The following is a 54,995-nucleotide window of genomic DNA, read 5'->3' as shown; positions in this document are numbered from 1 at the left end:
AGCTTCTGCGCGAGCCGGGCGGTGTGCTGCATCTCCTCGGCCGCCCGGGTGCGCACGCCCTCGGGCGAGCCGTCGCCCCAGACGCGGGCCCCGACGATCGCCTCGTGGCGGAAGTCGATCGGGTCGTCGCAGACGGCCTGGCCGGTGAGGTGGTTGGAGATGGCCCACAACCCGAGGCCGTGCCGCTCGAGGATCTCGAGCCGGCCGGCGACGTAGTCCTCGTCGTCCCATCGCCACGCGTCGAGGTGCTCGCCGGACACGGCGATCTCGAGACCGTCGTAGCCCCAGCCGGCCGCCAGCCCGGCGACCTCCTCGAGCGTCAGGTCGGCCCACTGGCCGGTGAAGAGGGTGTAGGGACGGGTCATGACTGCTGCTCCAGGGTGACGGCCGGCGGCGCGGCGGGCACCGGGACGGGTACGACGGGGGGCACGGCATCGGCGGCCGGCACGACGTCGACGCAGGTCCCCGACTGTGCCGCACTGCCCTCGATCGCCGCGAGCACCCGCTGCACGCGAGCGCCCTCCGCGAACGACGGCGACGGCGCGCGCCCCTCGGCGATGCAGGTGAGCAGGTCGGCGGCCTGGTTGACGAACGTGTGGTCCCAGCCGAGCACGTGGCCCGGCGGCCACCACGCGCCGACGTAGGGGTGGTCGGACTCGGTCACCAGGATGCGGGTGCCCCCGACGCCGGTGTCCACGATCAGCTCGTTGAGCGACTCGAGCTCGAAGCGCAGGGATCCCTCCGAGCCGTAGACCTCGAGTGCGAGACCGTTCTTGCGCCCGTGCGCCATCCGGCTCACCTCGACGCTGGCCACCGCGCCACCCGACATCCCGAGCGTGGCCCACGCCGCGTCGTCGACGGTGACGTCCTCGGGGCCGGACTCGCCGGGCCGGGACGTGACGAAGGTGCGCAGGTGCCCGCTCGCCCACGAGACGGTGTCGCCGAGCAGGAACTGCACCTGGTCGACGACGTGCGAGCCCAGGTCGCCCAGGGCACCGGAGCCGGCCTCCTCCTTGCGGAGGCGCCAGGCCATCGGGGCGTCGGCGTCGACGAGCCAGTCCTGGAGGTACGCCGCGCGCACCTCGCGCACCTCGCCGAGGCGGCCGGCGGCGATCAGCTCGCGGGCCAGGGCCAGCGCCGGCACCCGGCGGTAGTTGAAGCCCACCATCGAGAGCACGCCGTGCCCGGCGGCGGCCTCGGCGGCCGCGACGAGCACCTCGGACTCGGCCACCGTGTTGGCCAGCGGCTTCTCGAGGAGCACGTGCTTGCCGGCGGCCAGCGCCGCCTCGGCGATCTCCGCGTGCAGGTGGCCGGGGGTGCAGATGTCGACGACGTGGATGTCGTCGCGCTCGAGCACGGCCCGCCAGTCGGTGGCGGACTCCTGCCAGCCGTAGCGCTGCGCGGCCTCGTCGACCCGGCGCGGGTCGCGCCCGACGAGCACGCGCTGCACGGCACGGGGAGCGTCGGGGTAGAAGGCTCCGACGTTGCGCCACGCGTTGGAGTGGGCCTTGCCCATGAAGGAGTAGCCGACGCAGGCCACCCCGACGGTCGTGTCGTGCGCTGTGCGGGTCACGGGGCTCCCCCATCGTGGGCGGCCGACGCGAGGAGTCCCCGGAGGAACGCGAGCCCGTCGCGGGCCAGGTCGTCCTGCGTGGCGGCCAGCGGACGCCAGATCGACGCGGCGGTCGCGATCGAGGCGTTGTCGGCGGTGAAGCTCTCGATGTTGAGCGGGCCGGCGTAGCCCACGTCGTCCAGCGCCTTCACCAGCGCCGGCCAGTCGGTCTGGTCGCCGCCCGGGGCGCCGCGGTCGCTGCCGCAGACCTGGACGTGCGCGAGGTGCTCGCCGGCCGCGCGGATCGCGTCGGCGCTGGAGCGCTCCTCGATGTTGAGGTGGTAGCTGTCCAGGGCCAGCCCGAGGGCCGGCCCGAGGAGTCCGTCGAGGCCGGTGAGGGCCTGGTCGACCGTGTTGACCAGCGACGTCTCGTAGCGGTTGAGCGGCTCGATCCCGATCACCACGCCCCGCTCGCCGGCGTGGTCGACGACCGGGGCGAGACCGGCGCGCCACTCGGCGTACGCCTGCTCTCGCTCCTCGGCGCCCAGCCGCCAGACGCGGCCGGTGCTGGCGTAGAAGGGGCCGCAGACCGCCGGCGCGCCGATGCCGGCGGCGAGGTCGATGCAGGCCCGGAGGTAGTCCTGGGTGGCCGCGACGGTGGTCTCATCGGTGGCCACGAGGTCGCGGCCAGGGGCCATCGCCCCCACGACGTACGGCGCGAGGCCGGTGCGTGCGAGGGCGGCGCCGAGGACGTCGATGGAGAGGTCCCCCACGCTCTCCAGGGGCAGCTCGACGGCGTCGAAGCCGAGGTCGGCGACGTGGTCGAGCACGGGGTCGAGGGTGGCATCGGTCAGGGGCGATGCCCAGACCCATGTGTTGATGCCGATGGGGCGCACGGAGACGTCCTCCCTGGTGAGGGTGCAGTGCGGTGCACTGCCGGTGTGGTGGGGCCGGCCGGCCACGACGTGGGGTTCGTGGCCGGCCGGCCATGGAGATGGGATCAGCTCGGGTCAGGCCGGGTCAGCGGTCCTGCCAGGCCTCGGGGAAGCCGGGGAGGTCCTCGCCACCGAACTTGGCGTAGTGACCGTCGGGCATGCCGTCGTTGGCCTCGAGGTACTCGGCACGCTCGTCCTCGGTGATCGGCGTCTGCGGCAGGACCCACTCCTTCGGGACCTCCTCGCCGGCGAAGATCTTCTCCAGCGCCAGGAGCGGGGTGCGCCACTGGAAGTTGGAGTAGACGGGCGCCAGGCCGTTCAGGCCGGTGTCCTCCCACTTGCGCAGGAAGCTCATCTCGTCCTCACCCGTCATGACGGGGTAGTCGACGCCGGCGTCCTCGAACGCCTCGATGGCCGCGACGGCACCGTCACCGGCGTCCATCCACACACCGGCGACCTCGCCCTGGTTGAGCGCGTCGGTGATGATCTTCTTGATCTCGGTCGGGTCGGCGCCGGTGAAGAAGTCCTCGGCCTCGATGCCGTTCTCCTCGAAGATCTTCTCGGCGGCGGCCCAGCGGGTCTCGAGCACGTCGACGCCGGGCAGGATGCGCAGCGCGACGACCTTGTCGCCCTCCTCGAGGTTGTCGGAGAGGAACTCGGCGGTGTCGATGCCCCACGCGTAGCCACCGATCGGGTGGATGAACGAGGTGGCGCAGTCGGTCTCGACGCCACGGTCGAAGACGACGACCGGCTTGCCGGTCTCGCAGGCCCGCTCGACGCCCGGCGTCATCGCCGCCGTGGAGTTGGGCGAGATGATGAAGGCGTCACAGTTGCCCTCGGAGATGAAGTAGTCGATGTCGGCGAGCTGGGTGTTGTCGTCGTCCTGGGCGTCACGGACCTCCATGTCGGAGATGACACCCTTGTCCTGCAGCGCCTCGAGCTGCTGGGTCATGGTGATGAAGCCGGTCTGGCGCCACGGGTTGCTGACCGACGCGTTGGCGAAGCAGACCTTCTTGGCACCGTCGGACTTGAACTCCGAGGTGTCGCTCATCTCGCCGTCGATGTACTGCAGCCACGGCTCGGCCTCGTCGCCCTCGAAGGTCGCCGAGCGCTGCGCGTCCTGCTCGTCGAAGTCGGCCTGGACGAACCATTCTCCCTCGTCGCCCGACGCCTCCTCGGACTCGCTCGTGGACTCGGTGGCCGTCGAGTCGGCGGGCTCCTCGACGTCGGTGCTGCAGCCAGCCAGCACCGCCAGCACTGCGGCGGACGCGAGCGTCCCCCTGATGGTCCTGCGCATCAGTTTTCTCCTGTGGTTGCGCCCGTTGAGGGCTGGTTGGGTGAAGGTGTTGCGATGTGTGTTGCTCGGGATGGATCCGTGGGGGTCGTACGCCGCGGGCGGCGGCCGACCTGCCAGGCACGCGCCGAGACGGCGACGGCGGCGATGATGATCAGCCCCTGGACCGTGTCCCTCCACGTGGAGGGGACCCCGAGAGAGGTCAGCAGGGTGAAGAGGAGCTCGAGGGCGAAGGCGCCCGCCGCGGCGGAGAGGACCCAGCCCCGGCCGCCGCCCAGCACGACACCGCCGAGGACGACCGCGGTGATCGCGGTGAACTCGTAGCCGGCACCCACCGAGGGGTGCACCCCGGCGTACCCGACGAGCAGGATGCCGGCGACGGTGGCCGAGAGCGAGGAGAGCACGAAGGCCCGGGTCTTGTAGGACCACAGCGGGGCACCGGAGTAGTGCGTCGCCTCCGGGTTGTCGCCCGCGGCGATGAGGGTGCGGCCGAAGGGACGGCGCATCAGCCAGACCGACAGGGTGGCGACGACGACCAGGATGATGAGCGGGTAGGGGATGACGTCGACGACCGGCACGTCCTCGATGCCACCGCGACCGATGTCGCGGAACGCGTCGACCGGGTTGCCGCTGGCGGCGCCGCCGGTGATGTAGCGGACCAGTCCCGACAGGGCCAGCATCATGCCCAGGGTCACGATGAAGCTGGGCACCTTGAGCAAGGTGGTGACGAGGCCGTTGATGATCCCGATCAGGGCGCCCACGGCCAGCATCAGCAGCAGGCCGGGGATGATGCGGCCCTCGTCCTGGCCGATGAAGTTGCCGGCGAGCACCACCTGGGCGGCGATCACCGCGCCCATCGAGAGGTCGAACTCGCCGCTGACGATGACGTAGTACTGCCCCATGGCCGCGATGGCGATCGGCGCGGTGCGACCGGCGAAGCGGATCAGCGCACCGGGGTCGGTGAAGTTGGGGTTGGAGACCATGATCGACACGAGCAGGACGCCGACCAGGACGAAGACGGCTCCGCCCGGAGTGGCGAGGCCAGCGGCGATCCGGCTGCCGAGGCTGCCCTGGTGGAGGGGGAGCTCGGGACGGGCCTGGGTCTCGGTCGTGGTGATCGAGGGGGTGGCGGTGCTCATCGTGCCTCCTGCAGGGCGGCGTCGAGTCCGGTGGGGCGTTCGAAGCGGGGTGGTCGGGTGTCGAGCTCGCGGCGGGCGTAGACCGCCACCGCGACCACGATCACGACCCCGCGGACGACGTCGCGCAGGAACGGGTTGACCTGCATGACGCCCATGACGTTGTCGATCACGGCGAAGATCGCGACCCCGGCGAGGGTGCCCATGATGTTGCCCTTGCCGCCGGCCAGCAGCGTGCCGCCGAGCACCACCGCGGCGATCGACATCAGGTCGTAGCCGCCCTGGGAGCCGATGGTCGGGTTGCCGACGCTGAGCCGGGCGAGGAGGAGCAGCCCTGCCACCGCGGACAGCGCCGAGCAGATGACGTGCGCGGCGATGACCGGAACGGAGGTGCGCAGGCCGGAGAGGCGGGCCACCTCGGCGTTGCCGCCGACGGCGTAGAGGTGGTGGCCGAGGCGGGTGCGGCGCAGCATCAGGATCGCAAGGCCCGCGCAGCCCAGCATGATCAGGGTGGAGACCGGCACGGGGCCGATCCGGGTGGCGTCCAGCAGCCGGAAGTCGAGCGGCGCGCTGCCGTGGCTGCCCTTGTAGTTGCTGGCGAGGTAGCCGGAGATGATCAGTCCGGTGCCGAGGGTGGCGATGAAGCCGTGCACCTTGAGGAACGTGACGATCAGGCCGTTGACCAGGCCCACTGCCATCGCGAGGGCCAGGGTCACCACCACGGCGGGCACGATGTTGCCCGGGTCGCCGGCCATGATCCCGGCGCCGACGACGCTGGACAGGCTGACCACGAAGGGCACCGACAGGTCGAGCGAGCCGCCGAGCACGACCAGCGTCTGGCCGATCGCGATGAAGCCCAGGATGCTGGTGGTCGTCAGGATGTTGTCGATGTTGCCGGTGCTGAAGAAGTTGCGGCCGTTGACGGCGGTGAGGACCGCGCCGGCGACGATGGCGACGAGCAGGACGCCGTACACGATCGTGGTCGACGTGACGGAGCTGAGACGGTTCTTCACAGCGAGACCTCTCGCTCGGGCTGCCCGGGATCGGACACGGGGTCGGACGACTCACCGGGCACGACGCCGGTGGCCGTGGACAGGACCTGCTCCTCGGTGGCCCCGCGCGGGAGCTCACCGGCGATCCGGCCGTCCTTCATGACGAGGATCCGGTCGGACATGCCGATCACCTCGGGCAGCTCGCTGGAGACCATGAGCACCGCGACGCCCTCGGCGGCCAGGCTGCGCATCACCTCGTAGATCGCGTGCTTGGCGCCGACGTCGATGCCGCGGGTCGGCTCGTCCATGAGCACGACGCCGGGGTGGGCGGAGAGCCAGCGGGCCAGGACGACCTTCTGCTGGTTGCCGCCCGAGAGGAACTGCGCCTCCTGCGACAGCGACCGGGCCGAGACGGCCAGGGTCGAGAGCGTGGAGGGTACGGCGGAGCGCGCGGCGCCGGTGCGCGACGGGAAGACCGCGCGGACCACGCCCAGGGCGTTGTCGAGGATCGACTGGTGGAGCGCGAGACCGGTGGCCTTGCGGTCCTCGGTGATCAGCGCGAGGCCACGGCGGACCGCCTGGCGCGGCGTGCGCACCGTCACCGTCGCGCCGTCCACGAGGAGCTCGCCGCGGGTGAAGGGGGTGACGCCGAAGATCCCCTCGAGGACCTCGGTGCGACCGGACCCCTGGAGCCCGGCGACGCCGACGATCTCGCCGCCGCGCAGGGTCAGGTCGATGCCGTCGACGTATCCGTTGCCGGCGTCGCGCAGCTCGAGCCGCGGCTCCCCCACCGTGGTGCCCTCGAGGGCGTCGGGGAAGAACGACGACATGGAGCGGCCGACCATGAGCCGCACCAGCGCGGCCTCGTCGAGGTCGGCGGCCGGCCGGGTGTCGACCTGCTCGCCGTCCTTGAGCACCGTGATGGTGTCGCAGAGGTCGAAGATCTCCTTGAGCCGGTGGGAGACGTAGATGATCGCGACGCCGCGGTCGGTGAGGCGGCGGATGATCGTGTAGAGCAGCTCGACCTCGTGGTCGGCGAGCGCCGCGGTCGGCTCGTCCATCTGGATGATCCGGGCGTCGAAGCTCACCGCCTTGGCGATCTCGACGACCTGCTGCTCGGCGACGGAGAGGGAGCGGACCCGGCGGGTGGCCTTGAGGCCGGTGATGCCGAGGCCGGTGAGGAGCTCCTCGGTGTCCTGGTTCATCGCCCGGGTGTCGACGAGGCCGCGGCGACGAGGCTCGCGACCGAGCCAGATGTTCTCCGCGACCGAGCGCTCGGGCAGGAGGTTGAACTCCTGGAACACCGTGGAGAGCCCGGCCTGCTGGGCCTGGACCGGGTGGCTGAAGGACACGGGCTCACCGGCGATCTCGACCAAGCCCTCGTCGGCCTGGTGCACACCGGCGAGGATCTTCATCAGGGTCGACTTGCCGGCGCCGTTCTCGCCCACCAGCCCGAGCACCTGGCCCGGGAGCAGCTGGAGGTCGGCACCGTGGAGCACGCGGTTGCCCACGAAGCTCTTGGTGAGCCCGCGCACGGTGAGCACGGGACCGGGGTCCGGGGTGCTGGCGGGGGTGTCGAAGCTGTCCACGGGCAGCACTGTGGCACGCCTCACACACTTTTGTCGAGGACCTAACAAAAGTTGCTACCTAGACGTGACAAGTGGGAAGTGGTCTACTGACCGCCATGCGCACCGGTGACGTCTTCGAGCTGTTGCGGGACGGCCGTCCGTGGACCCGTTCCGAGCTCGCGGAGACCACCGGACTGGCCCGCTCGACGGTGGCCGCGCGCATCGACACGCTGATGCGGCTGGGCCTCATCGCCCCCTTCGGCGGGGGCCAGTCCACCGGTGGCCGACCGCCCGCGCTCTTCGCCCTCAACCCCGCCGCGCGCGTCGTCGTGGGCGTCGACATCGGCGCCACGCACGCCCGGGCCGTGCTCAGCGACCTCTCCGGTGCGCTGCTCGCCGAGATCTCCGCGCGGATCGACATCGTCGAGGGCCCCGAGGTCGTGCTCGGCTGGGTGGTCACGACGATCCGCGCCCTGCTGCGGCGCGCGACGCGACGGCTCGACGACCTGGCCGCGATCGGCATCGGCCTCCCGGGTCCCGTCGAGCACTCCACGGGCCGCCCGATCAACCCGCCGATCATGCCCGGCTGGGACCGGTACGACGTCCCCGGCTTCCTGCAGGAGCACTTCGCCGTCCCCGTGCTCATCGACAACGACGTCAACATCATGGCCCTCGGCGAGCGGCAGACGCACCTGTCCGACGTCGACGACCTGGTCCTGGTCAAGGTCGCGACCGGGATCGGCGGCGGCATCGTCTCCGGCGGCCGCCTCCAGCGCGGCGCCCAGGGCACCGCCGGCGACCTCGGCCACGTCCACGTCTCGGGGCACGACGACGTGCGCTGCCGCTGCGGCAACATGGGCTGCCTCGAGGCCGTCGCCGCGGGTCCCGCCCTGGCGGGGATCCTCACCTCGCGCGGGGTGCCCGCGACCACCGGCCAGGACGTCGTCGACCTGGTGCGGGCGGGCGACCCCGACGCCATCGACGTGGTCCGCCAGGCCGGTCGCGACATCGGCGGCGTCGTCGCCACCATGGTCAACGTCATCAACCCCTCCGTGGTGGTCATCGGCGGTCAGCTCTCCGCCGCCGGCGAGCACCTGCTGGCCGGCATCCGCGAGGTCGTCTACCAGCGCTCGCTGCCACTGGCGACCGAGCACCTGGCGATCCAGACCAGCCGCGCCGGTGCCGAGGCGGGCGTCCTCGGAGCGGCCGCGATGGCCATCGAGCACGTCCTCTCCCCCGAGGCGGTCGAGGCCGCGGCCACCGCGCTGACGGGCGTCTAGGCCGCAGGGGCGATACTCGAGGGGTGACCGAGCAGCAGCCGCGCCGCGCGCGGCACCTCATCGACCCCAACGCTCCGCGCCAGACCCGCGACCAGCGCGAGTCGGAGGAGAAGTCCCTCAGCCGCGTCCAGCGCTGGGTGATGTCGGCGCTCGCGGTCACCACGATCTTCCACCTCCAGATCGGCCTGATCGTCGCCGCGCTCTACCTCGACGACCCGAGCCCCGGTGCCGAGGTCGGCCTGTGCCTCATCGCCGGCGCCTTCGGGGTCATCTCGGTCGCCCTGGCCTTCCTCATCCACGGCCGGCGCCCGATCACCCCGTGGCTGCTCGTCGGGCTCGTCCCGGCGGTGGTCGGCATCTGGCTGGTCACCCGCTGAGCGCCTCGCCCCGTCCCGCCCACGGCCCGGTGATCCCGGGCCTGCTGATCACCGCGCTCCTGCTCGGTGGCGTGGTGCTCCTGCACCCCGCCGACGAGGTGGCGCGGGTGCGCGAGCTCTTCGGGCTCGGCGACGACCGGCTGCGCGAGATCCCGGAGTACGCCGTGGGCGAGGGGTCGTTCGCCTTCGCCGAGACGCAGCCCGGCAGCGACGACCCGGTCGGCTACAGCCCGTGCCGGCCCATCCCCTACGTCGTCAACCCCGACGGCGCGCCCGAGGAGTGGGAGCCGCTCATCCACGACGCCGTCGAGGCCACCAGCCGCGCCAGCGGGCTGGAGTTCTCCTACGAGGGCGAGAGCGACGCCCGCCCCGCGTCGTACGACGAGGGGTTCCTCGCCAACGACCCGCCCCCCGTCCTCGTCGCGTGGGCGACCCCGGAGGAGGTGCCCGCGCTGAAGGGCGACGTCATCGGGCTCGGCGGCAGCGCGGCGTACGAGCCGCGGCCCGGGCTGCGGCAGTACGCCACCGGCGTGCTCACGCTCGACCGCGACCAGTTCGACGTCCGGGACTGGATCCCCGGCGCGCGCGAGCCCCTCGAGGCGGTCGTGCTCCACGAGCTCGGGCACCTCGTCGGGCTCGGCCACGTGGACGACCCGGGCGAGCTGATGCACCCGACCAACACCCGCACCTCCTACGGCCCCGGCGACCTCGAGGGGCTGGCCCGGCTCGGCGACACCCCCTGCCGCTGAGGGGTCCTGGAGGTTCGCGCGCCTGCAGCTGCGCGGGTGCACACGACCACCGACGGCCTAGCCTTCGAGACATGTCGTACGACGCCCTCGGCACCCGCGCCCATCCGACCCTCGGCCTCGACACCTTCGGTGACGTGCCGCTCGACCCCGAGGGCCGGCCCGGCGACGGCGCCGAGGTCATCCGCCAGGTGGTGGCCGAGGGGGTGCTGGCCGACCGGGTCGGCGTCGACTACCTCGGCCTCGGGGAGCACCACCGCGCCGACTACGCCATCTCGGCCCCCGACGTGGTGCTGGCCGCGATCGCCGGACAGACCGAGCGGATCCGGCTCGGCACCGGGGTGACGGTGCTGAGCTCCGACGACCCGATCCGCGTCTACCAGCGCTTCGCCACCCTCGACGCGATCGCGCCGGGGCGGGCCGAGGTGCAGCTGGGCCGCGGCTCGTTCATCGAGTCCTTCGGCCTCTTCGGGCTGTCGCTCGACGACTACGACCGGCTCTTCGCCGAGAAGCTGGACCTCTTCTCCGCGCTCCAGTCCGAGCAGCCGGTCACCTGGGAGGGCACGATCCGGCCGCCGCTCCAGGCCAAGCAGGTCTACCCGACGACCGCGGCCGGCCGGCTGCCCGCGTGGATCGCCGTCGGCGGCACTCCCGAGTCGGTCGTCCGGGCGGCGCACTACGGCATGCCGCTGGTGCTGGCCGTGATCGGCGGGTCGCCGCGCGGGTTCGTGCAGTTCGCCGACCTCTACCGCCGGGCCCTGGCCGAGTACGGCCACGAGGAGCTGCCGATCGGCATGCACTCCCCCGGTCACGTGGCCGCCACCGACGAGCTGGCGCGCGAGCAGCTCTACCCGCACCAGGCCGACCTCTACACGCGGCTCGGCCGCGAGCGCGGCTGGGGGCCCTACTCGCGGATCGCCTTCGAGCAGGCGGCGAGCCCGGAGGGGGCGATGTTCGTCGGCTCCCCCGAGACGGTGGCCCGCAAGATCGCGTGGTCCATCACCACGCTCGGGCTCTCCCGCTTCCAGCTCAAGTACTCCGTCGGGGCGCTGCCGCACGACCAGCGCCTGGAGTCGGTGCGCCTGTACGGCGAGGAGGTCATCCCGCGCGTGCGGGAGCTGCTCGCCGTACAGGCGGACTGAACCGGTAGGACCGGATCAGGACTTCTTCTTGGTCCCGAACCAGGTGGTGTAGAGCTCGTCGTAGCCGCCGTCGGCCTCGAGGTCGGCGAGGACCTGGTTGACGACGCGCAGCAGGTCGACGTTGCCGTCCTTCTTGACCGCCATGCCGTACTGCTCACCGGTGTCGAACTCCGCGGCGATCTCGAAGGAGGGGTACTCCTTGATCGCGGAGCCGGCGACGGTGTTGTCGTAGACGCCGGCGTCCACGGTGCCGCCGTTGAGGGCGCTGGACATCTCGCCGATGTCGTCGAAGGGGACGACCTGGGTGTTCCGCGGTGCGTTGTCGGTGACGTAGAGCTCACCGGTGGTGCCGGCCTGGACGGCGATGCGGCCGCCCCGCAGGTCGTCGAGGTTGCTGATGCCGCTGTTGCCGGTGACGACGAGCGCCTGGGCCGCGTTGAAGAACGGGCTTGAGAAGTCGAGCACGCGGGCCCGGTCACCGGTGATGGTGAGGCCGGCCGCCGCGAGGTCGCAAGCGTTCTCGTTGAGCAGCTGCCCGGACTGGACGGCGTCGAAGTCCTCGTTCTTGAAGTCCGGCTCGACGCCGAGCTCCTCGGCCACGGCCTTGGCCAGGTCGATCTCGAAGCCCACCGTCTCGCCGTTGCGCTCGAACTCGAACGGCTCGTAGGGCAGCGACGTGCACACCGTCAGGTAGCCCGCGCGGATGACCTGCGGGTCCGGGTCGGTGCTGGCCGCCGTGCTGGTGCCGCCACACCCCGCGGCGGTCAGGACCACCGCGAGGAGGGCGATGCCGGACGCCGTACGGCGGGCGCGAGTCGTGGTCGACATGTCAGTGGACTCCCACGGACAGCTGGGCGGTCAGCTTCTGGAGTGCATACTCGGTGACGCGCAGCAGCGCGCTCTTGGCCGACTCGCGGTCCCGCGCGTCGATCGCGATGATCGGCACCTCGGGGGGCAGTGCCAAGGCGTTCGCGATCTCGTCGAGCGAGTACTGCTGGACGCCCTCGAACTGGTTGACCGCCACGATGAACGGCAGCCCCTTGTGCTCGAAGTAGTCCAGCGGCGAGAACGACTCGTCCAGGCGGGCGGTGTCGACCAGGACGATCGCCCCGATCGCGCCCAGGCACAGGTCGTCCCACATGAACCAGAAGCGGCGCTGGCCCGGCGTTCCGAAGAGGTAGAGGACGATGTCCTCGGCAAGGGTGAGACGTCCGAAGTCCATGGCCACGGTGGTGGTCGACTTGGCGGGCACCGCGGCGAGATCGTCGACACCCTCCGACTCGTTGGTGACGAGGGCCTCGGTACGCAGCGGCTGGATCTCGGAGACCGAGCCGACCAGCGTCGTCTTGCCCACGCCGAAACCACCGGCGATCACGATCTTCGTCGACGCCGCCTTGCGCTGGGCGCTAGTAGGTGCGAAGTCCACGGAGGGTCCTTTCGATGAGCTCAATACGCTCGTCACGAGACGAGTCGTTGGTGATGGTGGCCTGCACACGGATGTGTCCGTGCTCGACCAGGTCGCTGAGGAGTACCCGGACCACGCCGATCGGCATGTGGACCAGGGCGGCTACCTCGGCGACTGAACGGGTGTCGCAGACCTCAAGAACCTTCAGCGCGGCTGCGCTCAGGCCACCGGTGCCGTCCCCCTGCGTACGGAGGGTGGCTTCCATCGGCAGGTCGACCGAGGACTCGGTGCGACCTGCCGTGATGGTGTACGGCCGGACGAAGCGAGGCTTGGGAGTCGCCTCGTCGTCCATGCCGCTGGGGTCAAGGGGTGCCACGGCCACTCACGTCATCCGGTGGTGACGCGGGCCTCGGCCTGCACCATCCGGCCGACGCGCTCGACCAGCAGGGCCATCTCGTAGCCGACCTGACCGATGTCGGCGGCCTCCTCGGTGAGGACCGTGAGGTTGGAGCCGTCGCCGACGCTCATGAGCATCAGGTAGCCGTGCTCCATCTCGACGACGGTCTGCAGCACCGCACCACCGTCGAAGAGGCGGGCGGCACCGACGGCCAGGCTGGCGAGACCGGAGGAGACGGCCGCGACCTGCTCGGCGCGCTCGTCCGGGATGCTCTCGCTCATGGCCATGAGGAGACCGTCGGCGGACACGAGGATCGCGTGTGCGGCGTCGGTGACTTCCTCGACAAACCGCGACACGAGCCAGTCGAGGTTGCGCTCGTCGGGCTGCGCGTAGGCAGCGGAGTCGTATTCGGTCATGGGGACTACTTCCGTTCCTGCTAGTGGGTGCGGTCGTCGGTGGAGCTGGTTGACGTCTTGCGGCCCCGGGAGACGCCGGCCGCGTAGGCGGCGTAGCGGTTCCGGATGGCCTCGGGGTCACGCGGCGCGACGGTGGTCGGCTTGGTGATGCCACCGGGCACGAGGAGCGTGCCCGGACGACGGATCGGGAGGCCACCGCCGGCGGCGGGGGCGTCCTTGGCGGACTCGGCGACGTCCTCGGCGCGCTGCCAGCCGGCCTCGACCTCGGTCGACTGCCAGCCGGAGCCACCCTCGGAGGTGAGCCAGCTCGAGCGGAGGGATCCGAAGATCGAGCCGCTGTCCTCGGTGTCGTGCTCGACCTGGACGTCACCGTCGAGGGCCGTGCGCGAGCCGTTGCTCGCGGCCGCCGGGACGACGCGCTCGGTACGCAGCGGCTCCTGCGGGCCGCCGCCGGACGCCTCGTAGCTGGCGCGGCGGGTGGCCGACGCCGGGCGGAAGCGGGTGAGGGACGACGCGCGTCCCACCTGCGGCCGGGCCGGCTCGGGTGCCGTGCGGGCGACCGGCGCCTCGGCGGGTGCCGGGGTGCTGGCGAGCTCGCGGCGCTCGGTGAGCGACGTGACCTCCGCCGGACGGGTGCCGAGGCCACCGTCGCGGAAGGGGCGCTTGGCGTCGTCCTGGTCGGAGAGGGTGCCGCCACGCTGGCGGGTGGGCAGCGTGTCCAGCCCACCGCCCTGCGCGGCCAGGCCGCCGGAGACACCGGCGAGCGTCGCCGGGGCAGTCGGGGCGACGGGCGCCTCGATCGTGGACTCGCGGACGGGGCGGTTGGCCTCGTCCTGGTCGGAGAGCGTGCCGCCGCGCCGGCGGGTCGGGAGGCCGGTGAGGCCACCCAGACCGGAGCCCAGGCCGCTGCCCTCGCCGTCGACCAGGGCGGCCGGACTGTCGGGCGTCTCGACCTCGGGGGCCTCGGCTGCGGGAGCCTCGACCTCGGGCGTCTCGACCTCGGGGGCCTCGGCTGCGGGAGCCTCGACCTCGGGCGTCTCGACCTCGGGGGCCTCGACCGCCGCGGGGGCGGTCTGCTCGGGGGCGGCCTGCTCGGAGACGGTCGGCTCCGGAGCGGACTCGCGGAACGGCTGGGTCGCGGCCTCCTGGTCGGACAGGGTCCCGCCACGCTGACGCGTGGGGAGCCCACCGGCGAGACCACCGGCCAGGCCACCCGCCAGGGCAGCCGGAGCAACCGGGGCCTCGGGGGTCTCCGGGGAAACAGTCGCCTCGGGGGCCGCGGGAGCGGCCGGGGCCGCGTCACGGAACGGGCTGGTCGCCGCCTCCTGGTCCGACAGCGTGCCTCCACGCTGACGGGTCGGGAGTCCACCGGCCAGACCACCGGCGAGTCCACCCGCCAGGGCGGCCGGAGCAGCCGGAGCCTCCGGGGTGTCGGAGACCTCTGGGGCCTCCGGGGAAGCAGTCGCCTCGGGGGCCGCGGGAGCGACCGGGCCCGCGTCACGGAACGGGCTGGTCGCCGCCTCCTGGTCCGACAGCGTGCCTCCACGCTGACGGGTCGGGAGTCCACCGAGTCCACCCAGACCACCCAGCCCGCTGCGGGCAGCAGGCGCGGCCGGAGCCTCCGGTGCCTCGTCGGTGGGCTCCTCGGGGAGCGGGTCGGTCAGCGGGTCGGAGAGCGGGTCGACGCTCCGGGTCCGGACGGGCGCCACGGCCACGGCGGCGGGGAGCTCGGGAGCCTCGGCCACCGGCTCCTCGACGTGGTCGGCCTCGGGCGTCTCGGCCTCGGGCGTCTCGGCCTCGGGCGTCTCGATCGCGACCGGCTCGTCGGACAGGGCGACCGGTGCGTCGTCGTACGACGTCTCGGCGTCGGTGTCCTCGGCAGTGTCGGAGCTGGTGTCAGGGGTGGTGTCCTCGACCGTGACGTCGTCCGCAGCGGTGTCGGTCGTGGCCTCGGTGGCCTCGGTGGTCGACGACCCCTCGTGGAGCGAGGTGACGGATGCGAGCTCGTCGGGCGTCTCGGCGCCCTCGTCGGCGGTGACGTCGCTGAAGGCGGACCCGGCGGCCGGCACGGCCGGCGCCAGGGCGGCGGGGCCGTCCGCGGACGCGCCGTCGGCCAGCACCGTGCGGCGCGAGCGGAGCGGCATGGCGCCACGCTCGGGCTTGGGAGCGGCGGTGTTGCGGGCCGAGGGGGTGTCGGACGGGACGTCCGCACCGGTGGCCAGGCCGCGCTGGGCCAGCGTGCTGCCGGGCTGCCGCGACGGCAGACCGGTGCTCGCGTCGCCGGACGGGTAGCCGGTGACGGCCTCGCGGTCGCCCATCGACGAGCCGGGCTGGCGGGTCGGGAGACCGATGACGGTGGCGGTCGCGGCCGACGCGGCGTCGTCCTCGGCGGGCTCGTCCTGCTCGGATGTCTCGGGGGTCTCGTCGGTCACGACCTCGGGCACGAAGGGTGCCTGCTCGGTCTCGACCGTCTCCTCGACGACCGGCTCGGCGGGTGCGTCCGGCAGGGCCGGGGCGCCGTCGGGCAGGACCGTCTCGGGCACGAACACCGTGGCGGTGATGCCGGACGCCGGGTTGGTGGCGAGCGAGACCTGGATGCCGTGGCGCTGCGCGAGGCGGCTGACCACGAACAGGCCCATCCGGCGGGCGGTGTCGGGGGTGACGTCGGCACCGGACTCGAGGGTCTCGTTGATCTGGCGCAGCGACTCCTCGGGGATGCCGAGGCCGGAGTCGCTGACGTCGATCGTCAGGCCGCCGGGCGCGGGCGCCGTGGAGAGCGTGACGTGGGTCGACGGCGAGGAGTAGGACAGCGCGTTGTCGACGAGCTCGGTGAGCAGGTGGATGAGGTCACCGGCGGCGGCCTCCTCGATCCGGCTGTCGAGGGTCGAGCTGATGCGCACGCGCTGGTAGTCCTGCACACCCGCGGTCGCGGCCTGGGTGGCCTCGGTGACGGTGAGGCTCTCCCAGCCGGCGGAGCGGGTGGGGGCGTCGGCGAGGATCAGCAGCGAGTCGGCGGTACGACGCATGCGCGACGCGAGGTGGTCGAGGCGGAAGAGGCTCTCCAGTCGCTTGGGGTCCTCCTCGTCCTTCTCCAGCGCCTCGATGAGGTTGAGCTGCTGGTTGATGAGCGTGGTGTTGCGGCGCGAGAGCGTCACGAACATCTCACCGACCTGCGTACGCAGCTGGGCCTCACCGGAGGCGAGGGTTACGGCCTGGCGGTGGAGGTCGTCCACGGCGCGGGCCAGCTGGCCGATCTCCTCGTGGGTGTCGACGTCGATCGGCACGAACTCGGCGGGCTCCTTGCCGGAGCGGATCCGCTCGACCGCGTCGGGCAGGTCCTCGTTGGCGACCTGGAGCGCACCCTCACGGACCCGACGGATCGGGCCGAGGAGCGAGCGGGAGATCACCAGGGCCAGCGCGATGGCGGCGAGCAGGGCGAAGAGGGTGATGGCGGCGTCGAAGAGGGCACGCTCACGGGCGTTGGTCGCCGTGGCGGCGAGGCCCTGGTCGACCTGGAGGAGCAGGGACTCGGCCAGCTTGTCGTACTCGTCGTACGCGTCGGAGCCGCCGAGCACGGTGCTGGTGCCGGTGCGGACCGAGCGGGTCCGGGCGCCGTTGTTGGTGCGCAGCGTGCGGACCGCGGCCTCGGCGTCGTCGATGGCGCCGGCGAGACGGTCGATGGCGGCGCTCTCCGCGCCGAGCTCGGAGAACAGCGCCTGCGAGACGCTGCGGCTGCGGTCGACGTCGGAGCCGAGGGCCTGCTGCATCGCGAGGGAGAAGCGTCCACCGAGCGTCTGGGCGAGGAGCTCGAGGCGGGGCTCGGGAGTGTCCTGCGCGCTGGTGATGGTGGTGATCAGCTTGGTGACACCCGACTGCAGCTGGCGCAGCTGGGCGATCCACGTGTCGGGGCTCAGCGACCCGGTGTTGTCGTCACGGATCGAGCGGCTCAGGTCGAGCAGGCTGGCGACCTGGAGGCGCTGCTCGTAGGTCAGGTCCGCGGTCTCGGCGGTGGCCGTGAGCTCGTCGGCGGCCGTCTTGATGTCCTCGACGGCGTCGTCGAGCTCGGTCTGGCTGGCGCCGGTCGACGACTGGGCGGCGACCATGGCGCGCTCGGCAGACGTCAGGTAGTCCACGGCCGGACGCAGGATGGTGACCTGCGTGGCGCTGGACGAGGCGTTCGACGACTCCTCGAGGTCGGACTGCACGCGCAATCCCCCGAGCGTCGCGGCGAGCAGCAACGGGATGGCCAGCGCGAGCGCGACCTTGCGACTCAGTGGCCAGCCGGAAATGGCGAGCGCCGAGGCTCGTCCTTCGTCGGACGGGCGCTGGTTGCTCATCGTGCCCCCTACTCGAGGTGTCAGTCGCCCTCGTGGCGACCGGCCCCACAACAGGGGGCGAGGACGAAGATAGGCAGTGAGCGGGGCGCTTGTTCGGGTTTCACCAATACTGGGGCAGACAAGTTGAGAAATGCCCGAGTGTCCGCTTCCGCTGGGACGAGAAGTGGGGTAGCGACCCCGGCGTCAGGAGGTCCGGCCGGCGGCCGTGAGCTCCCAGATCCCAGGCCGGGACTTGGCCATCAGGCCCTGCTGGATCAGCTGCTGGCGGGCCCGTCGCGCGGCGTACCGCCAGCGCAGCTCACCCTCGGGCGTGAGCTGCCGGTCGCCCTCGAGGAGCTGCTCGCCGATGCGCGCCTCGACCGCCTCGAGCACGTCGTCGGCGGGGAGCTCGCCGCCGGCCTCGTCGAGCACGGCCACGATCACCGGCGCGATGGCCTCGGGCTGGGTCCACCGGCGCGGAGCACGGCGGACGGGGGCCGCGGGGGTCGAGGCCGTGGACGCTCGCGGGGTGCTCGCCTTGCGGACCGTCGCCCGGGTGGGCGCGGGCCGCGCCTCCGGCGGGGGCGCGGGCGGCATCCCGTGGATGCAGTGGGCCTTGGGCAGGTCACACAGGTCGCAGTACTCGTCAGCCATCAGGGACGAGGGTAACGGGCCGTCGCGCCGACCTAAGCGCCCAGGCCGTCGAGGTACGACGCGAAGCCGTGCGGGGCGCGGGCCTCGCGACGCCCGGAGGTGACCGCCGCGAGACCGCCGGCGGCGATCCACGGCACGCCCGACCGGCGCAGCGCCCGGACCAGCCCGACGTCCTCGTGGACGGGCAGGTGCGGGAACCCGCCCACCCGGCGGTAGGCCGCGAGCGTGAAGCCGAGGTTGGCCCCGTGGACGTGCTCGTGCCCGTCCCCCAGCGCGTGCCGCTCGCGCCACAGCGCGTGCTCGTGGTCGGTGAGGTCCCGCGGGTCGGGCAGCACGGTGCCGACGACGAGGGCGTGGCCGTCGCCCGCCAGGTCGACCTGCGCCGTCAGCCAGTGCGGCGGCACGACGGTGTCGGCGTCGGTGCTGGCGACCCACACCCGGGACGGGGCGACGCCACGCGCCCACCCGGCGGCGGCCTCGACCCCCGCGGCACGGGCGGCCCCGACCTGCCCTGCCGCCACCGGGACCGCGGTGACGCCGCGACGGCCGGCGACGACGTCGGCGGTGCCGTCGACGCAGGAGTCGAGGACCACGAAGACGTGGCAGGCGATCGTCGGACGGGCATCGATGAGTGCCTGCACCGCGAGCGCCAGGGAGTCCAGGCAGGCGGGCAGCAGCCGCTCCTCGTCACGGGCCGGGACGACGACCGCCAGCGCCTGGACCGTGGTCACGAGGCCCTGCCGAGCACGTGGAGGACGAAGTCGGGGTCGTGATGCTCGGCGAGCACCCGCGCGCCGCCCGCGAGGAACGCGTCGTGGACCGCGGGGCCGTCGAGCGGCCAGCCGACCAGGTCGTGGCGCCAGTGGCACAGCAGCAGGTGGCCCTCGGGGGCCAGCGACTCCCACGCCCGCAACACCAGCTCTGCCAGCGAGTGAGGGGAGAGGAAGTAGCCGACCTCCGACACCGACACCAGGTCGAAGCGGCCCGCCGGCCACTGCGCCGGCACCTCGGCGCGGCGTACGACGACGTGGTCGGTGCCGGCCAGCCGGGTGCGGGCGGCCTCCACCGCGGCCTCGCTGGAGTCGAGGGCCAGCAGGTCGTCGCAGCGCGCCGCGAGGTCGACGGCCAGCGCGCCGACCGAGCAGCCGACCTCCAGCGCGTGTCCGTAGTGCTCGCGCGGCAGGCTGGCCAGGGTGATCGCGCGCTTGCGCCGCTCGTACCACCCGTCCACGTCCCACGGGTCGTCCCGGTCGCGGTGCACGCGGTCCAGCGCGTCGTCGCCGGCGGGTGCCGCGGGCTCGAGGACGACCTCCACGTCGCGGTCGAAGTGCGCGAGCAGCGCCCGGCCGAGCAGCACCTCGTCGCCCGGCCGGTCGGAGAGCGGGGCCACCTGGCTGGCGTGCGCGGCGACGGCCGCCCGCTTGGCCTCCCAGGCTCCTGCGTCGAGCCGCACGCCGCGGGCGTCGGGCCACGGCACGTCCTGCGCGGTGCCCCAGTGCCACATCCAGACGGGGTACTCCACCAGTCGTGCGTCCGTACGCCGCGCGGCGACGGCGGCGGCCCGGCCCACGGCCTCGTGGTCGGGGTGCCCGTCATGGCGCCAGGGCGCGGCCAGCAGGGTGTGCTCCCCCGCGTCCCCGACGGCGTCGACGATCGCGGCGACCAGCTCCTCCTCGAGGTCGACCAGCCCGCCGTCGGGGTGCCCGAGACACACCACCTCCGCGCCGGGGGCGAGCAGCGCCGCCGCCCGCTCCAGCTCGCCGCGCCGGCGGGCCGACAGCGCGCCCGGGTCGTGGGTCGGGGAGGTGGGGTGGGACCCCTCCCCTGCCGTCGCCGAGACCACCAGCACGTCCCAGCCGGCGCGCCCCGCGAGGTGCACCAGGCCCCCGGCGCCGAGCGTCTCGTCGTCGGGGTGGGCGCCGACGACCACCAGCCGGCCGAGGCCCGCCGCCTCGAGGTCGGCCAGGTCGAGGTCGGGCAGCGGGTGGTCGGCGAGCGCGCGCGACCACGCCGCAGCCGGGGTCCCCTCCTCGTCGTGCCGGAAGTGGGGGCCGGTCCCAGGGCCGGTCCCAAGGCCGGTCGCCGAGCCCGGGACGGGTGCGGTCACCATGCCGGGTCCGGGTCGTCGAGCAGCAGGCCACCGAGGGCGGCCTGGTCGCGCTCGGCGTGCCACTGCCGCACGTAGAGCTCGAGGTCGACCACCCGGCGTACGTGCTCCTCCTCGGTGGCCAGCGGACCCGGACCGAGCGCGTGGGCGGACCGGGTGAGGACCTCCTCGGTCGCGCTGGCCACGACCTGCCGGACGCGCAGCGCGGCCCGGGCCCCCTCGACCCCGAGCAGCCGCCCGGCGTCGATGGCCGCGGCCGCGTCGGCGAGCGCACAGCGCGCCGCGTGCAACGCAGCGTCGACGGCACCGAGGTGCATGAGGGCGACCTGGTCGGGCGTGCGGCCCCCGGTCGCACCAGCCACCATCCGGCGCGCGACGCCGACCGCCCCGCCGTACCAGACGGCGGCGACGCCGATCCCGCCCCACGCGAAGCCGGGGCGCTCGAGGTACCAGCCGGCCTCCCCCACCGCACCGGCCGGCACGGCGTCGAGGTCGACCGGACCGGAGTCGACGTCCGGCAGCCCCCGGGCGACCCAGGTGCCCGGCACGGGGGTCACCCCGGGCGCTCGCAGGTCCACCTCGAAGAGGCGTCGTTCCTCGCCGGCCCACGCGCTGATGAGCGCGCGGTCGACGTGCGCGGCCAGAGAGCACCAGTGCTTGCGGCCGGTCAGCGTCCACGACGACCCGTCGGGGTGCGCCTGCAGCGGCGTGCCGGGACCCTCGGCGGCGTACACGCCCCACGTGCCCGGGGCGACCGGAAGCCCGGCCTGGCCGAGGATCGCGAGGGCGTCGAGGTGCGGCTCCAGCACGCGCGCCACGGTGAGGTCGGCGGCACCGAGGGTGGCGAGGGCCGACCAGAGGTGCGCCGTCGACCCGGAGCCGGGGTGCGGCAGCGACGCCCCGGCCTCGGCGGCGAGGGCGATGGCGGCGGGCACGTCGGCGGCCGCGTCCCGCGCACGTCCGGCGAGCGTCGTCAGCTCGTCGCGCTGCGCGGCGGTCGGCTCGGTGAGCAGGACCGGGCGGGCCGGCTGCTCGGGACGGCGTGGCTCGGCGGCCATGGAGCTCCTCGGGTGGGCGGACGCGCGGGGATACGTCCTGCCCCCGACGCTAGTGATCGTGTCGAGCGCCGGGACCATCCCGACGGGTGCCCGCGGTGTGACGTGCCCTGCACGAGGACGCTGTGGCTTCGCGGGCGTGACAGCATGGCGAGGCCGGTCCGAGGGAGCCCGCCGGCGCGACGTGAGAGGGAGGCGCGATGCGCATCGAGGCCAGCGGTCCGCGCCCCGCGGACGACGCCTGGGAGCAGTACACCCGCACCTCCGCGTGGCCGGAGTGGGCGCCCCAGATCCGTGCCGTGCGCGGCGTCAGCGGGCGCATCGCCCCCGGCGACCGCGGCGTGGTGCACGGCCCGTTCCCCCTGCGCGTGCCCTTCACCATCGTCTCCGTCGACCCCGCCGCCCGCCGGTGGACGTGGCGGGTCGGCGTCGGCCCGCTGTCGGTCGTCCTCGACCACGGCATCGACCGGCCCGTCGCCTTCGAGGGCTGCACCGCCTGGGCCGACGTCCACGCGCCCGCGCTGCTCGTCCGCGCCTACGCCCCGCTGGCCCGGTTGGCCCTGCGCCGGCTGGTGTCGGCATGACGGACTCCGCGCCGGAGGCGGTGCCCGGCGCAGCGCCCGAGCGCAACGTCCTCGGCGGCGAGCTCGAGCCCTGTGGCACCGACCCGATGACCGGCTTCCACCGCGACGGCTCGTGCGTCGTCGGTCCGCGGGACGTGGGCCTGCACGCGGTGTGCGCGGTGATGACCGAGGAGTTCCTCGCCCACCAGAAGGCCGTCGGCAACGACCTCAGCACCCCGCGTCCGGAGTGGGGCTTCCCCGGCCTCGTGCCCGGCGACCGCTGGTGCGTCGTCGCCGCGCGCTGGCTCCAGGCGTACGCCGCGGGCGTGCCCGCACCGGTCGTCCTCGCGTCCACCTCGGAGCGCGCCCTCGAGGTGGTCGAGATCGAGATCCTGCGCGAGCACTCGGTCGACGTGCCACCCGACCTGAGCGCCTGGGGCTGACCTGTCTTCACCTGGCTCGTCCCGTTCGGTGGACGATCGTGCCGGCTTTCCCTAGTCCTCTTTACCGAAGCGCATGACCCGCTAGATTGACTCGCGTCCCACTGGTGTCGCACTGAAGGCAGTCGCATGTTCTCGGAGGATCGCCGTCAGGCGCCACGTGACGCACCCCCCGGCGGGGTCGAACGTCGCCGTAGGGCCGACCGGGCCGACCTCCCCGCGGGCGTCGAGCGACGTCGCCAACGCGCGGTCGACAGCCTCGGCCTCAGCGCCCCGGTGCGCCAGCAGCGCGACGACCGGTTCGACCGCATCACCCGGCTCGCCGCCCGGGTGTTCCACGCCTCCTGGTCGTCGATCACCGTGCTCGACGGCGACCAGGCCTGGTTCCCCAGCGCGCAGGGCTTCGACATCCCCCTGATGCCCCGGCAGGACACCTTCTGCTCACGCACCACTCACAACGCCCGCCTCACGGTCGTCCCCGACGCGTCCCTCGACCCCGACTTCGCCGGCCTGCCGGCCGTGGTCAACGACGGGATCCGCTTCTACGCCGGTGTCCCGCTCACCGACCAGCTGGGCAACGTCGTCGGGGTCTTCTGCGTCTATGACCACGCCCCCCGGACCATGCCGGGCTCGGACCTCGAGACCCTCGAGGACCTCGCCGCGTGGGCCCAGTCGGAGCTCGTCGGGTCCAGCGAGATGCTCCGCGCCGGCACGGTGCAGAAGGCCATGCTCCCGGCCGCCCCGATCCACCGCGACGACTGGCACGTCGACGGCATCTGCCTGCCGGCCCTGGCGGTCGGCGGGGACCTGTTCGACTTCGCGGTGAACAACGGCGTGGTGCACATCGGCCTCGGTGACGTGATGGGCAAGGGCACCGGCGCCGCACTCGTCGGCGCCGGGGTCCGCGCCGCCGTGCGCAGCACCCACCCGGAGGTCGTTGGGGGCGCCGACCTCGGCAGCACGACGTACCGCGTCGCCCGCACCCTGCAGGAGGACCTGGACCGCGGCGAGTCCTTCGTGACCCTCTTCCAGTGCGCGATCGACGTCGCCGACGGGACGCTGCGGTACGTCGACGCCGGCGCCGGGCTGTGCGTCGTGGTCCGGACCGACGGCTCCGTCGAGCGGCTGCAGAGCAGCGACCGGCCGATCGGGATCCTGCCCGACGACACCTGGACCGAGCACCGCGGCCACCTCGCACCGGGCGACCGGATGCTCGTCTTCAGCGACGGGCTGCTCGACCTCCTCGCGGACCAGGTGGAGTGGTGGCACGAGGTCGGTCGCCTGGTGGCCGCGCACGAGGAGCCGTCGAGCCTGCTTCTCGCCGTGCGCGAGCTCGCCACCGAGCAGGTCAGCCTCGACGACGTCACCGCCGTGGCGGTGTACCGCCGGTCCGAGGGCGAGCGGTGAGCGACGCGCGTCGCTTCGTCGTCCGCATCGTCGCGCTCCTCACCGCGATCCTGGGCGTCAACTACGTCGCCTGGCGGTGGCTCTTCTCCGTCAACTGGGACGCCTGGTGGATCGCCGTCCCCCTGGTCCTGGCCGAGACCTACAGCCTCATCGACTCACTCCTCTTCGGCATGACCGTGTGGAAGCTCAAGGGTCGCGGCGAGCCCCCCGTGCCGGAGCCGGACCTGACCGTCGACGTCTTCATCGCGACGTACAACGAGCCGCTCGACCTCGTCCTCGGCACCGCCCGCGCCGCCCAGCGCATCACCTACCCCCACCGGACGTGGATCCTCGACGACGGCAACCGCGCCGAGCTGCGTGCCCGCGCCGAGGCCGAGGGGATCGGCTGGATCACCCGCTCGGCCGACTGGACCGACATGCCGCGGCACGCCAAGGCCGGCAACCTCAACAACGCCCTGCTGGCGACCGAGGGCGAGTTCCTGCTGATCCTCGACGCCGACATGGTCCCCAAGCCCGAGATCCTCGACCGCACCCTCGGCTACTTCCGCGACGAGCGGATGGGCCTCGTCCAGACGCCGCAGTACTTCGTCAACGTCCCCGACCACGACCCGCTCGGCAGCCAGGCCCCGCTGTTCTACGGCCCCATCCAGGAGGGCAAGGACGGCTGGAACGCCGCCTTCTTCTGCGGCTCCAACGCCGTCATCCGGCGCGAGGCGCTCATGCAGCTCGGCGTCTCGCGGTACGCCGGGGAGGTCGAGGTCGGCGTGCACCGCGCGCTGCGCACGGCCCGCTCCGTCATCGGCCAGGCGCGCAAGGACCTGGCTCCCGACCAGGTCGAGGTGCGTCAGGCGCTCGACGAGATCGACTACGACATCGCCCGGGCCCGTCGTGACCTCGACCGGGGCGAGGCGCTCTTCGACGTGACCTACCGCTTCCAGAAGCGGGTGGCCGCGACCCGCCGCGAGCTGGTCGGCGCCGACCTGCGCTCCCTGAACGAGGACCTGGCGATCATCGCCGGCCTCGACCGGCTGGCCGACGACCCCGACCTCAGCCTGGCCACGATCGACGAGTCGGCGCTGCTCCAGCTCGCCGACCGCGAGTGGTCGCCCCTCGGGGCCGTCGAGACCGTCGAGGCCCTGGTCCGCTCGATCGACGTCGACCTGGGCGGCGAGGCCCAGCCGGTGATGCCGATGGCGACCATCTCGGTGACCGAGGACATGGCGACCTGCATGCGGCTGCACGGCCTCGGCTGGCGCTCGGCGTACCACGACGAGATCCTCGCCGAGGGGCTCGCGCCCGAGGACCTGCAGACCATGCTCACCCAGCGGCTGCGCTGGGCACAGGGCACGGTGCAGGTGATGTTCCGCGAGAACCCGCTCGTCCAGAAGGGGCTCACGCTGGCCCAGCGGCTCATGTACTTCGCGACGATGTGGAGCTATCTCTCCGGGTTCGCCGCGCTCGTCTACATCGCCGCCCCGATCGCCTACCTGACGCTCGGCGTGCTCCCGGTGCAGGCGCTCAGCACCGACTTCTTCGTGCGGCTGGTGCCCTTCCTGCTGATCAACCAGCTCTTGTTCTTCGTGGTCGCCGACGGCCGGCCGACGTGGCGGGGCCAGCAGTACTCCCTGGCCCTCTTCCCCGTCTGGATCCGGTCGTTCACCTCGGCCTTCGGCAACGTCTTCCTGGGCCGCTCGCTCGACTTCGCGGTCACGCCCAAGGAGAAGCGCGAGGACACCGGCCTGCGCTGGGACCTGGTCAAGCCGCAGCTGGTCGCGATGGGCCTGCTGGTCCTCGCCCTGGTGGTGGGCGGGGTCCGCCTCGCGCTAGGGCAGGCCAGTCCGTTCGGCACGATCTTCAACATGGTGTGGGTCGTGTTCGACCTGGTGGTCTTCTCGGTGATCATCCAGGCCGTGCGCTACCGCGGCTTCGAGCCGGACGCTTCCACCGGGACCTCTGGCACCGGGACCACCACCGACGGGGCCACGGCGGCCCGCACGTCCGACGAAGGAGCAGCATGATCGAGTTCGACGTCCGCACGACCGACGACGGGATCGGCGTCGTCGTCCCCCGGGGCCGGCTCAACATGGTCGCGGCCCGCCAGCTGCGCGAGACCCTGACCGGCCTCGTCGAGGGCGGCACCTCCCGGATCGTGGTGGACCTCGCGGAGACCACGTTCCTCGACTCGTCCGCGCTCGGCGCGCTGGTCGCCGGGCTCAAGACCGCCCGGCAGGCGGGCGGGGACCTGCGCATCGCACGTCCCACGGAGTCGGTGCTGACGGTCTTCAAGCTGACCAACATGGACAAGGTGCTGCGTCCGCGCGACGACGTCGAGGGCGCGTTCCATGGATGAGGCCCGCGGGGCGGTCGAGTCCTTCGAGGCTCCCGTCGAGCCGGAGAGCCTGGACCTCGTCCAGGACCGGCTGGAGACGTTCTGGGCCCACGACGAGTCCGTGTCGGCCGCCGACCGGATCCGCTTCGAGATGGCGCTCGTGGAGATCGTCGGCAACATCGTCGAGCACGCCTTCGAGCTCGACGCCGACGCCCGCGGCCGGTTGCTCACGGTGGCGCTGACACTGGGTCCCGACCGGATCGAGGCGGTGCTCTCCGACAACGGGCTGCCCGCCGCCATCGACCTCGGGGCGGTGACGATGCCCGACGAGGACGCCACGTCCGGGCGTGGCCTCGCGCTGGCGGTCGCCGCGGTCGACGAGGTCGGCTACGAGCGGGTCGAGGGTCGCAACCACTGGAGGCTCATGTGCCACCGGAACGCCGACTGACCGGGGTCGGTCGGCGCGCGCTCGCTGCCCTGCTGGGCACGGTGGTCCTGGGTGGTGCCGTGGTGACGGGTGCGACCGCGCCCTCGGCCGCCGACGACACCGCCCCCTCCCCTGCTCCGGGCCAGCCGTGGTTCGGCCCCGGGCTGGACTGGGAGGAGGACCTGCCCGACGAGTACGCCGAGCGGCTCGGGGAGACCCCGTCGCTCTACGCCCAGCGGGTCCGCTACCCGCTGACGCAGGACGACCGGGGCTACCTGGCCGGGTTCGCCGAGCTGGCAGCCACCCAGGGCGCCGTCGCCGTGCTCACCCTCGAGCCGCAGGTCTCCCTCACGTCGCTGACCTCGCGGGACGCCGCGGTGCTGGCCGAGGAGCTGGCCGACCTGCACCACCACTTCGACACCCACTTCCTGGTCCGCTTCGCCCCCGAGATGAACGGCTCGTGGGTCATCTGGGGCCAGCAGCCCGACCGCTACGTCGCCGCCTTCCGCACGGTGGCCGACGCGGTGCACGGCATCACGGACTCGGGCTCGGGCGCGGCGGACTCGGGCTCCGACTCGGGAGCGAGCCGGGCTGGGCACGCCGAGATGGTGTGGGCCCCGGCCTACGGTGCCGGCTACCCGTTCGGTCGCTCGTACGGCGCCGTCGACGCCGCCGGCCAGCGGATCGCCCAGGTCCTCGACACCGATGGCAACGGGACCGTCGATGACGGCGACGACCCGTACGACCCCTACTTCCCCGGCGACCGCTACGTCGACTGGGTGGGGCTGTCGCTCTACCACTACGGCGACCGCCAGGACTTCGGCAACAACGCGGCCCCCGCCGCCGGCGCGTTCAAGGCCCGCCTCGACGACCGGTTCGGGTACGGCGTCCAGCAGCAGCGCCAGTCGTTCCACGACCGCTACGCGAGCCGGACGCGACCGATGCTCGTGGAGACGTCTGCGCTCTACAACACGGCGTACGACCGCGGCGACTCGGAGCGCCGCCTCAAGCGGGCCTGGTGGCGCCAGGTCCTGGCCGGCGCCGCCGGCCGCCCCGCCATCGGGGCGATCAGCTGGCTGGAGCTCACCCGGCCCGAGGCGGAGATCGACGACGAGGTGGCGGACTGGCGGGCCACCCACACGCCCGGCCTGGCCGGTGCTCTGCGCGCGGATCTCGATGCCTCCGACGTCGCGCTCGGACCCGTGACCCGGGTCGTCGACCCGCAGGCGGGGTCCACCGACGGGTCCTCCCCCGCTGCTGCAGAATCCGGGTCCGACGGCTCCGTGGCAGACGGGTCCGGGGCGGACGGCTCTGCCTCCGACGACGGGGAACCGGCGGTGCCCTCGGCGGACTGGGTCCCGGTCGGCCTCGGGCTGATCGCAGTCGGCTACCTGCTCTACCGGCTCATCACCCGGCGGCGCTCCTCCGCCGAGGCCTGACGCCGCCAGCCGCCCGGTTGCGGAGGTGCGCAGCTCTGGGGGCAGCGCTCGCAACATTCCCTGCGCACCCGCGCAGGCATGGCGACCCGGGTCCCGCTCTTCCCTGCGCACGTGCGCAGCTCTGGAGACAGCGCTCGCACCCTTGCCTGCGCAGCCACGCAGGAATGGGGACCTGGTCTTCCTCTTTCCTGCGCACCCGCGCAGGCATACGGACGAAGGTCCCGCCCTTGCCTGCGCACCTGCACAGGTATGAGCACACACCATCGCGCTCTTCCCTGCGTACATGCGCAGGCAACGGGACCGATCCGCCCGTCGTAGCTGCGCACGTGCGCAGGCAACGAGAGCAGTCCTCCCGTCAGAGCTGCGCACCCGCGCAGGTAACCGACCTGTCGCGGTCTTCAGAGCTGCGCACCCGCGCAGGCAACCGACCCGGCCCGTCCCCCAGAGCTGCGCACCCGCGCAAGCACGAGCGACCGGGTCGCGTCAGACCGCTGGCAATCCGCGCACGTACGCCACCTGCCCGAGGTGCTGGAGACAGTCGCCCTGGATGCTCACCAGCCGCACTCCGACGGTGACCGGCGGATCCCAGTGCCGGTCGATGACCCGGTCCAGCTCGTCCTCGTCGACGCGGGCGAGGTAGGCGCTCGTCGCTGCGGCGACATCACGGTGATAGTCGAGGAGGAGCGCCGGGTCCGCGATGCGCACCGCATCGACCTGCGCGCTCGTGTGTCCGTAGCCGATGTCGTCGAGGCCCTGGCTCATGCCGAGACGCGCCTGCCACGACTCCCAGACCTGCGGCTCGCCGGACAACCCGGCCACCTGGTGGTCCTGGCCGCGCGCGACGTGCCACAACAGCCAGCCGACCGGGTTGCCCGTGCCGCCCGGGCGGTGGTGGAGGGCCTGCTCATCGAGCCCGTCGGCGAGGTCGGCGTACAGCTCGGAGATGCGGCCGAAGCCGTCGGTCAGGAGTGCGCGGGCGTCCATGCTCCCGACCGTACGCCGCGCCCGACCGCCGCGGAACAGGCGCGGAGGCTGCCACCGAGCCTGGCACCGGGACCAACGGCGATCCCTCCCGTGACCGAGGTCCCTGCCACAGGCTCCGGCGCAGCACGACGATGGGGACGAGGGCACAGCGCGTGCCCCGAGGGAGGGACACGTCATGGCCCCGTCGCGGAGCGCGGTGAGCCGGCCGGGCAGTCCCGTCCGGTCCGTGACCCGCGCCCAGGTGATGCTCGGCGCGAGCTACCTCGTGGCGATCTGCATCCTGGCCGCCTCGGCGTACGGGCTGCTCGCCGACGAGCCCTACCGCGACCTGCCAGAAGCCACCGTCTTCGCCGCCCAGGGGCAGGACGTCGTCAGCCTCCTGGTCGCGGTGGGCCTGGTCTTCCTCGCGCTCCCGGCCCGGTTGACGCCGACGCGCCTCCTGGCGTGGCTGGGGCTGCTCGCCTACGTCGTCTACAGCTACGCGATCTACCTCATCGGCGTCCCGATGAACCAGGTCTTCCTGGTCTACGTCGTCCTCGAGTCGGTCGCCGGGGCCGCCCTCCTCGCCGGCCTGTGGCGCCTGGCCTCGATGCGCTGGCCGACCACCGCCTCGACCCGGCTGCGCCACGGGACGGGCTGGATGCTGATCGTCGTCGCCGTACTGTTCGCCGGGTTGTGGCTGTCGACGCTGCTGCCGTACGCGTTCGGGGGGAGCCCGCCGGAGCCCGAGGGCCTCGGTGGCGCGCCGTACCCCGTCTTCGTGCTCGACCTCGTCGTCGTGCTCCCCGCCATTGCCGCCGTCGGCGTGATGCTGCTGCGCGGACACCGGCTCGGGCCGCCGCTGGCCGTGGTGGCGCTCATCAAGATCGTCACGCTGTTCGTCGCGCTGTGGGCCGGGCCGGCTTATGCCCTGGCCACCGACGGCCCCGTCGACCTCGGACCGGACGCCGGTCCCACCCTGCTGCTGCTCGTCGTGAGCAGCTGGCTCGTCACCCGCTGGTGGCGCGCCCTCACGGAGGAGTCCTCATGAACACCCTGGTCGTCTACGAGTCGATGTGGGGCAACACCCGGGCGGTCGCGGAGGCCGTCGCCGAGCGCCTCGGCGACGAGGTGACGCTGGTCGACGTGGCCGACGCACCCGAGCGGCTGCCCGCCGACCTCGACCTCCTCGTCGTGGGCGGGCCGACGCACGCATTCTCGATGAGCCGCGCCTCGACCCGGCGCGACGCCGTCGGCAAGGGCGCCGACTCCCGCGACGTCGAGCGCGGGATCCGGGAGTGGCTCAGCACGGTCGTCGCCCCCGAACCCGTCGACGTGGCCACCTTCGACACCCGCGTCGGCTCGGTCAAGCACCTGCCCGGGTCCGCGGCCAAGGCTGCCGGCAGGGACGTACGCCGCCACCACCTCGGACAGCTGGTCGCGACGGCCAGCTTCTTCGTCGACGACATGGACGGGCCGCTGTCCGACGGCGAGCTCGACCGGGCCCGCACGTGGGGCGCGTCCCTGGCCGGGTCGACGGCGGCGCACGACTGACCGCGGGCTCCCCGCGGGTGTGGCGGGCCCTCCCGAGCCGTGTGATGCTCGATGGCGTGACCCACGACGAACCCGCCCCCGAGCACCGCCGCCCCGAGGGCGTCACCGACGCCACCGTCGAGGCCCTCGGCAAGCTGTCCGCCGCCCTCGACCACGTCGAGGACGCCCGCGGTCACCTCTACGCCTTCCACCGCCTGATGGGCAGCGCCGAGAGCACCCTCGAGGAGGCGACCGCCATGGTCCGCGACGCCGGCCACGACGACATCGCCGACGCACTGGACCGCGGCGTGCTCGGCCGCAACCCGCTGCCGGGCATGTGGTCCTTCCAGATGGTCGAGGCCTTCGACGACGGCTTCTACGCCGAGGCGAAGGGCATCCAGCAGCGCGCGATCGACGAGCTCATGGACGGGCGACGCCACGTCTTCGAGGCCGAGATGAAGGAGCTGCGCCGCACCCGCGGACGCGAGGGACACGAGGCGACGCCGGACGACGCCGACGGCACCGTCTGACCCGTTTCCCGGCCGTACGCCGACCGGTCACCGCATGCCCTTCCGCGAGCGGCCGTCGTACGGCAGGCTCCCGGCCATGAACCGTCATCTCGGGACGGGTCGGGCGCTTGCGCTCGCGCTCGTCGGTGCCCTCGTCGTCCTCCTCTCCCCCACCTCGCCGACCATGCCGGCCGCGCAGGCCGCCACACCGCTCACGGTGTCGCAGGCCATCGGGCAGCAGAACGGCTCGTCGCAGGCCGTGCGCGGCTACGTCGTCGGGCAGCCGACCGCCACCAGCACGGTGGTGAGGTCCGGCTTCCCCAACGATTACGCGCTCGCCATCGCGGACTCGGCGAGCCAGACCAACACGTCGCAGATGCTCTACGTGCAGATCCCCTCGGCGTTCCGCTCGCAGTGGGGGCTGAAGACCAACCCGTCGCTGATGGGCAAGCAGATCGACGTGACGGGCGCGCTGTCGGCGTACTTCTCGCACCCCGGGATGACCAGCACGTCGGCCTTCGCGCTCGCCGGCGGCGGCACGACCGAGCCACCCCCGACCGGCGGCACGAGTCCCTGGGACAGCACCTACTACGCGCCTGCGATCGGCAAGACCGGCACCGCGCTGCGGACCTCGCTGCACGACATCATCGACAACCAGACGACGCTGTCGTACGACGCCGTGTGGACCGCGCTCAAGGACACCGACCAGGACCCCGCCAACACCAACAACGTCATCGAGCTCTACACCGGACGCTCGATCTCCAAGTCGAGCAACGGCGGCAACGCCGGCCAGTGGAACCGTGAGCACGTCTTCGCGCAGTCGCGCGGCGGCTTCACGACCAGCGCCGGTCCCGGCACCGACCTGCACCACCTGCGCGCCGAGGACGTGACCGTCAACGGCACCCGCGGCAACAAGGACTTCGACAACGGCGGCACCGCGGTGTCGGGCTGCACCGACTGCCGGACCGACGCCGACTCCTTCGAGCCGCGCGACGCGGTCAAGGGCGACGTGGCGCGGATGCTGTTCTACATGGCGGTGCGCTACTCCGGCGACGACGGTTTCTACGACCTCGAGCTCAGCACGGTCTCCGGGAGCGCGGTCCCGCGGCTCGGCGACCTCGACGTCCTGCTCGCCTGGAACAGCGCCGACCCGGTCGACGCCTTCGAGATGCGTCGCAACGACCGCATCCACGCGCAGTGGCAGGGCAACCGCAACCCGTTCGTCGACCACCCCGAGTGGGCGACGTCCATCTTCGCCGCCTAGGAACCGGCCGGGAGGACGTGCGCGTCGGCGCCGGGGAAGACGAGGCCCTCGTGCCCGTCACCCCACCGCACGACGTACGGCGGCGCGCCGTCCTCACCGCGTACCTCGATGATCTCGCCCTGCCGACGGGGCGCGTCGACCTTGTTGCTCTCGGCGACCAGGCTGTCGCCCACCTGAGCGTGCATCACACCCACCTGCCTCTTGTCTGCCTCGCGGGCAGCCCCGAGCGGGCGTCCGCCTCCTCCCACGATGCTCCGCCGGGGACGCCACCACAAGGGTCCTTCAGCCCGGTTCCGCCGACGCCGCGCGGCCGCCCTCCACCGGGCCTACTCTCAGTCATGGCGTTCAGGCAACGGCGCGACGGACGGTACGTCGACGACCTGCCTGCGCTCCGGCGGATCGTTCCCTACCTGATGCGGACGCGCATCGGGTCGCAGGTCTTCTTCCCGCAGCGGATCGAGGTCGACGGGCTGCTCGCATGGCTCGCGGAGACCAACGCCGGCCGCCCCCACGAGGAGCGAGTCACCCTCTTCCACGTCTTCCTCGCCGCCATCGCCCGGACCCTGCGGCTACGGCCGGAGATGAACCGCTTCGTCGCCGGCCGCCGCACCTACGAGCACACCGACATCAGCATCTCCTTCATCGTCAAGCAGGGGATGCGCGACGACGCCCCGGAGTCCGAGGCCCGGCTGGTCTTCACCGGTCGCGAGAGCGTCGACGACGTACGCCGTCTCGTCGACGCCGGCGTGCACGGCAAGCGCGAGCACGCGCGCGGCGGGGACGACCGGCTGGTCGACTTCTTCGCGTCGTGGCCGCGGCCGGTCCTCAACGGCATCGCCTCCTCGATCCGCTGGCTCGACTACCACAACCTGATGCCCGCGGCGCTGACCGGCGCGATCCCGCTCTACACCAGCGTGTACGTCGTCAACACCGGCTCGATCGGGGTGGCCCCGCCCTTCCACCACCTCTACGAGCCCGGCTCGGCGAGCATCTTCGTCGCCATCGGCCGGGTCGCTCCGCAACCGGTCGTCGACGACGCGGGGCAGGTCGTCGCGCGCACCTGCGTCGACCTCGTCTACACCCTCGACGAGCGCGCCTCGGACGGCTTCTACTTCGCCCGGACGGCTGAGGTGTTCCGCCGGCTCGTCTCGGAGCCGGCACTCCTGGCGGACCCCGACCTCACCGTCGACGACCTCGTCCCGGTATGGCCGCCCCCTCACTGAGCGGACGGTCCTCGCTGCTGCTCACCCGCGGACCGGGGCTGGCCGGGCTGCTCGTCGAGGTGGGCATCGTCGTGGTCGCGCTGGTCGCCAACCTGGCCGTCCGCTGGCTGACCCTCGACGACCTGGCGCTCGCGGTCTCGCACGCCCACGACCTGCTGGCCCTCGAGGTGGCGTGGGGCCTCGATTGGGAGCACGCCGCCCAGGACGCGGTCCGCGCCGTGCCGTGGCTGGGCACGTTCGGCGCGTGGTTCTACGTCTGGGGCTACCTGCCCGTCGTGGCGCTGGCCCTGGTCGTGCTCTACCTGCGTCACCCCCCGGCGTACGCGCGCCTGCGCAACGCCCTGCTCGCGGGCGGGCTGGTGGGGCTCGCCGTCTACCTCCTCTACCCGCTGGCACCGCCGCGGCTGACGGACCTGGGGTACGCCGACCCGATCGCGTCCAGCCTCGTCGAGCCGTCCGCGCGGCCCGTGGGCATCGCCAACGAGATCGCGGCGATGCCGAGCTTCCACGTGGGCTACCTCGTGGTGGTGTCGGTCGTGGTCCTCGGCGTGACCGACTCGGTGCTGGTGCGCGCGTGGTGCGTCCTGCACCCGCTGCTGATGGCCTGGGTCGTGGTCGCCACCGGCAACCACTGGGTGCTCGACCTCCCGGCGGGGGTGGCCGTCGCCGTCCTCGGCCTGTGGGTGGCCGACCGGATCGCGCGCACCGGTGACGAACCGCCCGCCGGCCGCTAGCGTGCGAGACATGCGTCGAGCACTCTTCGTGCGGGTCAACCGGGTGGCCAACTGGTTCGTACGCCGCGTCGGACTACGCCGCTTCCGCGGTGGTGACCTGCTCTACCTCACGACCACCGGGCGCAAGAGCGGGCAACAGCGGACCACGCCGGCGCTCTACCTGCGCGACGAGGGCCGCTGGATCGTGGTCGCCTCCAACGGCGGCGCCGACTGGGAGCCCGGCTGGTGGCTCAACCTGCGCTCCGGCTCCCCCGCGTCCGTCGAGGTGGATGGGCTGACCACCGCCGTCACCGGCGTCGAGGTGGACGGCCCCGAGCGCGAGCGGCTGTGGGCGCGGCTCAACGAGATGTTCGACTTCGACGCCTACCAGGCCAAGGTCTCCCGGCGGATCGCCGTCGTGGCGCTCACGCCCGCCCACTGACCTTCCTCGGCGCCCGGTTGCCCCGCACGTCCTCCTGCTCGACGAGCTCCTCGAGGTCCTTCAACCGGTCCAGCCCGTTGACCGCCCGCGCCATCCGGTGGTTGCCGGCGAGCTCTTCACGGTGCCGGTCGAGGAACCACCAGTAGCCCGCCGTGAACGGGCAGGCGTCGTCGCCCACCCGCACCCTGGGGTTGAAGCGGCACGATCCGCAGTGGTCGCTCATCGTGTTGATGTAGGCGCCGCCGGACGTGTAGGGCTTGGTCGCCATCACCCCGCCGTCCGCGTGCTGCGACATCCCGACCACGTTGGGCACCATCACCCAGTCGTAGCCGTCGACGAACGCCCGGTGGAACCAGTCGGTCACCTGCGTCGGCGCCCACCCGCGCTGGAGGGCGTAGGAGCCGAGCACCATCAGCCGCGGGATGTGGTGGACCCACCCGTGCTCGGCGACCTGGTCGAGGGTGTGGGACAGGCAGCGGGCGTCGGTCGCGTCGCCGTCGAGCTCGGCGAACCACTGCGGCATCTTCTGCTGCGCGCGCAGCGCGTTCCTCCGGCGGTAGCCGTCGCCCTGGTGCCAGTAGAGGTGCCACACGTAGTCGCGCCATCCGATGACCTGCCGCACGAAGCCCTCGACGCTCGCGATCGGAGCAGCCCCGCTGCGGTACGCCGCCTCCGCGCGCTCGGCGACCTCGAGCGGGTCGAGGAGCCCGAGGTTCATCGGGGCGCTGACGAGGCTGTGCGCCATCCACGGGTCGCCCTCGAGGATCGCGTCCTCGTGCGCGCCGAAGTCGGGCAGCCGGTGCTCGACGAAGTGGTCCAGCGCGGCCAGCGCCTCCCGCCGCGTCGCGGCGAAGCGTCGTACGCCGTCGCGGCCGATGAACGCCACCTCGCCGTCGCGCTCCCACCGGTCCAGGTCCTCGCGCACCTCCGCGTCGATGTCGTCCTCGGTCGGCCACCACGGCTCGGTGACGCCGAGGGTGGCCGCGCCCTTGGGCGGCGGCTGGCGGTTGTCGTGGTCGAAGTTCCACTGGCCGCCGGCCGGTTCACCGCCGTCCATGAGGACCCCGTGCGCCTGCCGGGCCCGCCGGTAGAAGTCCTCCATGAGCAGCCGCTTGGCCCCCCGGCCGGCGGCCCAGCGCTGGAAGTCCGCCCGCGGGGTCGCGAAGCCACGCGGCTCCAGGACGGTGGCGTCCAACCGCTCGACCAGGCCCAGCGCCGCGTACGACGTGGGGTGCACGACCTCGACGTCGTCGTGCTGCCCGACGACCTCGGCGTACGTGTCGGCGCGGACGTAGGTGAGCCGGTCGCCGAAGTCGGCCGCGCGGTGCCGCATCGCGCTGAGCACGAGGTGCGCCTTGGCCCGGTGGAAGCGGCGGCGCTGGAAGACCGCCTTGGACTCCACCATCAGCAGTGGGCCGCGGTGGTCGTCGGTGAAGTGCGGCCCGAGCTGGTCGCCGAAGAGCCACCGCGTCGTCATGGCGCCACCCTAGGCACGCCCTCCTCGGTGGTCGGGGTGCGAGCGCAGCCAGCCCGCCCTCGGTGGTTGAGGTGCGAGCGAAGCAGGCCCCCTCGGTGGTTGAGGTGCGAGCGCAAGCGAGCCTCGAAACCCCCGCCGCGAGGAAGGTGTGGGATCGGTGCCACCTGGTGACACCGATCCCACACCCAACTCCCTTGCTCGCCACGAGCCTCAAACCCATCGACCGGATGTGATCGTTCGCCAGCGAGCCTGAGTGCCATTCACGCAAAGTTGGACACTCATCAACCAAGGAGAGAATCTCGTGGAGAGCGCACCCATCCTGGCCTGGACCTTCGTGTCGGAGATCCCCATCCCGGACGACATCGGCCCCATCCTCGTCTCGGGCGAGAAGCCGGTCATGGCCTACAAGACCTTCCGTGACAGCGCGGTCTTCACCACCAAACGGCTCATCGTCCGCGACGCACAGGGGATCACCGGCAAGAAGGTCGAGATGTACTCGCTCCCCTACTCCGCCATCAACATGTGGTCCTCGGAGAACGCGGGACGAATGCTTGACTTCAACGCCGAGCTCGAGCTGTGGACCCGCGCCGGCCACATCAAGGTCAAGCTCAACAAGGGCGTCGACATCCGCCGACTTGACCACCTGATCTCCTCGGCAGTCCTCGGCGCCTTCTGAAGCCACGTAGGTGTGGGGTCGGATCACCTGACGACACCGATCCCCCACCCACGCCCCGGCGGTTGTGATCGCTGGTCGCGATGCCAGCGCGGCTGGCCACGAGTCACCCAGCTCCGATCACGACGCCGCGGTCAACGGCTCGTCGAGGAGGCGGACGAGCCCGGGCAGCAGGTCCTCGAATGGAAGCGTGAACGCCCTGACCTCCGAGGCTGACAGCCGCGGCCGGTGGGTCAAGGCGGCGGTCAGGCAGTTGGCCCACTCCTGGAACTCGGGAAGCGGGGCGAGCTCCACCCGCACCCCGGGTCCGGCGACACCCTCGAGCAGCGGACCCCACGCCGGCAACTGGTCCAGCGTCCCGCGCCAGGGGCAGCCTGCGGAGCCGACGAGGGCCCAGCCGTTGAGCTTGTGGACTAGGTCGGCGTACCCCTCGTGCCCGATCACCACGCCGTCGCCGCTGAGCCTGTGGCCGGCCGCAATGACCCCGAGCTGGCGGGCATCGAGCGGGCTGAGGAGTCCGCGCACGGCGTCGAGCACGGTCGGAGACGCCGACCACTCCGGGCCCGGGAGCTCGCCATGCGGACCGAACGCGGTGAGCCACGGCCCGCGCGCCGCCAGCAGCCACTCGTGGGGGATGACATCAGCCACCGCCTCGGCGGAGAGCAACGCCAGCACCACGTCGCGGAGCAGGCGAACCACCGACGCCTCCTCGCGGGACTCCCGTGGGCCGGGTCCGAGGAGTGAGTCCAGCGTCTGACGCCATCGAGGTAAACCGGTGACCCTCTGCACGAGCGCCTCCGCTGCCTCCCGAAGCTCCTCCAGTGCGCGGGTACGTCCGACCGACCGCGCCGAGGCCGCGGCCGAGGAGGCGGGGAAGGTCACGCTGCCACCTCCGATCTCGACATCCACCGCGTGGCGAAGCAGGCAGTTGAGCTGAGTGCGGCTCGCTCCCCACAGCTGGGCGCCCCGCGCCTGGACCACGGCCGTGAGGGGGCCGAAGGGCTGGCGAGGGTCGAAGGTCGGCGCCGCGGCAGGTCTCCACGATGAGGGTGGGGTTTGTCGCCGGGCGTCTGCGAGCGCGGACACAGCGTCGCGGAGGTCGCGCTCGGCGCGCGTGCGGGCGGCCGGCGTGAGCGGGGTGAGCGCCCCCTCCAAGGGGCGGGTGAGCGACCAGGACACCGGTAGCACCTTGGCTCCGGGAGCGATGCCGAACGCCTCCAGGTGCTCCCGGTCCGCCGGCGGGCAGAGCTCGAAGTCCGCGACCGCGACGCCCGCGTCGAACTTCTCCCTCCACGTGTCACCCACCGCGAGGGCGCCATCCAGCAGTCGCCAGGCCAAGGTGTTGAGCAGCACCGTCCGGTCATGTGGACTGAGCATCCAGTCCTCTCCGGGGTCCACGCCGCGGTTGGGGCGGGCCCACAGGTGCAGCTCGGGCAGCCCGCGATCGTGCAGGCCAATCGTGTAGGCGAAGTCACCGCCCTCGCCGTCCGGGTCGAACACCGACTGGACCGTCCAGAACGGCCGTCGGTCAAGGCGGTCGTGGTCAGGTTGCATGGGCTTCGTCTCTCTCCTGGCTCGGCGGTCGACCCCGAGCCATGAGGAGATCACCGACCACCGACAACGACGGCCTCGTCGGCTGAGCACCTGTGGAGAGCGCGCGAACCGTGGGGATCGCCACCTCCGCGTGAGGACCAGCCTCAGCCGAGGTCCCCCATGTCGAGCGTGAAGCGGTACCGCACGTCCCCCGCGGCCAGCCGCTCGAGGGCGCTGCCGACCTGGGCCGACGGGAGCACCTCGACGTCGGCCACGATCCCGTGCTCGCCGCAGAAGTCGAGCAGCTCCTGGGTGCGCGCGAGACTCCCGCTGCCGGTCGAGGCGAGACGCCGTCGGGCGCGGAGCAGGTCCATCGCGTCGACGTCCGAGGCGCCGAGGTAGCCCAGGGTGACGAGCGTGCCGTCGAGGTCGAGGGTCCTCAAGTAGGGCCCGAGGTCGTGCTGGGCGGGAGCGCAGTCGAGGACCAGGTCGAGGCTGTCGCCCGCCGCGGCCATCTCCGCCTCGTCCGTCGACACCACGACCCGGTGGGCGCCGAGCGCTCGGGCGTCGTCCGCCTTGTCGGCGGTCCGCGTGAAGACGGTGACCTCGGCACCGAGCGCGACGGCGAGCTTGACCGCCAGGTGGCCGAGGCCCCCGAGCCCGACCACGCCGACCCGCGTGCCGGGCCCGACGCCCCAGCTGCGCATCGGCTCCCAGACCGTGATGCCGGCGCACATCAGCGGGGCGACGGCGGCGGGGTCGAGCCCGGCCGGGCGGTGGTAGACGAAGGTCTCGCGGACGACGTACGACGAGGACCACCCGCCCAGCGTGGGCGTGCCGTCGATCCGGTCGCGACCGCCGTACGTGAGCGTCGGGAAGTCGACGCACATGTTCTCGTGGCCGGCCAAGCACATGCGGCACTCCCCGCAGGAGTCGACGATGTTGCCGACCGCGACCGGGTCACCGACCACGAAGCGCGTCACGTCCGAGCCGACGGCCGCGACCTCGCCGACGAACTCGTGGCCCGGCACGAGGGGCACGTCTCCGCGTCCCTCCGCGGAACCGCCCAGCGCGTGCAGGTCGGTGTGGCAGACGCCGCAGTGGGTGATCCGCACCTCGACGTCGTCGGGTCGCAGCGCGCGACGCTCGAAGTCGAAGCGCTCGACCTGCCCGGGGGTGGTCGTCGCGCGGTAGCCGGTGGAAGGGGTGGGGTTCGTCGTCTCGGGGTGGGTCACGCCGTCGACGCTATGTCGGTGCCCCGAACAGGATCCGCCCACGAAGCACCCCGAGGCACTTCACCGTCGAGACGCGCTGCAGGCCTGTTCACCGGGCCGCAGGAGGTGTAGGCAGGGACGGTGAGGGCCGCAGCCCCCACGTCCGCCCGTGGAGGAGATGGATCATGGCTGCACTCGAAACCGACCAGCTGCTCAAGGAGCTCGAGCCGGTGGTCGCCGACAACCTCGACCGGCACATGGCCATCGCGGACGAGTGGATGCCCCACGAGTACGTGCCGTGGAGCCTCGGGCGGGACTTCGCCGACCTCGGCGGGGACCCGTGGGAGGTCGCTCAGTCGCAGCTCTCCCCCGTCGCCCGGACGGCGCTCGAGGTCAACCTGCTGACCGAGGACAACCTGCCGAGCTACCACCGTGAGATCGACCGGGCCTTCGGAAGCGACAGCGCCTGGGGCACGTGGGTCAACCGGTGGACGGCTGAGGAGGGACGGCACGCGTTCTGCATCCGCGACTACCTGCTCGTCACCCGTGGGGTCGATCCCGTCGAGCTCGAACGGGCCCGGATGGAGACGATGGAGACGGGCTACGAGGCGACGGAGAAGTCCGTGCTCAACGTCTGCGCCTACGTGTCCTTCCAGGAGCTGGCCACCCGGGTGTCGCACCGCAACACCGGGCGCTACACCGAGGAGCCGATCGCGGAGAAGCTGCTCGCCCGCGTCGCCAAGGACGAGAACCTGCACATGATCTTCTACCGCAACATCGTCACCGCGGCGCTGGAGATGGCGCCCAGCCAGACGATGCGCGCGATCACCGAGGAGGTCGTCGGCTTCGAGATGCCCGGCAGCATCATCCCGGGCTTCTCCCGCAAGGCGGTGGCGATGGCCAAGGCCGGCATCTACGACCTCCGCATCCACCACGACGACATCGTCTCCCCGCTCCTGCGGCAGTGGGGCGTCTGGGACATCGAGGGACTCGACGAGGACGGGGAGAAGGCGCGCGACGAGCTCGCCGCCGCCGTCTCCGCGCTCGACGGCGAGGCCACGCGCTTCGTCGAGCGGCGGGCCGAGGCTGCGGCCAAGAAGGCCGCCCGCCAGGCCTGACTCACCTCGTCGGAGGCTCGCCCCTTCGAGGTGCGAGCGACCGCCTTCGGTGGTTGAGGTGTGAGCGAAGCGAGCCTCGAAACCCCGCCCCACCTCGGCGCCCGGCACCACTGCCGGGGACGATGACGGTGACGCGCGTCCACCGTGGCGCGCACCCGACTGAGGAGCCTTCATGGACGGCACGTACGACGCGCAGGCAGGGACCCGGTTCCCCACGACGAAGTGGCGTGAGGGGTACGACGTCGCGTCGGTCGACGAGCTCGTGGCTCGCGCCGAGCGGGCCGTGAGCTTCCGCGACGGGTCAGTGCGCTCCGAGGACGTGGAGCAGGTCCGGTTCGCACCGGTGCGATGGCGTACGGGCTACGACATGGACGCCGTCGACACCCACCTGGAGCAGCTCGCGAGCCAGCTGAAGGACATCGAGTCCTAGATCTGGCCGGGATCAGGGCCTGCGTCAGCGAGCGCCCTGGGAGCGCCAGTAGTCGTTGAGGGCGCCGTTGGTCTTGACGAACCAGACGATCAGGCCGACGCCGAAGAACCACCCGAGCAGCAGCGCCCACAGCCCCGTGGCCCCGCTGACCGGGGCGCGCATCCCGCGACGCTCGTAGAGCCCGCCGACCTCGCTCGACGAGATGAACGGCATCACGATGCCGACGAAGATCGCGAGCACCAGGGCGAGCCCGCCGCCCAGTCCGGTGTTGGTGTGGCGCTTCATCTCCTCGTGGGTCTTGAAGTACCAGACCCAGGAGTAGATCCCGAGCGTCACGATCGTGAGGGCGATGCAGGCCCCGGTGCTGCGGACCTGTCCGAGCGGAGCGCCGTGGATGGGGATTCCGTACGCCGCGAGCGGCTGGGCGCCGTACGGAACCGAGGCCGTGGCCTGGGTCTGGGCCTGCTGCGGGAGCAGCTGCTGACCGTCGGCGGTCTCGGTGCGCGGCTCGGTGTTCTCGGTCATGGTTCCCCCGTGGGTGCGTGGCGTGGTGGTGATGGCTGGCGCAACGTACCCGCCGTCCACCCCCCGCGTCCCGGGTTCAGTCAGGTCCGCCCTGACAGCCGTGCCCGGTTGTCCACAGATCCGGATTGCCGGGTTTCGCAGCCGGCTCCCGACGGGAAGAGTCGACCCCAGTCGTACTCGTCCGGCTGACGCCGGCTCCATCTCGGGAGACACGATGAACATCAGGCTCGACCCTGCCCACTTGTCGATCGGCGCCGACGCCATCGAGGCGCGGGCCGCCGACATGGCGACCCGTCGTACCCGGATCGAGGCATCGGTCGACGCCCTCCTCGCGACCTGGCACGGCGACGCCGCCGACCGGTTCGCCGGGCTGTGGGCGGAGTGGCGCACGGGCGCGGACGGGGTGATCGCCGGCCTGGCAGGGAGTGCCGGCGCGTTGCGTGCCGCCCGGGACGACGTGTCGCTGGCGGACGCCTCGTCGTCCGACACCCACGACCGCCTCGCGGGGCGGCTCGGATGACGGCGTACGACGTGGACGTCGGCGAGCTGATGGCCGTCCTCGCGGCGATGGACTCGTGCGGGCGCGAGCTCGCCGACCTGGCGGCGGACGTCGAGAGTGCGCACGTGGGCATGCACTCGGACTGGACGGGCCTGGCCAGCGACGCGCACTCGACCTCGCACGCCTCGTGGCGCACGTCGTTCACCGAGATGGAGACCGCGCTCGCGGGCCTGCGCTCGGTGGGAGACACCGCGTGTGCGAACTACTCGGCCGCCGTGGAGGCCAACCTCGCGATGTGGGAGCAGGTCCGATGAGGATCGCCGTCGAGACCGGCGGCTTCACCTCGGCCGCGGACGCCTGCCGCACCGGCAACCAGATCTCCGCGCTGCAGTGCGAGTCGCTGGCCGGCAAGCTCAGCGGGTACGCCGGAATGGCCGGCGACGACGCGACCAGCGCCGACTTCACGGCGTCGTACGACGCGGGCGCGCGGCAGGCGCTCGACACCCTGGCCGAGCTCACCCACGCCTTCATCGGCCTCGGACGGCTGCTGACCGCGACCGGGACGAACCACCGCGATGCCGAGGCCGCCTCTGCGGCGGTGTCCGCCTACAGCGGCGGCTCGCTCGACGAGGACGACTACGTCCGTGTTTCCCCCGCCTCGCCGCCTTCGTGCCTCGGCGCCAACCCCGTGTCCCTCGGCACCGTGGAGACGTTCATCCTCGACCACATCGAGGGCTTCGTGTGGCCGGGAGCCGACACGGACCTCCTGCTCGACGCGGCCACCACGTGGCGACGGGCCGGCGCGGCCGTGGCCGACCTGGAGGCGCACTGCGACATCGCTGCCGGGTTCCTCGAGCACCAGGTCTCGCCGGAGATCCCCCTCGCCCTCTCCGCGCTCGCCGAGCTGCGATCGCTGATCGGCGACACCGCCGACGCACTGGTCTCGGTGGGCACGTCCTGCGAGGAGTACGCCGATGCCGTGCGCGACACGCACGACCGCACCCGGGCGCTGCTCGCCGAGATCGGCCAGATGGTCGTCGAGGGAGCCGTCATCTCCGCCATCGTCGGCGGGATCACCGGCGGCCTCGGGGCCGGTGCCGCCGGCTCGGCGGCACTGGCCCGGATCGGCGCACAGGCGCCGCGGTTCCACGCCCTGCTCGTCGGGCTGCGGGCCACCGGCACCGCCACCGCCGGGCGGCTGCGGACCGCTGGTGACGGGTTGCGGACTGTCCGGACGCGGGTCGAGAAGTTCGCGCGCGTGCCGGCGCGCAGCGAGCGAGGGTCGATGAAGGTGCCGGGCGGTTGGGGCGGTGCACGGAAGCCGGGCTGGCTGCGCGCGCACGATGTTCCTCCTGGCCACACCATCAGAGAGCATGTCGGAAAGACGGCGGACGAGCTACGTGAGCGTGTCACGTATCAGGGCCGTATGAAGGCGTCATCATTCGACGACCTGGCTTCGGCCGAGAGGTTGATCGACGATGTCCTCACCCGGAAATCGGACCAGATTGAGGGCTGGATCCAGAGCAGCAGCAACGACAAGCTCGTGCTCGACATGGAGATGGGACATCCCACTGGGACGACGGTGCTTGCGGACGGGTCCGTCGTTGGCTCGACCGCCGTTAAGGTCATTCTCATACCAAAGTCCGGCACAGATGACGGATGGCAACTCCTCACGGCGTTTCCGAACTAGGGCGAGAACATGGACAACCTCAAGCACCTCATCAGCGCCTACTTCTACGAGCTCTGGGACGAGCACGAGTACTCGTCGTGGCAAGAAGCGGTTGACGACTTCGTACGACGCTCCCCGGAACGAGCAAGGAGCGTTCCCCACGAGATCACGTACTTGCTGACTGACGTCCGCGGCGACGAGGAGCTCGCAAAGCAGCTCGAACAATGGGGTTTCGATGCGCAGACACCGAACGGTGAACGCGCATGGCTGCTCGGCGTGCGAGACCGGATCGCAAGTGACTTGGCAGCCGAGTCGGCTTAGAGCCCCAATCGCCGCGCGACCTCGTCGCCGGCCACCCGCCGCACGGTGCCGGGATCACCGACCACCACGAGCTCGTCCGTGGCCCGCGACATCCCGACGTACAACCGCTCCCGAGCACGATCGCGTGAGCCGTCCTCGTTGAGGCACAGCACGACGGCGCGCCGCTCGAGACCCTTGCAGCCGAGGACGTGCCCGTAGAAGACGTCGTCATCCCAGTACGTGCCCCAGTAGCCCTCTTGGTCGTGGAAGGCCGTGCGCTCCACCTGGATCGGGTGGCGGTGGCCCGTGGTGAGCAGGGCGACGCTGCGTGGCTCCCAGCCCTCGTCCAGCAACCGGTCCACCTCGTCGTCGGCTGTGCCGATCGCGTCGTCCAGGGTGGACTCCACGAAGCGGACGGCAGGTCCGTCGCCACCACGTGAGTACATGCGGCTCGGAGCCAGCGGCCCGAACGATTCGTGGATCTGCTTGGTGTTGCGAAGGTTGTGGTCCAGCACCAGCGGGACGAGCGCCACGGGAGGGCGACCGAAGCGCGCGAAGATCCGCTGGTTCTCGTCGGAGTAGACGAAGAGCCCGCCCTCCTCCTCGTCGCGTAGCGACCGGAGCACCGGTGTCCACCAGGAGTCAGCGAAGTCCTGTGCCTCGTCGACGATGACGGCGTCGAACTTCTTGCCCTCCGGGAGCGCGCCCGCGAGCTCGGCCATCTCCGCGGGGAGCCGCTCCTCCCAGAACTCGCTGTCCGAGCGGTCGCCGTCCGCGGCACCCCACTGCTTGCCGAACGCATGGAACGTTCCGACGAACGCCGGCCGGTGGCGGCGGTCCCACGTGGCGACCTGTCGCTTGAGGTGCTCGGCCAACCCGATCGAGTAGCAGAGCAGCGCGACCCGCTGCGCCGATCGTCCCTGCCCTCCACGCGTGAGTTCCTTGGCCTGCTGGAGTGCGAGCACGGTCTTGCCGCTGCCGGCACCGCCGCGCACCTCGACCCGGGGCAGCAGACGGGTGACCCCCAGGATCGTGGCCTGCTCCATCGTCAAGCGGTCGAACTCGGCGGCACGCTCGTCGGACTCGGCGTTGACGTCGTACGGCGCCGCAAAGCGTCCGGTGAGGATGTCGGCAATGACCTCGACGTCGTCGTGGGTCGGGGGCCGCTGCCCGTGGAGCATCCACCACGCGTTGTCGCGCACCCGAGGACCGATGGCGGCCAGGTCGTCCTTGTCGTGCAGGGCCCAGCGCGGGAGCTCGGGGACCGTGAAGTCGCCGGCGAAGCCGGAGAAGCGCGTGACGACCCCGTGCCCCCACCCGACACGACGGGCCGACCCACCCTGCGGATGCTGCTCGACATACCGCTTGAGGGAGTGCTTGGCGGTGCGCACCTGGTCGACCGGCCGGATCCGGCGATGCACCCCCTTGCTCGCGATCCACCATGCGTGACCCTCCGCCTCGTCCGGCTCGACGTGCACGCTGCCGCCCTTGACCTCGAGGACGAGGACCCCCACGTCCGGCATGAGCACCACAAGATCGGCTTCGACGTCCTTCTCCGCGTCCGTGAGGCGCAGGTTGGCGAGCAACACGTCGTCCGGACCGAGGGCATCGCGCAGGTGCTCCCAGACCTCCCGCTCCGAGGTGGTCTGGAAAGTCGGCGACTCGGGAATCAGGCGAGGCATGCGCACACCCTCACATCCGTCCGTCGTCCCCGCGTGCGAATCGGCCGGGTCACCGTCCGGAGCCGCACTCGTCCTCCTCGAAGAGCGCCAGCTGGTCGAGCTGCACCTTGCGGACGGGCGCGTCCACGAGGAGACGCAGTGCGGCGCGCATGCGCGAGGTGAGCTCGCGGAGGTACTCCTGCCGCGCCCGTGCCACCTGCTCGGCACGACCGCGCCCCTCGTCGCGGGCGGCGCGCGCCTTGGCGCGCATCTCCCGCCGACGCTGCTCGTTGATGCGCACCGCCTTGAGCAGCAGACCGGTGTCGTTGTCGAAGATGCGGGCCATCGTGGCCGGTCCGACGGAGCCTCGCTGCCCGCGCTCCAGCTCGACCATCACGCCGTACGCCGTCGCGAAGCGGCCCGTGGGCGGTCGGCGGCCCGTCGTGTCGGCGGGCTGGCGGGTCGACTGCTCGTCCATGCAGCGTCCGCCGACGCGGGTCACCAGGTCGCTGGCCCACCGGTCCACCTGCGTGGTGAGCCGCTCGATCTCGAGACGCAGCTGCGCGGGCACGACCACGGACGCATCCAGCTCGCGGTAGACGCTGATCTGGCCGCCACGCAGCGAGAAGGACAGCCCGAGCTCGCGCTGGTTGAGGAGGTTGACCTCGACGAGCGCGCGGGTCTCGTCGACGACGTCGCCGACCAGAGGTGCGTGCACGAGGATCCGCGGCAGGTGTGCACCGACGGTCACCCAGACCACGCCGCGCGCGGTGTCGAGCGGGAGGTCCCCGTCGTCGTCCCACTGCGGTGGGTCGTCCTGCAAGCCGCGCACCGCCAGGTCGACGACGGCCCGGACATCGTCTGGGCCGTCGGGGTGGACGCCGTCGGGGTGGACGCCGTCGCGGTGGTCTGATTCGCCGGCTCGCGGCTTCGGCGGGATGACGCGCGGCTGGACCTCGGCGCCCTCGGCCTCGTCGAGCAGTCCGTCGGCGGACAGGTACGTCGGGTGCAGCACGGCGTACACCTCGCGCAGGGCCCGGACGATCATCACGGCCGCGCGATCGGCGTCGCGCTGCTCGAGGTCGATCCAGTAGTTGCTCGACTCGTCCGCACTCTCCTGCGGATCCGCGTACGACGGAGCGTCGAACCCGATGGCCACCAAGGCCTCGTGCTGGCTCTCGTCCAGCAGGTACGCGTCGGCCAGGTACACGTTGCTCGCGGCCTCGACCCGCATCCAGCCGGCGCCGGCCAGTGCCTGACAGTAGGGGGCCGTCCCGAGCTCGACCTCGTCCGGCACCTCGATGAGGAATGGCTCGCCGTCCTCCAGCCCGGCCAGCCGATCAGCCAGCCTCTGGCGGAACTTCCGCCAGGCCGTCTCCACCGCGTCGTCCCAGCGACGCTCCAGCTCTCCACTCATCTCGACCCCCGATTCCGGGCCGCCCCCGCGACCCTGCCCTGCTGAACCTAGGGACGACCACCGACACCGCACGGCGGTCGGTCTAGTCCGGCGGTCGGGCGCTCTCATCGCAGGACGCACCCGCTATGCGCACAGCGAAGGCAGTTCGGGGGTGCCGGGCGGGGAGCCAGGCGTGAGCGGGTCGCCCGGTCCGCGAACTGCCTTCGCCGTGCGCCGCCGGTCGGGTCGGGGCGATGTGGGCCGCCTCAGTCGGCGGGAACCTCATCGTCGACCTCGAGCGAGATCAGCGTGACCCCGATGTCCCGCAACCCCGAGAGCACGCCGTACAGCTGGGCCTGGTCGGACAGGCAGCCGGTCAGGACGGTCGTCCCGTCGGCGTGACGGGTGATGGCGAGACCGCCGAGCCGCCCCGACCAGTGGTCGTCGAGGTGACCCGCGATCCGGATCGCGTACGTGCTCATGCCGACGCGCCTTCGGCGACCAGTGGACGCGACCTAAGACGACGCGCCGACCGCCGGATCGCCCACTCCGCGACGGCGAGGTTGATGACCCATCCGGCCGCCTTCAGCAGGTCACCCCGGACCTCACCCGGGCCGAAGACAGCCTCGCCGAAGCCCTGCGTGAAGACCTGCGTGCCGGCCGCCACCGCGATCGCGTAGGCACGGATCATCCACGCCCGGTGGGCAGTGAAGTCGCGGCGTCGAGCGGCGGCGACCCCGACGACGAGGCAGCCGATCATGGTCGTCCCGGCGACGAGCCGCAGGACGAGGAGCAGCGGGCCGGTTCCGGGCTGCGGGTCGTGGAAGAGCGTCAGCCACAGGGCGGAGCCGGCGACGAGCAGGCCGGCCACCGCCAGCACCCGGCCCGCCCGACGGTGCCAGCCGGGATGCGTACGACGGATCCGCGGCACGAACTGGAACGCGCCGACGATCGCGAAGACCGCCGCCCCGACGATGTGCAGCACCAGCGCCACCGGGAAGCCGGCCCACCGGTCGTCGGCCGGCATCACCGCGGGCCCTCCGGCCAGCTGCACCAGCCGTAGCGTCCCCGCGGTGAGCGGCACGGAGCAGAGCACGAGGAGGGCGACGGGGATCCGCCAGCCGCCCATGGCAGCGCTCATGACCGTGCGGGCTCGAGGACCGCGCCGGCCGGCTCGGTCGCAGAGGAGTCACCGGAGTTGCGCCACAGGGAGACGCCGAGGCCGATCAGGGCGATGCCCTCGGGGACGGCGAAGGGGCGGTTGAACGCGTCCGGCAGCACGGCGAGCGCCGCCGTGGCGGTCGTGCTGACGGCGAGCAGGACCGACGCCCAGCGAGCCAGGATGCCGGTGCGGAACAGCGCGATGCCGAAGATCAGCCCGCCGAGGATGTAGCCGGCGCCGCTGACGTTGAGGACCACCTGCAGGCCACCGATGTCGCCGCTGGGGGTGCCGCCGGTCGCCGCCACCAGCACGTCCTGGACGTAGCCGGGGTCGGTGTCGAGCAGCGCCGGTAGGACCGTCGCGGCGATGACCTCGACGGCGAGGATCGTCAGGTAGCCGATGGCGAAGACGGCGTACCCGACGAGTCCGAGGACCCCGGACTGCCGGTGCTGGCGCAGGTAGATCCCGGTGATGCCCGCGAGAGCGAGGGCCGCCATCACGATCTTGGCGCACGAGCGCATGACCCACTCGGTGGTCTCGGTGTCGAAGGCCGTGATCGAGGGGTGGTTGACCTGGACGGCGATGAAGATGGCTCCGGCGGTCGCCGCGGCGGCGCCGGCGGCCCTGACGAGGCCGCTGCTGGTGGTGTTCATGATCGGCTCCTGGACTGGGCCGGGCGGGGTGTCCGGCGATGTCCAGGACGCTAGGGAGCGACGTGGTGACCCCACATCACACGGTGATGTGACCCGCTTGGTGATCCGTCAGAGGAGGTTGCGCTCGGTCGCGCGCCGTACGGCGGCGCGGCGGGTGTTGACGTCGAGCTTGGTGAAGATGTGCTTGGTGTGGGTGCGCAGCGTGTTGAGCGAGACGTAGAGCCGCTGCGCGATCTCCGGCCCGGTCAGCTCGGTCGCGAGCAGGCGGAGCACCTCGAGCTCACGCTCGCTCAGTCCTTGGCTCGAGGCAGCCGGTGCGGGTGTCTCGTCCCGCACGTCCGACGCCAGCACCGTCACCGCCAGCCCGTCCTCGGTGGCGGCGGCCCGCAGAAGCTCGACCATCGGCGCCCCCTCGTCGAGGAACAGCCGACGCCAGCCCTGCGGTACGGCGAGCGCGAGGGCCTCGCGCAACGCGTCCAGCGCCGCGTCGCGGTCGCCCCTCGCCAGCTGCGCGAGAGCCCGTACGACGAGCGCATCCGCGACGCTCCCGACTCGCCCGTGCTCCTCGCCCGCCGCCACGATGCGCGCCGTCAGGGCGACGACGTCGTCGAGGTCGGTCCGCTCGGCGATGCGCAGGCGTGCGAGCGTCAGCTGGTCGAACTCGTCCAGGTACTCCCCCGCCCCCAGCCCGACACCGCGCTCGGACGCCCATTGAGCAGCGTCGGCCAGCCGCCCCTGAGTGATGTGGACACGGGCGCGGTGCGCGGGGATCGGCCGGACGTCGGGGAAGTACCCGGGCAGGAAGAGCGGCTCCCCCTCGTCGAGCATCGCCACCGCGCCGTCGAGGTCATCGCGGGCCCGGAGCAGCGCGGCCCGGGCGACGTACGCGCGGTGCCGGTTCTCGATCAGCGAGGCACGCTCGCCAAGCTCAGTCGCCGCATCCAGGTGAGCCTGGGCGGCAGCCGGCTCGCCCTGCTCCACCAGCACCTCGGCGAGCCCGATGTGCAGGTCGCCGGTCGTCGACAGCGGCGGGCCCGGGACCGCCTCCGCCGCCTCGAGCGCGCGCTCGTAGAGGCGCCGCGCCTCGTCGGGTCCGCTGCGCGCCAGCGCGATGCTCGCCAGCACGACGGTCATCCCGAGCCCGTCGGCGACGTTGCCGGCCGCTCGGATGTGGCGCCTGGCCGCGCCGAACGTGTCGGCGGCCGTGGCCAGGTCACCGGCGGCCCAGGCGGCCAGCCCCAGGAAGCCCGACGCCGCCCCCAGCGGGAAGTGGCCTTCGGGCCCGGCGAGGTCGCGAGCCCGACCGGCGTGGGCCACGGTGCCGGCGACGTCGCCACGCGCCTGGGCGACGGTGGCTCGGTAGACCTCGATCATCGACGGGAGCGCGGCCAGCTCCCTGCTTCGCGTCTCCTGCGCCCCGGGCGTACCCCTTGGCGTGGGCTCCACCGCCGACCCCAGGGCCGCGTCGGCGGCGTCCAGCCAGTGCCCGAGCCCGTCGAGGTCCCCCTCGCTCAACCGCGTCCACGCGAGGTGCATCGCCAGCAGCGGCCGGCGGCGTACGACGCCCTCCGGCAGCGCTTGCAGCCACGCGCGCATCGTCCGGTCCTCCCGCCGCTGACGCAGACCGGTCACCGCCAGCTCCACCAGCTCGGCCGCCTGCTCAGCGTCGTCGCCGGCCAGGGCGTGGGGTACGGCGTCCTCCAGACGGCCGTGCTCGGCGTACCACTCGGCCGCGGATCGGTGCAGCCGCGCGACGCGCTCCGGCGGCGTCGTCGGTGGTTGAGGTGCGAGCGCAGCGAGCCTCGAAACCCCGGGGTCCTCTGTGTTCAGCCGCGCACGCAGCGCCTCGGCGAAGAGGTGGTGGTAGCGCCACCAATGCCGCTCGTCGTCGAGCGCGACGACGAAGAGGTTCGCCCGCTCGAGCGCCTCCAGCTGCTGCTGTCCGTCGGTGCGGCCGGTGACCGCGTCGCACAGCGGGCCGGACAGGTCGTCGAGGACCGAGGTGTCGAGCAGGAACGACCGGACGTCCTCGGGCTGGCCCGCGAGCACCTCGTCGACGAGGTAGTCCAGGACGAAGCGGTGGCTCCCGGCGAATGCCTCGACGAACCCGTCCGGGTCACTCGCGCTCGCCGCGGAGAGCGCCGCGAGCTGTAGCCCGGTCGCCCAGCCCTCGGTCCGCTTCTCGAGCGCAGCCACGTGGCGCGGCTCGAGACCCAGCCCCATCACCTCGTTGAAGAACGCCGTCGCCTCGTCCTGCGTGAACCGCAGGTCCGCCGCCCGGATCTCGAGCAGCTCCCCACGTGCACGCAGCCGTGACAGCGGCAGCGGCGGGTCGGCCCGCGTGGTCATCGCGAGCGTGACCTGGGGCGGCAGGTTGTCGAGCAGGAAGCTGACCGCCTCGTGCACGTCGACGGCGTCGACGACGTGGTAGTCGTCGAGAGCGATCACCGTAGGCCCGGGCAACGCGTCGAGGTCGTCGACCAGACCGGCCAGCACGTCCTCGGCGCGGAAGGAGCGATCACCCTCGAGCAGCAACGCCGCCTCGGCGCCCACCTCCGGGCTGCTCACCTGCAGGGCAGCGACGAGGTGGGTGAGGAACCGACGCAGGTCCGCGTCCCCCGCGTCCAGCGACAGCCACGCGACCCGCGCACCGCAGTGAAGCAACCACTGCGTCAGCAGCGTCGTCTTCCCGAAGCCGGCCGGCGCGGCGACGAGGGCCAGCCGTGGCATCGACCCCGGCTCGGTCGGGAACCGGTCGGTCAGACGAGTCCGTACGACGAGCTCGCGGCGTGGCTGCGGGACGCGCAGCTTGGTGCCCGGCACCGGCATGGCGCCAGCGTAGTGGGGCCATGGCCGACCCACCGCCGGCCGAGGGGGTCGTCCAGCGACCCGTCGCGAGCCACATCCCGCATAGGTGCATCCACCCATGCGGCGCATCACGGGAGATGGGCATCGCGCCCGACGCGAGCGGCGTACGTCTCGCGCGACCGTGGGCGCATGGACACCACCGACCTCGACACAGACATCGACACCGTGATCATCGGCGCGGGCCAGGCCGGCCTGGCGACCGGCTACTTCCTCCAACAGCGAGGGACCCCGTTCGTGATCCTCGACAGCGCCACCCGGGTGGGCGACAACTGGCGGCGGCAGTGGGACACCCTCAAGCTCTACTCCCCCGCGCACGTCGACGGGCTGCCCGGCCTGCCGTTCCCGGCTCCGCGCTGGACCTTCCCCGGCAAGGACGCGGTGGGCGACTACCTCGAGTCCTACGCCCGCACCTTCGCCCTCCCGGTCCGCCTGGAGACCCGCGTACAGGCCCTCGACGCCGATGGCGACGGGTACGTCGTCACCACCGACCGCGGCCGCTACACCTGCCGCAACGTCGTGGTGTGCACCGGCACGTTCGGCCGCACGGGTGCGGTGCCCGAGATCGCCGCCGCGCTCGACCCGGCGATCCTCCAGCTGCACTCCAGCGAGTACCGCCGGCCCAGCCAGGTCAACGACGGACCGGTGCTGGTCGTCGGCGCCAGCCACTCCGGCACCGACATCGCCTACGAGCTGGCCGAGACGCACCCGACGATCCTCGCCGGCCGCGACTGCGGCGAGATCCCGCCCAGGCTCGGGTCCCCGGTGTTCCGGGTCGTCTTCCCCGTCCTGCTCTTCGCGTGGAAGCACGTGCTGACCCGACGCAGCCCCATGCGCGCCAAGCTGATGGACGAGCTCCGCCACCACGGCGGGCCCATGCTGCGGGTGAAGCGGCGGGACCTGCTCGAGCGCGGCGTCCAGCGGACGACCAGCCGGGTCGAGGAGGTCCGCGACGGCCTTCCCGTCGTCGACGGCACGCCGCGCGAGGTCTCGACCGTCGTGTGGGCGACCGGCTTCCGGCAGGTCTTCAACTGGATCCACCTGCCAGTGCTGGGCGACGACGGCTGGCCCCGGGAGATGCGGGGCGTCTCTCCCGACGCCCCCGGGTTGTTCTTCTGCGGACTGTGCTTCCAGTACGCCTTCAGCTCGATGGTCCTCCCCGGTGTCGGTCGCGACGCGGCGTACGTCGCGGACCGGGTCGCGGCACGATCTCGCCGGCTCGGAAAGGCGACGCCGAGCCTGCCCAGGGCCGCCTGAGCGGCCGTACCCTCGAACCGTGGACACGGCCGCTGACCACTACGCACGCGGCGACTGGCAAGCCGCGTACGACGCGTGGTCACGCACCGGGCCCGACGGCCTCAGCGCCGCCGAGCTCGACTGCTTCGGCGCGGTCGTCGAGCTCGTCGGGCCGTACGACGAGGCGGTCCCTGTCCTGCAGCGCGCCTTCCGCGCGCACCAGGAGTCTGGCGACCTGCACGCCGCCGCCGGGTGCGCGCTCCGGCTCGCGATTGGCCTGGCCGAGCACGGCGACCACGCGCTCGCCGGCGGCTGGGCCGCCCGGGCGGCCGAGCTGGTCGACGAGTTCGGAGCGGACTGCGTGGAGCGCGGCTGGATGGCGCTGCTCACGATGTTCCGCGCCCTCGGCGAGGGCGACCTCGCGGCGGCGACGCGGCTGGCCGACGAGGCGCACGACACCGGCCACCGCTTCCACGACGCGGACCTCTCGGCGATGAGCACGTGCGCGAAGGGGCGTCTCTCGATCATGAGCGGGCACTTCGCCGAGGGGCTGACGCAGCTCGACGACGCCATGGTGCGGGTCGTCGCGGGTGAGCTGTCCCCGGTGATCGCGGGACACGTCTACTGCACCGCCATCGAGGGCGCCCAGGAGGTCAGCGACTTCGGCCGGGTCGCCGAGTGGACGGCCGCCCTCGAGCGGTGGTGCGACGCGCAGCCGGGTCTGTTGGCCTTCACCGGCCAGTGCGCCGTGCACCGCGGGCAGCTGATGCGACTGCGCGGCGCCTGGGACGACGCGTTGCGCGAGTGGTCGCTTGCCGCCGAGCGGTACGTCGCCCTGCGGACACCCGCCCCCGTCGGCCTCACCGCCCGCGAGACCGGCGACGTGCTGCGGTTGCGGGGTGACCTCGCCGCAGCCGACGAGGCCTACCAGCGTGCCGCCGACCTCGGCGTCGACCCGCAGCCCGGACTGGCGCTGCTGTGGCTGGCCCAGGGGCGGTCGTCGCCGGCGGTCGCGGCCGTCGACCGGCTGCTCGCCTCGTCGGACGGACCGCTGGAGCGGTGCCGGATCCTGCCGGGGTCCATCGAGGTCCTGCTGGCGTCGGGTGCGGTCGAGCGCGCGCGGCCCCTGGCCGTCGAGCTGGGGTCCCTGGCATCGGCAGCCGGGTCGGCGGTCCTCTCCGCCGCCGCCGCCCAGGCCCACGGAGCCGTCGAGCTCGCCGCCGGGGATGCTGCGGGCGGGCTGCCCTACCTCCGCAAGGCGCACCAGCTGTGGGCGCAGTCGTCCTCGCCGTACGACGTCGCCGTCACGAGGCTGCTCATCGGCCGCTGCCTCCTGGCCCTCGGCGACACATCGTCCGCCGAGCGCGAGCTGACCGCCGCACGTGCGGCCTTCCGGCAGGTCGGTGCGGCGCCGATGGCCGACCTCGCCTCGTCGCTGCTGGCACCCGCGTCCCTGCCCGGCGGCCTGACCGCCCGCGAGGTCGAGGTGCTCCGCCTCGTCGCCTCGGGCCGCAGCAATCCGCAGGTCGCGGCCGAGCTCGTGCTGAGCGAGAAGACCGTCGCCCGCCACCTGTCCAACATCTTCGGCAAGCTCGACGTCGCCTCGCGCACCGCCGCCGCGGCGTACGCCTACGAGCACGGACTGGTCTGAGCATGACCCTGCGGGCGCGGCTCACGGACCTGGCCGATCGGATCCCGCTGCCGGCCGAGACCCTCGGCGGCGTGGCGGTGGGCGCGGTGCTGCAGCGGTTGCGGCCGCTGTCGCTACCACCCGCGGCCGGGCCGGCCGGCACCGTCTGCGCGGTCGCGGGGATCGGCCTGGTGGCAGTGGCCTGGCACGAACGGGGGCCGGGCGACCTGGAGCACCCGGTCGCACTCGTCACCACCGGCGTCCACGCACGGACCCGCAACCCGATCTACGTCGGCTTCACCCTCGCCCACCTCGGCCTGGCCGTCGCGA

56 protein-coding genes (2 of these 56 cut by a window edge) are annotated in these 54,995 nt (G+C 72.5%); 28 read left to right on the top strand and 28 right to left on the bottom strand.

What is annotated here, in order from left to right; all coding sequences use genetic code 11:
• The 7 genes from DAE25_RS02925 to DAE25_RS02895 form a co-directional block, all read right to left on the bottom strand.
• Positions 1 to 365: the 5' end (the start) of a sugar phosphate isomerase/epimerase family protein gene (locus tag DAE25_RS02925; RefSeq protein WP_107764696.1), read on the bottom strand. 634 nt of this gene lie to the left of the window's left edge; the window shows 365 of its 999 coding nt (coding positions 1-365); its start codon is at positions 363 to 365; its stop codon lies beyond the left edge, outside the window.
• The gene (locus tag DAE25_RS02920; RefSeq protein ID WP_234410809.1) at positions 362 to 1,573 is read right to left on the bottom strand and encodes a Gfo/Idh/MocA family protein; all 1,212 of its coding nucleotides are present in this window, start codon (positions 1,571 to 1,573) and stop codon (positions 362 to 364) included. The genes DAE25_RS02925 and DAE25_RS02920 overlap by 4 nt, the downstream gene beginning before the upstream one ends.
• On the bottom strand, positions 1,570 to 2,448 hold the full coding sequence (locus DAE25_RS02915) for a sugar phosphate isomerase/epimerase family protein (protein ID WP_107764944.1): 879 nt from the start codon (positions 2,446 to 2,448) through the stop codon (positions 1,570 to 1,572). Before DAE25_RS02915 ends, DAE25_RS02920 begins: the two co-directional genes overlap by 4 nt.
• Positions 2,449 to 2,572: 124 nt before the next feature.
• On the bottom strand, positions 2,573 to 3,784 hold the full coding sequence (locus DAE25_RS02910) for a substrate-binding domain-containing protein (protein WP_107764695.1): 1,212 nt from the start codon (positions 3,782 to 3,784) through the stop codon (positions 2,573 to 2,575).
• Entirely contained in the window at positions 3,784 to 4,920 is a 1,137-nt protein-coding gene (locus DAE25_RS02905; protein ID WP_107764694.1) for an ABC transporter permease, read from the bottom strand. Before DAE25_RS02905 ends, DAE25_RS02910 begins: the two co-directional genes overlap by 1 nt.
• A complete protein-coding gene (locus tag DAE25_RS02900) occupies positions 4,917 to 5,930 on the bottom strand; it encodes an ABC transporter permease (protein WP_107764693.1) in 1,014 nt (337 codons plus the stop codon). Before DAE25_RS02900 ends, DAE25_RS02905 begins: the two co-directional genes overlap by 4 nt.
• On the bottom strand, positions 5,927 to 7,498 hold the full coding sequence (locus tag DAE25_RS02895; protein ID WP_107764943.1) for a sugar ABC transporter ATP-binding protein: 1,572 nt from the start codon (positions 7,496 to 7,498) through the stop codon (positions 5,927 to 5,929). Before DAE25_RS02895 ends, DAE25_RS02900 begins: the two co-directional genes overlap by 4 nt.
• Before the next feature lie 95 nt (positions 7,499 to 7,593).
• Between DAE25_RS02895 and DAE25_RS02890 the strand changes: the two genes are divergently transcribed.
• The 4 genes from DAE25_RS02890 (at position 7,594) to DAE25_RS02875 (ending at position 11,022) form a co-directional block, all read left to right on the top strand.
• On the top strand, positions 7,594 to 8,757 hold the full coding sequence (locus tag DAE25_RS02890; RefSeq protein WP_107764692.1) for an ROK family transcriptional regulator: 1,164 nt from the start codon (positions 7,594 to 7,596) through the stop codon (positions 8,755 to 8,757).
• Positions 8,758 to 8,780: 23 nt separating this feature from the next.
• Positions 8,781 to 9,134, top strand: coding sequence for a hypothetical protein (locus tag DAE25_RS02885; RefSeq protein ID WP_107764691.1), 354 nt, complete (start codon positions 8,781 to 8,783; stop codon positions 9,132 to 9,134).
• Complete coding sequence (locus DAE25_RS02880; RefSeq protein ID WP_159083531.1) at positions 9,077 to 9,883, top strand: matrixin family metalloprotease; 807 nt, start codon at positions 9,077 to 9,079, stop codon at positions 9,881 to 9,883. The genes DAE25_RS02885 and DAE25_RS02880 overlap by 58 nt, the downstream gene beginning before the upstream one ends.
• Positions 9,884 to 9,954: 71 nt before the next feature.
• Entirely contained in the window at positions 9,955 to 11,022 is a 1,068-nt protein-coding gene (locus DAE25_RS02875) for an LLM class flavin-dependent oxidoreductase (protein ID WP_107764689.1), read from the top strand.
• A 15-nt stretch (positions 11,023 to 11,037) separates the two neighbouring features.
• Here the strand turns inward: DAE25_RS02875 and DAE25_RS02870 are convergent, their stop codons facing one another.
• From DAE25_RS02870 to DAE25_RS02830, 9 genes are all read right to left on the bottom strand, one after another.
• Positions 11,038 to 11,850, bottom strand: coding sequence for an ABC transporter substrate-binding protein (locus DAE25_RS02870; protein WP_107764688.1), 813 nt, complete (start codon positions 11,848 to 11,850; stop codon positions 11,038 to 11,040).
• A 1-nt stretch (position 11,851) separates the two neighbouring features.
• Entirely contained in the window at positions 11,852 to 12,448 is a 597-nt protein-coding gene (locus DAE25_RS02865; RefSeq protein WP_056887797.1) for a GTP-binding protein, read from the bottom strand.
• Complete coding sequence (locus DAE25_RS02860; protein ID WP_056887796.1) at positions 12,429 to 12,779, bottom strand: DUF742 domain-containing protein; 351 nt, start codon at positions 12,777 to 12,779, stop codon at positions 12,429 to 12,431. Before DAE25_RS02860 ends, DAE25_RS02865 begins: the two co-directional genes overlap by 20 nt.
• Positions 12,780 to 12,814: 35 nt before the next feature.
• Positions 12,815 to 13,240 carry a roadblock/LC7 domain-containing protein gene (locus tag DAE25_RS02855; RefSeq protein ID WP_056887795.1) on the bottom strand — a complete coding sequence of 142 codons (426 nt, stop codon included), beginning with the start codon at positions 13,238 to 13,240 and terminating at the stop codon, positions 12,815 to 12,817.
• A 20-nt stretch (positions 13,241 to 13,260) separates the two neighbouring features.
• Entirely contained in the window at positions 13,261 to 17,577 is a 4,317-nt protein-coding gene (locus DAE25_RS02850; RefSeq protein ID WP_107764687.1) for an ATP-binding protein, read from the bottom strand.
• A gap of 183 nt (positions 17,578 to 17,760) precedes the next feature.
• Entirely contained in the window at positions 17,761 to 18,210 is a 450-nt protein-coding gene (locus DAE25_RS02845) for a winged helix-turn-helix domain-containing protein (protein ID WP_234410808.1), read from the bottom strand.
• 32 nt (positions 18,211 to 18,242) lie between these two features.
• Positions 18,243 to 18,941 (bottom strand): glycosyltransferase, encoded by a 699-nt coding sequence (locus DAE25_RS02840; protein WP_107764686.1) that lies wholly within the window; start codon positions 18,939 to 18,941, stop codon positions 18,243 to 18,245.
• Positions 18,938 to 20,320, bottom strand: a complete 1,383-nt coding sequence (locus DAE25_RS23010; protein ID WP_159083530.1) for a bifunctional PIG-L family deacetylase/class I SAM-dependent methyltransferase — start codon at positions 20,318 to 20,320, stop codon at positions 18,938 to 18,940. The genes DAE25_RS02840 and DAE25_RS23010 overlap by 4 nt, the downstream gene beginning before the upstream one ends.
• Complete coding sequence (locus DAE25_RS02830; RefSeq protein WP_107764685.1) at positions 20,314 to 21,375, bottom strand: acyl-CoA dehydrogenase family protein; 1,062 nt, start codon at positions 21,373 to 21,375, stop codon at positions 20,314 to 20,316. The genes DAE25_RS23010 and DAE25_RS02830 overlap by 7 nt, the downstream gene beginning before the upstream one ends.
• 197 nt (positions 21,376 to 21,572) lie before the next feature.
• Here DAE25_RS02830 and DAE25_RS02825 point away from each other — a divergent pair, with 197 nt between their 5' ends.
• The 7 genes from DAE25_RS02825 to DAE25_RS02795 all read left to right on the top strand — a co-directional run bounded on the left by DAE25_RS02825 (position 21,573) and on the right by DAE25_RS02795 (position 27,977).
• Positions 21,573 to 21,956 (top strand): SRPBCC family protein, encoded by a 384-nt coding sequence (locus tag DAE25_RS02825; protein WP_107764684.1) that lies wholly within the window; start codon positions 21,573 to 21,575, stop codon positions 21,954 to 21,956.
• Entirely contained in the window at positions 21,953 to 22,378 is a 426-nt protein-coding gene (locus tag DAE25_RS02820; protein WP_107764683.1) for a DUF2237 family protein, read from the top strand. The genes DAE25_RS02825 and DAE25_RS02820 overlap by 4 nt, the downstream gene beginning before the upstream one ends.
• Before the next feature lie 126 nt (positions 22,379 to 22,504).
• On the top strand, positions 22,505 to 23,782 hold the full coding sequence (locus DAE25_RS02815; RefSeq protein WP_107764682.1) for a PP2C family protein-serine/threonine phosphatase: 1,278 nt from the start codon (positions 22,505 to 22,507) through the stop codon (positions 23,780 to 23,782).
• The gene (locus tag DAE25_RS02810) at positions 23,779 to 25,800 is read left to right on the top strand and encodes a glycosyltransferase family 2 protein (RefSeq protein WP_107764681.1); all 2,022 of its coding nucleotides are present in this window, start codon (positions 23,779 to 23,781) and stop codon (positions 25,798 to 25,800) included. Before DAE25_RS02815 ends, DAE25_RS02810 begins: the two co-directional genes overlap by 4 nt.
• Positions 25,797 to 26,132: an STAS domain-containing protein gene (locus DAE25_RS02805; RefSeq protein ID WP_056887786.1), complete on the top strand. Its 336-nt coding sequence runs from the start codon at positions 25,797 to 25,799 to the stop codon at positions 26,130 to 26,132. The genes DAE25_RS02810 and DAE25_RS02805 overlap by 4 nt, the downstream gene beginning before the upstream one ends.
• On the top strand, positions 26,125 to 26,559 hold the full coding sequence (locus DAE25_RS02800; RefSeq protein WP_107764680.1) for an ATP-binding protein: 435 nt from the start codon (positions 26,125 to 26,127) through the stop codon (positions 26,557 to 26,559). The genes DAE25_RS02805 and DAE25_RS02800 overlap by 8 nt, the downstream gene beginning before the upstream one ends.
• Complete coding sequence (locus DAE25_RS02795; RefSeq protein ID WP_107764679.1) at positions 26,538 to 27,977, top strand: glycoside hydrolase family 26 protein; 1,440 nt, start codon at positions 26,538 to 26,540, stop codon at positions 27,975 to 27,977. The genes DAE25_RS02800 and DAE25_RS02795 overlap by 22 nt, the downstream gene beginning before the upstream one ends.
• A 483-nt stretch (positions 27,978 to 28,460) precedes the next feature.
• On the opposite strand, the gene DAE25_RS02790 is transcribed toward DAE25_RS02795, so the two are convergent.
• Entirely contained in the window at positions 28,461 to 28,961 is a 501-nt protein-coding gene (locus DAE25_RS02790) for a mycothiol transferase (protein WP_107764678.1), read from the bottom strand.
• Positions 28,962 to 29,187: 226 nt separating this feature from the next.
• On the opposite strand from DAE25_RS02790, the gene DAE25_RS02785 reads away from it, so the two are divergent.
• From DAE25_RS02785 to DAE25_RS02770, 4 genes are all read left to right on the top strand, one after another.
• The gene (locus DAE25_RS02785) at positions 29,188 to 29,991 is read left to right on the top strand and encodes a hypothetical protein (RefSeq protein ID WP_159083529.1); all 804 of its coding nucleotides are present in this window, start codon (positions 29,188 to 29,190) and stop codon (positions 29,989 to 29,991) included.
• Positions 29,988 to 30,494: a flavodoxin family protein gene (locus DAE25_RS02780; protein ID WP_107764676.1), complete on the top strand. Its 507-nt coding sequence runs from the start codon at positions 29,988 to 29,990 to the stop codon at positions 30,492 to 30,494. Before DAE25_RS02785 ends, DAE25_RS02780 begins: the two co-directional genes overlap by 4 nt.
• 56 nt (positions 30,495 to 30,550) lie before the next feature.
• On the top strand, positions 30,551 to 31,003 hold the full coding sequence (locus DAE25_RS02775; protein ID WP_234410807.1) for a hypothetical protein: 453 nt from the start codon (positions 30,551 to 30,553) through the stop codon (positions 31,001 to 31,003).
• Between the two features lie 76 nt (positions 31,004 to 31,079).
• Positions 31,080 to 32,246 carry an endonuclease gene (locus DAE25_RS02770; protein ID WP_107764940.1) on the top strand — a complete coding sequence of 389 codons (1,167 nt, stop codon included), beginning with the start codon at positions 31,080 to 31,082 and terminating at the stop codon, positions 32,244 to 32,246.
• On the opposite strand, the gene DAE25_RS02765 is transcribed toward DAE25_RS02770, so the two are convergent.
• Positions 32,243 to 32,431 carry a DUF1918 domain-containing protein gene (locus tag DAE25_RS02765; protein WP_107764675.1) on the bottom strand — a complete coding sequence of 63 codons (189 nt, stop codon included), beginning with the start codon at positions 32,429 to 32,431 and terminating at the stop codon, positions 32,243 to 32,245. The genes DAE25_RS02770 and DAE25_RS02765 overlap by 4 nt on opposite strands.
• Positions 32,432 to 32,584: 153 nt before the next feature.
• Between DAE25_RS02765 and DAE25_RS02760 the strand changes: the two genes are divergently transcribed.
• From DAE25_RS02760 to DAE25_RS02750, 3 genes are read left to right on the top strand one after another with little or no spacing between them, the layout of a single operon-like run.
• Complete coding sequence (locus DAE25_RS02760) at positions 32,585 to 33,469, top strand: 2-oxo acid dehydrogenase subunit E2 (RefSeq protein WP_107764674.1); 885 nt, start codon at positions 32,585 to 32,587, stop codon at positions 33,467 to 33,469.
• A complete protein-coding gene (locus DAE25_RS02755) occupies positions 33,451 to 34,203 on the top strand; it encodes a phosphatase PAP2 family protein (protein ID WP_107764673.1) in 753 nt (250 codons plus the stop codon). Before DAE25_RS02760 ends, DAE25_RS02755 begins: the two co-directional genes overlap by 19 nt.
• Before the next feature lie 10 nt (positions 34,204 to 34,213).
• Positions 34,214 to 34,624, top strand: coding sequence for a nitroreductase/quinone reductase family protein (locus DAE25_RS02750; protein WP_107764672.1), 411 nt, complete (start codon positions 34,214 to 34,216; stop codon positions 34,622 to 34,624).
• On the opposite strand, the gene DAE25_RS02745 is transcribed toward DAE25_RS02750, so the two are convergent.
• Positions 34,608 to 36,101, bottom strand: coding sequence for a cryptochrome/photolyase family protein (locus DAE25_RS02745; protein WP_107764671.1), 1,494 nt, complete (start codon positions 36,099 to 36,101; stop codon positions 34,608 to 34,610). The two genes, DAE25_RS02750 and DAE25_RS02745, sit on opposite strands and share 17 nt — an antisense overlap.
• A 301-nt stretch (positions 36,102 to 36,402) precedes the next feature.
• Here DAE25_RS02745 and DAE25_RS02740 point away from each other — a divergent pair, with 301 nt between their 5' ends.
• Positions 36,403 to 36,777, top strand: coding sequence for a PH domain-containing protein (locus tag DAE25_RS02740; protein ID WP_107764670.1), 375 nt, complete (start codon positions 36,403 to 36,405; stop codon positions 36,775 to 36,777).
• 117 nt (positions 36,778 to 36,894) lie between these two features.
• Here the strand turns inward: DAE25_RS02740 and DAE25_RS02735 are convergent, their stop codons facing one another.
• The gene (locus tag DAE25_RS02735) at positions 36,895 to 38,328 is read right to left on the bottom strand and encodes a hypothetical protein (protein WP_107764669.1); all 1,434 of its coding nucleotides are present in this window, start codon (positions 38,326 to 38,328) and stop codon (positions 36,895 to 36,897) included.
• Between the two features lie 143 nt (positions 38,329 to 38,471).
• Entirely contained in the window at positions 38,472 to 39,542 is a 1,071-nt protein-coding gene (locus DAE25_RS02730) for an NAD(P)-dependent alcohol dehydrogenase (RefSeq protein ID WP_107764668.1), read from the bottom strand.
• 164 nt (positions 39,543 to 39,706) lie between these two features.
• On the opposite strand from DAE25_RS02730, the gene DAE25_RS02725 reads away from it, so the two are divergent.
• Both DAE25_RS02725 and DAE25_RS02720 read left to right on the top strand, forming a co-directional pair.
• The gene (locus DAE25_RS02725) at positions 39,707 to 40,639 is read left to right on the top strand and encodes an acyl-ACP desaturase (RefSeq protein ID WP_107764667.1); all 933 of its coding nucleotides are present in this window, start codon (positions 39,707 to 39,709) and stop codon (positions 40,637 to 40,639) included.
• Positions 40,640 to 40,811: 172 nt separating this feature from the next.
• The gene (locus DAE25_RS02720; protein WP_107764666.1) at positions 40,812 to 41,069 is read left to right on the top strand and encodes a DivIVA domain-containing protein; all 258 of its coding nucleotides are present in this window, start codon (positions 40,812 to 40,814) and stop codon (positions 41,067 to 41,069) included.
• A 24-nt stretch (positions 41,070 to 41,093) separates the two neighbouring features.
• On the opposite strand, the gene DAE25_RS02715 is transcribed toward DAE25_RS02720, so the two are convergent.
• Positions 41,094 to 41,594 (bottom strand): DUF4234 domain-containing protein, encoded by a 501-nt coding sequence (locus tag DAE25_RS02715; protein ID WP_107764665.1) that lies wholly within the window; start codon positions 41,592 to 41,594, stop codon positions 41,094 to 41,096.
• Between the two features lie 214 nt (positions 41,595 to 41,808).
• Here DAE25_RS02715 and DAE25_RS23005 point away from each other — a divergent pair, with 214 nt between their 5' ends.
• Genes DAE25_RS23005 through DAE25_RS02695 form a run of 4 tightly spaced genes read left to right on the top strand, consistent with a single transcriptional unit; the run spans position 41,809 to position 44,083 of the window.
• The gene (locus DAE25_RS23005; RefSeq protein ID WP_159083528.1) at positions 41,809 to 42,114 is read left to right on the top strand and encodes a WXG100 family type VII secretion target; all 306 of its coding nucleotides are present in this window, start codon (positions 41,809 to 41,811) and stop codon (positions 42,112 to 42,114) included.
• Positions 42,111 to 42,407: a WXG100 family type VII secretion target gene (locus DAE25_RS02705; RefSeq protein WP_107764663.1), complete on the top strand. Its 297-nt coding sequence runs from the start codon at positions 42,111 to 42,113 to the stop codon at positions 42,405 to 42,407. The genes DAE25_RS23005 and DAE25_RS02705 overlap by 4 nt, the downstream gene beginning before the upstream one ends.
• Complete coding sequence (locus DAE25_RS02700) at positions 42,404 to 43,783, top strand: RNase A-like domain-containing protein (protein ID WP_107764662.1); 1,380 nt, start codon at positions 42,404 to 42,406, stop codon at positions 43,781 to 43,783. Before DAE25_RS02705 ends, DAE25_RS02700 begins: the two co-directional genes overlap by 4 nt.
• 9 nt (positions 43,784 to 43,792) lie before the next feature.
• The gene (locus DAE25_RS02695; RefSeq protein ID WP_107764661.1) at positions 43,793 to 44,083 is read left to right on the top strand and encodes a contact-dependent growth inhibition system immunity protein; all 291 of its coding nucleotides are present in this window, start codon (positions 43,793 to 43,795) and stop codon (positions 44,081 to 44,083) included.
• Here DAE25_RS02695 and DAE25_RS02690 read toward each other — a convergent pair.
• From DAE25_RS02690 to DAE25_RS24085, 6 genes are all read right to left on the bottom strand, one after another.
• Complete coding sequence (locus tag DAE25_RS02690) at positions 44,080 to 45,744, bottom strand: NERD domain-containing protein (RefSeq protein ID WP_107764660.1); 1,665 nt, start codon at positions 45,742 to 45,744, stop codon at positions 44,080 to 44,082. The two genes, DAE25_RS02695 and DAE25_RS02690, sit on opposite strands and share 4 nt — an antisense overlap.
• A gap of 49 nt (positions 45,745 to 45,793) precedes the next feature.
• Positions 45,794 to 47,140 (bottom strand): TY-Chap domain-containing protein, encoded by a 1,347-nt coding sequence (locus DAE25_RS02685; RefSeq protein ID WP_107764659.1) that lies wholly within the window; start codon positions 47,138 to 47,140, stop codon positions 45,794 to 45,796.
• Between the two features lie 245 nt (positions 47,141 to 47,385).
• Positions 47,386 to 47,601 (bottom strand): hypothetical protein, encoded by a 216-nt coding sequence (locus DAE25_RS02680; RefSeq protein WP_107764658.1) that lies wholly within the window; start codon positions 47,599 to 47,601, stop codon positions 47,386 to 47,388.
• Positions 47,598 to 48,260: a DUF2306 domain-containing protein gene (locus DAE25_RS02675; RefSeq protein ID WP_107764657.1), complete on the bottom strand. Its 663-nt coding sequence runs from the start codon at positions 48,258 to 48,260 to the stop codon at positions 47,598 to 47,600. Before DAE25_RS02675 ends, DAE25_RS02680 begins: the two co-directional genes overlap by 4 nt.
• Positions 48,257 to 48,934: a hypothetical protein gene (locus DAE25_RS02670; RefSeq protein WP_107764656.1), complete on the bottom strand. Its 678-nt coding sequence runs from the start codon at positions 48,932 to 48,934 to the stop codon at positions 48,257 to 48,259. The genes DAE25_RS02675 and DAE25_RS02670 overlap by 4 nt, the downstream gene beginning before the upstream one ends.
• A gap of 108 nt (positions 48,935 to 49,042) precedes the next feature.
• The gene (locus DAE25_RS24085; RefSeq protein WP_199907394.1) at positions 49,043 to 51,763 is read right to left on the bottom strand and encodes a LuxR C-terminal-related transcriptional regulator; all 2,721 of its coding nucleotides are present in this window, start codon (positions 51,761 to 51,763) and stop codon (positions 49,043 to 49,045) included.
• 168 nt (positions 51,764 to 51,931) lie between these two features.
• Between DAE25_RS24085 and DAE25_RS02660 the strand changes: the two genes are divergently transcribed.
• The 3 genes in view from DAE25_RS02660 to DAE25_RS02650 are tightly spaced (at most 19 nt apart) and all read left to right on the top strand, a layout consistent with a single transcriptional unit that may run on beyond the window.
• Complete coding sequence (locus DAE25_RS02660) at positions 51,932 to 53,056, top strand: flavin-containing monooxygenase (RefSeq protein ID WP_107764654.1); 1,125 nt, start codon at positions 51,932 to 51,934, stop codon at positions 53,054 to 53,056.
• A 19-nt stretch (positions 53,057 to 53,075) separates the two neighbouring features.
• Positions 53,076 to 54,686 carry a LuxR C-terminal-related transcriptional regulator gene (locus DAE25_RS02655; protein WP_107764653.1) on the top strand — a complete coding sequence of 537 codons (1,611 nt, stop codon included), beginning with the start codon at positions 53,076 to 53,078 and terminating at the stop codon, positions 54,684 to 54,686.
• A 2-nt stretch (positions 54,687 to 54,688) separates the two neighbouring features.
• Positions 54,689 to 54,995, top strand: the 5' portion of a protein-coding gene (locus DAE25_RS02650) for a methyltransferase family protein (protein ID WP_107764652.1). Its footprint extends 143 nt past the window's final position; only the first 307 of its 450 coding nucleotides appear in the window; its start codon is at positions 54,689 to 54,691; its stop codon lies beyond the right edge, outside the window.

The sequence above is a fragment of the Nocardioides terrigena genome, from assembly GCF_003047265.1.
Classification (GTDB): Bacteria; Actinomycetota; Actinomycetes; order Propionibacteriales; family Nocardioidaceae; genus Nocardioides; species Nocardioides terrigena.
This window is presented reverse-complemented; position numbering and strand designations above follow the sequence as displayed.

What these genes read in the sequence shown, in the direction of transcription:
- DAE25_RS02850 (WP_107764687.1), bottom strand. Translation starts at nt 17,577, where the DNA reads ATGAGCAACCAGCGCCCGTCCGACGAAGGACGAGCCTCGGCGCTCGCC.
- DAE25_RS02695 (WP_107764661.1), top strand. Translation starts at nt 43,793, where the DNA reads ATGGACAACCTCAAGCACCTCATCAGCGCCTACTTCTACGAGCTCTGG.
- DAE25_RS02800 (WP_107764680.1), top strand. Translation starts at nt 26,125, where the DNA reads ATGGATGAGGCCCGCGGGGCGGTCGAGTCCTTCGAGGCTCCCGTCGAG.
- DAE25_RS02910 (WP_107764695.1), bottom strand. Translation starts at nt 3,784, where the DNA reads ATGCGCAGGACCATCAGGGGGACGCTCGCGTCCGCCGCAGTGCTGGCG.
- DAE25_RS02820 (WP_107764683.1), top strand. Translation starts at nt 21,953, where the DNA reads ATGACGGACTCCGCGCCGGAGGCGGTGCCCGGCGCAGCGCCCGAGCGC.
- DAE25_RS02870 (WP_107764688.1), bottom strand. Translation starts at nt 11,850, where the DNA reads ATGTCGACCACGACTCGCGCCCGCCGTACGGCGTCCGGCATCGCCCTC.
- DAE25_RS02845 (WP_234410808.1), bottom strand. Translation starts at nt 18,210, where the DNA reads ATGGCTGACGAGTACTGCGACCTGTGTGACCTGCCCAAGGCCCACTGC.
- DAE25_RS24085 (WP_199907394.1), bottom strand. Translation starts at nt 51,763, where the DNA reads ATGCCGGTGCCGGGCACCAAGCTGCGCGTCCCGCAGCCACGCCGCGAG.
- DAE25_RS02735 (WP_107764669.1), bottom strand. Translation starts at nt 38,328, where the DNA reads ATGCAACCTGACCACGACCGCCTTGACCGACGGCCGTTCTGGACGGTC.
- DAE25_RS02755 (WP_107764673.1), top strand. Translation starts at nt 33,451, where the DNA reads ATGGCCGCCCCCTCACTGAGCGGACGGTCCTCGCTGCTGCTCACCCGC.
- DAE25_RS02855 (WP_056887795.1), bottom strand. Translation starts at nt 13,240, where the DNA reads ATGACCGAATACGACTCCGCTGCCTACGCGCAGCCCGACGAGCGCAAC.
- DAE25_RS23010 (WP_159083530.1), bottom strand. Translation starts at nt 20,320, where the DNA reads ATGGTGACCGCACCCGTCCCGGGCTCGGCGACCGGCCTTGGGACCGGC.
- DAE25_RS02675 (WP_107764657.1), bottom strand. Translation starts at nt 48,260, where the DNA reads ATGAGCGCTGCCATGGGCGGCTGGCGGATCCCCGTCGCCCTCCTCGTG.
- DAE25_RS02745 (WP_107764671.1), bottom strand. Translation starts at nt 36,101, where the DNA reads ATGACGACGCGGTGGCTCTTCGGCGACCAGCTCGGGCCGCACTTCACC.
- DAE25_RS02715 (WP_107764665.1), bottom strand. Translation starts at nt 41,594, where the DNA reads ATGACCGAGAACACCGAGCCGCGCACCGAGACCGCCGACGGTCAGCAG.
- DAE25_RS02805 (WP_056887786.1), top strand. Translation starts at nt 25,797, where the DNA reads ATGATCGAGTTCGACGTCCGCACGACCGACGACGGGATCGGCGTCGTC.
- DAE25_RS23005 (WP_159083528.1), top strand. Translation starts at nt 41,809, where the DNA reads ATGAACATCAGGCTCGACCCTGCCCACTTGTCGATCGGCGCCGACGCC.
- DAE25_RS02700 (WP_107764662.1), top strand. Translation starts at nt 42,404, where the DNA reads ATGAGGATCGCCGTCGAGACCGGCGGCTTCACCTCGGCCGCGGACGCC.
- DAE25_RS02890 (WP_107764692.1), top strand. Translation starts at nt 7,594, where the DNA reads ATGCGCACCGGTGACGTCTTCGAGCTGTTGCGGGACGGCCGTCCGTGG.
- DAE25_RS02765 (WP_107764675.1), bottom strand. Translation starts at nt 32,431, where the DNA reads ATGCACGCTCAGGTGGGCGACAGCCTGGTCGCCGAGAGCAACAAGGTC.
- DAE25_RS02750 (WP_107764672.1), top strand. Translation starts at nt 34,214, where the DNA reads ATGCGTCGAGCACTCTTCGTGCGGGTCAACCGGGTGGCCAACTGGTTC.
- DAE25_RS02825 (WP_107764684.1), top strand. Translation starts at nt 21,573, where the DNA reads ATGCGCATCGAGGCCAGCGGTCCGCGCCCCGCGGACGACGCCTGGGAG.
- DAE25_RS02705 (WP_107764663.1), top strand. Translation starts at nt 42,111, where the DNA reads ATGACGGCGTACGACGTGGACGTCGGCGAGCTGATGGCCGTCCTCGCG.
- DAE25_RS02790 (WP_107764678.1), bottom strand. Translation starts at nt 28,961, where the DNA reads ATGGACGCCCGCGCACTCCTGACCGACGGCTTCGGCCGCATCTCCGAG.
- DAE25_RS02905 (WP_107764694.1), bottom strand. Translation starts at nt 4,920, where the DNA reads ATGAGCACCGCCACCCCCTCGATCACCACGACCGAGACCCAGGCCCGT.
- DAE25_RS02680 (WP_107764658.1), bottom strand. Translation starts at nt 47,601, where the DNA reads ATGAGCACGTACGCGATCCGGATCGCGGGTCACCTCGACGACCACTGG.
- DAE25_RS02720 (WP_107764666.1), top strand. Translation starts at nt 40,812, where the DNA reads ATGGACGGCACGTACGACGCGCAGGCAGGGACCCGGTTCCCCACGACG.
- DAE25_RS02690 (WP_107764660.1), bottom strand. Translation starts at nt 45,744, where the DNA reads ATGCCTCGCCTGATTCCCGAGTCGCCGACTTTCCAGACCACCTCGGAG.
- DAE25_RS02830 (WP_107764685.1), bottom strand. Translation starts at nt 21,375, where the DNA reads ATGGCCGCCGAGCCACGCCGTCCCGAGCAGCCGGCCCGCCCGGTCCTG.
- DAE25_RS02860 (WP_056887796.1), bottom strand. Translation starts at nt 12,779, where the DNA reads ATGGACGACGAGGCGACTCCCAAGCCTCGCTTCGTCCGGCCGTACACC.
- DAE25_RS02670 (WP_107764656.1), bottom strand. Translation starts at nt 48,934, where the DNA reads ATGAACACCACCAGCAGCGGCCTCGTCAGGGCCGCCGGCGCCGCCGCG.
- DAE25_RS02770 (WP_107764940.1), top strand. Translation starts at nt 31,080, where the DNA reads ATGAACCGTCATCTCGGGACGGGTCGGGCGCTTGCGCTCGCGCTCGTC.
- DAE25_RS02875 (WP_107764689.1), top strand. Translation starts at nt 9,955, where the DNA reads ATGTCGTACGACGCCCTCGGCACCCGCGCCCATCCGACCCTCGGCCTC.
- DAE25_RS02780 (WP_107764676.1), top strand. Translation starts at nt 29,988, where the DNA reads ATGAACACCCTGGTCGTCTACGAGTCGATGTGGGGCAACACCCGGGCG.
- DAE25_RS02725 (WP_107764667.1), top strand. Translation starts at nt 39,707, where the DNA reads ATGGCTGCACTCGAAACCGACCAGCTGCTCAAGGAGCTCGAGCCGGTG.
- DAE25_RS02685 (WP_107764659.1), bottom strand. Translation starts at nt 47,140, where the DNA reads ATGAGTGGAGAGCTGGAGCGTCGCTGGGACGACGCGGTGGAGACGGCC.
- DAE25_RS02815 (WP_107764682.1), top strand. Translation starts at nt 22,505, where the DNA reads ATGTTCTCGGAGGATCGCCGTCAGGCGCCACGTGACGCACCCCCCGGC.
- DAE25_RS02660 (WP_107764654.1), top strand. Translation starts at nt 51,932, where the DNA reads ATGGACACCACCGACCTCGACACAGACATCGACACCGTGATCATCGGC.
- DAE25_RS02760 (WP_107764674.1), top strand. Translation starts at nt 32,585, where the DNA reads ATGGCGTTCAGGCAACGGCGCGACGGACGGTACGTCGACGACCTGCCT.